Source organism: Polynucleobacter necessarius, from assembly GCF_900095185.1.
Lineage (GTDB): Bacteria > Pseudomonadota > Gammaproteobacteria > Burkholderiales > Burkholderiaceae > Polynucleobacter.
The window spans coordinates 57,672-113,606 of the sequence record NZ_LT606948.1 but is presented as its reverse complement, the minus strand read 5'-3'; the positions used below and the strand labels follow the sequence as shown (position 1 = coordinate 113,606).

The window sequence follows — 55,935 nt, the reverse complement described above, 5'->3', positions numbered from 1 at the left end:
AAGCCTTGATCGAAGCCAATCAGGATGTAAAAGAAAGTGCGCTAAGGAAAATCAAACCAAAACTTACCCTACAAGGACAACGCTTTAATTTCAATGCGCTTATGAAGGGTTTTGGCTTGCTGAAGTTTAAAGCTGCTTTTCCAGCAATGGAGCATTGGCGCTTAGGGGCAGCTGCAACACTGAGTGATAGCTACTCTCCAGTTCTCAATTGTTTAGCGCCAAGGCAGTCAAGCGATGCTATTGAGGCAGGCGATCGGATCTTGATGGGAAAAATTACCTATCGGGCGCTCGATAAGTATCAAAAGATTGCAGAAAATGCCGCGCGGGGAAAATTTCCTTGCAATGATCCAGTAGCAATGGGAGGATAAAGAAATAGAAAAGATGCAATCAAAAAAAAGCAAAGAAAACTAGATAAGCTCTACCGCATTTCTTTTCATATCATCGTTGGCATCGAGATACTTTATGGTGACGGCGATGGAACGATGGCCGGCCAAGCTAGCTAGCTAGCTAGTATTCGCATACCAATATGGCTGCTAGCACCGGAGATACCGGCAGCGCGGTCAACCCAAAAGAACCATTGACACAAGCTATTAGCCGAAAATCCCAGGCGATTGGCGCTATGAAAGAAGGGTAAGCGGGGTAAACGTGCAAAGCGTGTTGTTAGATTGCTTTGCAATTCTGCTTGTAGTTTAGCGGGAATGAATGCTGTTCTGGGGTGTCTACCCTTAGTTTGCGCCCCGCTTAAACGAATTTCATTTTTAATTGACACATCTTCATTTACAACATCGCTCATTTTCAGTGCCGCAATTTCTCCTACCCGCATACCCGACCAAAAGCCAGTAAGAATAAGCGCCCGATCGCGCTGGGCGTATTTTTTGGTGGAGACAGAACGCAGTACTCGATCAAGTTCTGCAGTAGTAAAAGTTTTTGCTTGAGCCATTTTGTTGTTCCTTATTTAAATAAAAAGCATGCTTCAGTGTATTTGCTTTTGCGAAAAAGGTCGACCAAAATTTAGGCAAAAAAGACCTTCCTAAAATCAATGACTTAAAGAAAAGTAAGCTTTTCTTTGGTAGTTTTTCTAACAAGTATTTAGCCTTGAAACCCTTGTCTCCCTTGAAGAATCGTGGGATTTAGACAACAGATTGCAGATCACCCCTTAAATCCAACTTGTATGCGGGGTTTACATGGCACTCAGCAACTTGCTGCTGTAAGGTGCAAAGATCGTTGCGTATAAGCGGTTTTTGATGGGTATTGCTTTATAGGGGCTGCTAATTAGTGCTGCAGGTTTAAGTCCGCATTGGTAGCAACAAATACGGGTTTATGAGCGCCCGTAGCTTTGCAATGATGCACATTTAAAGTCCATTCATCTTGAGTTGAATTAGGTGCGCCATCTATTTTGATGAATAGCTCTCTCGTATTAGGCGAATACACGCTATAGCCGTTAACCCGTTCTTGTGACTTAGTTAATGGATCATAGTGAATGAGCCATGAAAACAGTAAATCCTCCTCTTGAGCAACATTGGTTGATTCAAGCGACTTAACAATAGTCATTTGCTTTTCCGACTTAGCTTGGACTTCCCAATCTAGATACGAAAAGTAATCCACTAAGTATTTTTGCTTGGGCTTATGTAATTCCACTGACCCATTAAAGACAGCACGTCTAAATAAGCCTTTACCAAATCTGGTGTTGAATTTTTCATTAATAAAACCTCTCACTGCTCTTTCTCTCATATCGTTCTCCTTATTCAAGTTGATTGAGTTCTCGCGAAGTTGCTAGTTACCTGTTGTGCTGGTTACTAAGGGGTAGAGATCAAAAGATCGTTGCTAGGAGTTTTGTTGTAGCCCTCAAAAGAGGTGCTGCAACAACGAGTTGCACGTCAGAGTTACTCATTTGCCACTTCAGTAACTCCTTAACCCCTTAGCAAATAACTCACCTACGCAACTACTGTTTATTTCTAGCAACCACACTTTGTAACCAAGCAACTCGTACAAGCATTTAGTCCAAGACAAAAAACCCCTATATCTCGTGGTCAAAATGAGGGGATTTGTGGGGGAAATCAAAAAGAGGTCGACCTAATTAGCGGATCGAAAACAAACTTAATAAGTCCATTAACAAACAAGGAGAATCAAATGAGCCAATTAAGTCACCTCAAGTTAGTCGCTTATGGGAGCAGATCCAGTTAGCGAAAAGTTAGTTAGATGGCAAACCCTTTGTAGTCATGAAATACAAAACTGTGAAAGATCGCGAAACTGGCTTGCGTAAGCAAGTGGAAGCGCTTAAACGCATTAAGCCCTGGTGGTTTCCAAGTGATGAGGGTAGAGTTTGCGTATCTGTGAAGTACGGCAGATGGACACTAGAGCTATCTAAAGGCAAACTCAGTGTAGAAGTAACTAGCTGGGAAGATCTGATTAAAGCTCTTGAGTCAATTAAAGCTGCAGTAGAGGCAGGAGAGCTCGATCAACAAATTGCATCAGCTAGCGCGGGATTGAGGAGTGGATTTGGCCGGTAATTTTGTGATCGGCATCCTAAATCTGCATTTCTGTAGCCGGAAATTTAGGAAATATTTGGGTGTTTGACAGCGCATCTAAATATCTACATGAAACCATATCAATTAACCATCAAAATCCATAACATACAAGTGACAACTGTCATTTATGCTGCCAACGCAGAGTAAGCTAAGGTTATAGCTCGTAGTTGGGGAGCGCAAATTCTGCGTATTGAAGAGCTTAAAACTTAGTCACCCACTGTGAAATAGGGGCTTAGGCGCAGATCGCTCTTGATGGTCTGATCTGGCCCGGGTTTACAAGCGTCCTTTAAAAGGACGCTTGCCGGGCGTGCTAAATGTTGCATGAAACAATTTCGTGCAACATTTAGATCTAGTGGCATGATTGTAGCGACAGTCGTCTTTGCTCAATCTACCTTAGAGGGCCAAAAGACCCTGGTGGCTCCATTTGGCTCTAATAAAGTTATTGGTATTCCCAAGCAAATGGGGCGCTAGCGATGAAAATCAAGGAAGAGTCGCTATCAATAAACCACCAACTCTCGAGCAACAACTAAGGCTATGCAGGCACAAGTCAAGCATGCTCAAGAAGCTGTTAAGGCTGAGCGGGCTAGGCAAAAGATGAAGTTTGGACAGCAGCAATTAGCTCAAGCCTCACTTCCCAATATATGAAGTGCCTCCTGGATCAAGATTGATATATATGGAATCTTGAAATTCTGATGGTTCGTGATTTTCAAGCGGGTTTTCCGAGGGGTAAAGAACCCGAAGATTTACATTTTTAGAGTCCAGTGGAATCAAAAGACAAATATTTTCGAAGATATGCTTTGTAAGATTTAGTTCATATTGAACCAATCTGATCACAAGTGCATTTGGCAACAAACTCCAATGTGTTATGTGTATAAAAGAAGATGAATCGGGTTGGTATTAAGCGGTGGATATTTTGAAGACTTCTTAACTATTAGATCAATATAATGATAGGAAGACTTCTCTTCGAGAAGTTTTATAGGGCCAATTTGAACTATTGGTTTTCTAGGGGGGCATGTGTTGATGCTAGCCTAATTCTTTATGCAAGCGTCCGAAAACATGATGCTTGCACGTCAAATAACCCCCAAATGCAGTCTAGACAGTTAAGGGTTCCATAACTAAACTTGCTCTACATATAGAGGTTATCCATGAAACAGTTTTTAGCGATTTTTCTAGTAATTCCAGCACTAAGCTTTGCTCAAGCCTTTTATGGCTCTCAAGGTCAGTACCAGGGCTATGCCCAAACATCCCCAAGTGGTGTGACTAATGTGTATAACCCCCAAGGGCAGAATGTGAAGTCATTTCAAACGGACAATGGGCAAACTAGCTTTTCTTCACCGCAAGGCCAATCTCAAGGTACATCAACTGCACCTGTCACCATGCAGCCAAATACAACTATCAATACACTAAGAAAAGTGCCGTAGGCTCCGGTGGTTAAGGGTTGGTGAGAATTAAATCAAGTTAGCTTGCGTGTCATCAGCTTTCTTAGCGCGCTTTTTCTTAATAGCTTTAGCTGGCAATAAGCTTGTAAGTTCTTCGTATTTTTTAAACAAAAACGCCACTCTACTTGCATCATCTGTCTCTGTGTCTGTATAACCATAAGCTTTATCTACAGCCTTATTATTCGCTTCGTGTGCTTTCATAAGTTCAATAGGCATTGTTACTGGATCATACAAATTGGCTAGGGTGGACTCTGGGTATAAAGCACGTGGGTCTAATATTGCCTTGGCTGTCTTTTCAACAGTAGACAATAAGCCAGGGTCTTTTACTTCCGCCCAAATAAAATTGTTATAAACGATACCTGCGCTATATTGATGGCGGCTTTTCAGTCTGCCACAAACAGTTCTTGTAAGCCATATGCAACTTACTTGCTAAAACTTCAAAATCATACATAGTTGCATTTGCTAATGTATAAATTTTATTGCTTGCAATTACATCTGCGCTAATAAATGCAATTGGTAGATACTCTCTTCGCTCGCTTGAAACTTCTGGAATTGCTAAATAATCAGAATTTGGCTGTCTAATTTCGCCAAACAGGGCAGGCGTAGCTGAAAGTGCCTGCGTAGTTGGTCTTGTGCTGTTACTTTTAACTTTTCTTACATCTAATACTCGTTGATAAATTTCAGGGACTGCTTTAATGCTATCAGACGTAACATTTAATAGCTATAAACACCACCTGTCCAAATTATTAATCAATTCCTCTCCACCAATAAATCGCCTAATAAGATGATTTGCTTGCGGCTATTGCTCTAGTAATTTATTTTTTTCATGATCATCAAGCAGTAAATAACCGCCGTCGTTTGGCATGCTACCAAAAGCAATGCTTTTAACATTGCGTAAGGGCTGTCTTCTTCTTTCTATAACAACATACGGCGCATCTACCAGGTATGGATTAATTTCACTAACAATATTAGCTTGTCTTGCCTCATCTTCAACATCGTCATAACTATAGATTTTTGATTTTTTTAAGTTAAATAGTGAAAAATCAATAATTACGCAATGCACACCGGCAACGCCTTTACCCTTGTTATTCCATTGAAATGTCCTATGTGCAAAGTTAATCTTAATTCCTCTATGCAGCATCCAGCTCCATCAAGCAGCAACTTGTTCGCCCTGTGTAATACTGTTTGTAGAAACAAATGCAACTTCAATACTTGTTTTGAGAAGATTTCCTTTAGGGAACAATGTGCGGTATTTATTGGGTGATAGTGGGTCAGGGGATTGTCCGTAAATAAATCCGTTTTTAAATGGTTCTATGTCGATCTTACGCTTGGTGCCATCCACTATCCAAATGAGCTTTTCGTAAAAACGCTCTCGCGATAGGCGTTCATCAAAATCTATGACGGAGTGTTGAAATTCAATTACCCAGCCATCCTTTATTTTGATGTCGGCAATATGCTTTTCGCCAGTATCACCACGTTGTATAAATTCTTGCTATTCGGAGGGAAATTGATTTTTCTAGCTTCGATGCCATTCTGGTTCTGTTGCTCACCATGGGTCGCAACGACCTTGATTCTTATGGACCCAATGATGAACGCGAACTCTTCCACATCTTGCGGTCATCAATGTCCCACAAGCAGGGCATAATCCTGTTAGCTTTGGCTGGGCTTCTTAACGCTGTCTGTTAACTATGGAGAATTTCATGGATTATGCTACATCTAGATTCTGTTCTGTCGGCTTAACCGACATTCTGTGTACTCAAGTGTCACGTAACGCGACGCTTATTTGCGTGTGTATGTGAATGGCTGCTTACTGCGGGATTAATGACCAATACGGCTCTATATTTTCTACACCAGAATGACCCTTAGTTTAAGAAAAATACTTATAAATTTTTGTCAGAAATACCTGAAAAAGTCCATGCAAAACACTAAAATCGGGGGTAACGAGTTTGAATTTCACTAGATATAGTGTTTTTCGGCTTGGAGGAGCAAGAAAAAAGCGGCATTAGCTCGAACTCACACCACTTCCCGTAATTAAGCGTACCTAACAAGGTATGCGTAGTCTATATCAAAATGATTTGGCGAAAAAGGTCCTGTAGTTAATAACCCTTTTTTTGGAGTCCATTATGGCTACTAAGAAGACTGTAACTACGGTGAATAAAAGGCGCTGTAGATAGGAGATTCGTAAGCGCTAAAACCGCCAAGAACAATCGATCTACTACTTTTAAGCAAACTGTAGTGAAACAAACTACACCTAAGAAGTAATGGGTTGACAGCAAGAGCAATCTGGCTGTTTTATATCAGTAGGGTTTAGTTGAATCGATTGTCTCTTTATTGCGGTATTAGATTGTTAAATTTGGACCTATATGAAAATAAAAACAGTCAGGTTAAAAAAATTCAAACGATTTGATGATTTGACAATTGAGCTGGGTGAACACCCTAAAAAAATGGTGGCATGAGTTGGCCCAAATGGATGTGGAAAAAGTTGAGTATTCGATGCTTTTGAGCAAAATTTACAAGATCATGTTGGGGTTAATAATGGCGTTGGCTCATGGTTTTTTTCAAAAGAATTGTATGAGTCAAATCCAGTTGATTCCTATCAAAAGCACAATGCGATTCAGATCTTTAACACGGATAACAACGCAAACTTCTCTGCCAAACGCTTTTACGTCAGGACTACTTGTCAGCATACACCTCAATTGCGTATAAATTCAATACAGCAAAGTGTGGATCCAATGAATACTCCTAATAGGCCAGCCAGGGCACAGCGCAAATATCGACCAAAGACTTCAGGATAACTACACCAGACTTCATGGCCTACTTCTTGAAGATTTTGATAAAGGATCAAAAACTGGGGATCAGGTTAGGCAAGAGCTGTTTGGCAATATAAATGCTCGAATAGGGCGGCCTGGAGTAGGTTTTTTGAAACTGCCCTTGAAGATCTAAGTGGATTGGTGGCGCTCAAGATCTTAATTTATTGCGAAGGAAGAGCTAAGCCATCAGAAGGCAATAAAGAGCAGGGATTTGATGCTCTTATCTATAACTCAATTTTTAATGATGAGTTTATGGACGCTTTTTTTGTATCGGGTGGGGGAGGAGAAGTGACGAAAAATTTTGCCCTTGCTTTAAAGGTGCTTGGAAAGACGCTAAGAGAAGTAAATTTTTTGTTCTTAAGGATGGGGATGACTTAACTGAGGAGCAGCGCATCACTCATTTAGGAGCCGTTCCCTTGAATAGAATGTTACAGCGAAGAGAATTAGAGAATTATCTATTTGATATAGAAATTATGAAGCTCTATTTCGATCAAATTGATGGTCAAGCATACGATAGCTTGGTGCAAGATATATCTACACAAGATTTGAAAATAGGTCGGCTGAGGCAAAAACTCATGCATTTGACAAATTTTAGAGGTGGACTAGAGCAGTTTATGCAAGAGCTTGCAGGGCACATCACAAAAGATACTCAGATCTACAGAGAGCTTAAGGCGTGTAATTTTGGGTAGTCACTCACGGTCAACCCAGCGTCCGCAATCCTGAACCATTGCGGTTCCACAAGATCATCCTTTGCGTTACCTACAGTTACCACACATTCCAAGAAACCAAAAGAGAAAGCCCCTAGATTTCTCCAGGGTCTCTTATGGGTCGGACGAGATTCGAACTCGCGACCAACGGATTAAACGTCCACTTAGGGTCGTTAGCTGCCCATCGCTATTCAAGCGATACTGAAAGTAACGCTTAATCCGAAACAAATACTATGGAGCAAACAAGTGCTAAACGGCTATTTCAACATTCCTTTGGTTTTGAAAACCAAAAGTAGTTTAGTTGTTGTTAATGTGTCTTTATAGAGTCTAAAGACTCTACAGATTTCACATCTGGTAACTGCTTTAAAACTCACCCTAATTCATTTACGAGTTGGTAAGCGCTATCAGAAAGGCTTATGAATAAACCTATTACTAGGGTAAAGATCACAAAACTAAAAAGATATATTTTATTATTTCTCATTTTTTATTTGCTTAATGGAATTGATGCAATCCGAAATACTATGTTTTGGAAATTTCCCGATATTCGCTTTTTGCAAAGACTGAATGCAATCTGATAGTGAGTATCTTAATTTAATTGGGGTTATTTGACTCATTTACGTTGCCCTTTTAGATGATTTAGTCAAGCTAAGCAGGTTGGTTGCCCATATTCTGGGCTAACCAACCTTCATTCAGCCGCTTCTTTAACTTTCTCAATGACCGGTTTGGAATTACCGCCAATCAAAATCTTGCGTGGCAACTTTTCTTCTGGGATAACATTCGCTAACTTAATGATGAGTAAGTCATTCTCGATGTCGGCAGAGCGGACAATTACGGTTTCTGCCAAAGTAAAGTCATGACTAAAGTCCCGATTGGCAATTCCTTTATGGAGGTATTCGCCAGTTTGTTCAGCTTTAACCTTGCCTACAACAGTAAGCGTGTTGCCTTCAGCGGTAATTCATCATTTTTAAAGCCAGTAACCGCAATTTCAATGGCGTAGTCGCGTTCATTTTTCTTGATGATGTTGTAAGGAGGATAGCTTTGTGCGTTAGAGAGCGTATCCCCAGCACTCATTTCCTCAATCGCATTAATTAGGCGGTCAAAGCCAACAGAGCTTAGCAAAACATTTCTTCCAAATGGATAAGACATCGTTTTCTCCTGAAATTTAAGCAAGTTCACAATGTCCTAGACCCCTAAGGCATCTAGTTCAAGAATATTTAGGGCTGGTTTTTTGAATTTCAAGGGACTTGAAATTGGATTGTTTAGCCAAGAGAGAAGATATTGGTGGTAAAAATTTCCCCCATTTAGATCGGGGTTATTTTCTTTTTGTCTTCCCTTGGAAATTGAAAAGATAGCTGATTTAATGGAGGAACAGTGCTCGAAACTGACCATGTAGAGCTATAGGAAGATAACCGGGAGCCCATTACTAGACCTAAGTTAAAGTGTTTAATTTTGGAATATTTGCAAAGGCAAAGTCGAAAAGAAATTCTTTTGGAGGAGCCTTGCGATGAGGAGTCTGGTTCGCCAGCGTATGGTCTCAAGTTTTTGGGGTGGGGATATAAATTATCTCTATTGCGGGAGTCGTATAACGGCTATTACCCTAGCTTCCCAAGCTAGGGACAAGGGGTCGACTCCCTTCACCCGCTCCAGCATTGAGCTCAAAAGCTTAGAAAAGAGAGAGCCTCTAGATGTCTCAAGGGGCTTTTGTCCGACTGGTGGGTCGAAGGGTATTGTCTTATAGCAGCAACATGAAAATCCCCCTAGAAGAAACCTGATCGGTACCGGAGCAGCCATATTAGGCTCAACATTAATACCAGATTTGGGTGTGCCGGCTACCCCGCCAATGCCTCAGAAAAAATAGATTCTCCGATACCTCCAGATACTTCTCTCGCTGGATATAATATTCTCTACATCTTGGTTGATCAAGAACTTTGTTTCCCAAAGTGGCCCTTTCCAGTTCCAGGGTGTGACGCCATTAAGAAGAAAGCTATTACATTCTTAAATCATCAGGCGGCATCATGTGTTTGCTCTTCAGCGCTTTATACCGGACAGCATATTCAGCATACGGACATTAGCGGTAATCTAAATTATATCTGACAGCGAGATCTTTCAACCAATATTAAAACGAGAGGCCATAGACTAGCTGAACTGGGTTATCACGCTAGCTATCAAGGTAAATGGCATTTATCTGCCACCATGGATCTCACCTCAAATCCACTAGATGTGTCGCTTAAGCAATATCAACAGACCCTAGAATCTTATGACTTTAAAGACTATTTTGGCTTAGGAGACCTAACTGATACTACTTTGGGTGGATATCACTATGATGATGTCACGGTCTCTTCAGTTAGTACCTGGTTCAGAACAAAGGTTCAAGAGTTGAGAGCTAAGGGTCAGCCTTGGTCTTTGGCGGTGAACTTTGTCAATCCGCATGATGTGATGTATTTCAATTCAGATTTACCAGGGGAAAATATCCAAAGTAAATCTCATGCCATGAGCATTGCTAGAGCGCCAAATGATGATATCTATAACGCTACCTGGAATGATGTGCCATTGCCTCCAATGAGGAGACAATCATTTGATGCGTCTGGAAGATCCAAAGGTCAAAAGCTTGATCAGCAGATTATTGATCTCATGATTGGTCGGTGGCCAAATGAAGATCGACGCTGACGCGATTTACAAAATTATTATTTCAATCCTATTCGGGATTGCGATCGTAAGGTTGAGGTAGTCCTCGAGATGCTCAAAATAAATGGCATGGATAAAAATACTATTGTGATTTTTAACCCCGATCATGGGGAGTTGGGTGGTCATCATCAAATGCGAGGTAAGGGCCCATCGACCTATCGACAGCAAAATCATCTACTTTTAATGATTTTGCATCCGGCGTATCCTGGTGGTCTTGAGTGTGAGGCAATCACCTCACAGTTAGGTCTCGCGCCAACGATTATTGGGTTAACAGGAAAGGATCCCGCGGTCCGTCAAAAAGCAAGTCAATAATTAGAGGGTAGGGATTTTTCGGGCTTACTCAAGATTGACCAAAGTGAATGCTATTCGCCCGGCCTCCTTGTTTAATTTTGATATGTTGTCTTATCAAGATACCAAGTGGGCATCCATGACGATTCATACTCAAAACTTTAGATCATCTGATCCAAAAGTTCAGGCAAAAATGTTAGAAAAGTATCTGCCAAACTTTTCGAATCGTACTTCTAGTCGTAGTATTTTGGATGGGCAATATCGGTTTTCAAGGTACTTTGCCCCCAATAACTTTAATACCCCAAAGACTATCGAGTCCTTGCTAGCTAATCATGATCTCAAAAATGATCCTGAGGAGATTAATAATCTTGCCTTAGACATCAAAAAAATGGCGATTTAATTTTAGCTTTAAATCAAGTTACTAATGAGCGCATGGCACAAGAGGTTGGTGTTAATAATGGCATATTTATGCCGATTCCAAATGGGCAGTGGTATTTTCCGCCCCCAGGTGATCGATAGAGTCGCACATTCTTGAGGGGTATATTTCATTTGGATATAGTCCAATAGTTTCGTTGATCCTCAAGCGCCATTCATGCCCACTCAAGACGTTCCATAAATTCCGAATTGTCGCTAACGGTCGCCACATTTAACTAATGTCATATGAAAGAGCCCCTAGATTTCTCTGGAGGCTTTATATACTGATGGGTCGGGTGAGCTTCGAACTCGCGACTAGCGAATTAAAAATGCCCTTAAGACCTTTACACCTCAATTAAATTGCTGAGCAATCCAAATATATGCGGGAATTCCAAGCATGATGTTGAGTGGAAAGGTTAGCCCAATCGAAAGCCCAAAGTAAATTGACGGATTCGCTTCCGGAATGGCGTAACGCAAAACCGCTGGTACAGCAATATACGATGTGCTAGCCGATAAAACCATCAGCAAGATAGTATCAGACAGAGGTAGTAACTCCAAATAGAATACACAATCCTAAAGTGATTGACGCATGTACTAACGGACTAATCGTTGCATAAGCTATTAAAGCGACCGAGTTCTTAGAAGCATCCTTCAAATTTTTAGCAACCATTAAGCCCATATCTAGCAGGAAAAAAGCCAGCATTCCTTTAAACAAATCGCCAGAAAAAGGTTGCATCATGGTTTTGCCGGCTTCACCACTAAGGTCACTCACCACTACCATTGCGCCTAGAAGTAATAAGTGCGCGCCATCGGTAAATGACTCATGCAATATTGCTTTTAATAATGGCCTTTTTGATCCGGAGATCTCTGAGTTGTGTCTGAGCATATTCGCCAGGAGAACAGCCATAATGATTGCCGGTGACTCCATTAAAACCAATGCGATTGCCATGTATCCATTTGGGTTTAATTGACTTTGCTCCATGTATTGAATGGCAGCAACAAATGCCACTGCGCTAACAGATCCATAAGAGGCTGCAACTGCTGCCGCATCAAACTGATCAATTTTATTTTTTTTAGGAATAGATATCCTAAGGGTTGGCACAAGATGCTGTTGATAGCTTCCAAGGAGCATTTGCTTGCCAAGAAAAAGATAGTTGACCTTTCTTCACTAAAAAATGAAAAATTTATTTTTAGAGAAAAGGGTTCTGGTACTAGAATGGCAACAGATGCTCACTTCAAAAGATTGAAACTCAAACCAGAGATCAGATTAGAGCTTGGAAGATCAGATCAAGAAGAAGTTGCTATTTTGAAATGCAAAGAATTTCCCATTGAGTCAAGTTGGCACATTGTGAGTCCTAAAGGTAAACAATTATCTCCAATCGCCACAATCTTGAAGGAACGTCTATGTCAACAGGCTAAAAGCTGGAAGTAGAGTCTGGCATCCTAGGTCCCAGTTCGACCCCCCGGAGGCCAGCAAGTAATACCAAAACCACCAGATGGTGGCTTTATTTTGTCGGCTTACCCGACAACCACCATTAAGTGTCCGGAAACACGACATTAGCATCTTCCTTGAGATGTTTATAGTCAAATCAGCCACCCAGCGTAGATCATTCCCACCCAATCAACGGACATCAAGACTCCCGATTGAATTCCAACAGTCACCAATACATCCCAAGAAACCAAAAGAAAAAGGACCACATTGCTGTGATCCCTTTGTATAGCTGGTGGGTCGGGCGAGATTCGAACTCGCGACCAACGGATTAAAAGTCCGCAAAACAGAATATTTATTGATGTTGATTAATGTGAATAAGTCCTTGTAATATCTATAAAAATCAACAAATATATGGCTTTCATGGCTATATTTTATATTCCTCTATATTCCGCTAAATAGATATAAAATCAATACATGACCAATACATGGATAAATTGAGTTTATATGGCATCCAGCCAAATAGGCTTTACAGTACCCAAAATCAGCGCTTTGAAGTGCGAAAAGGGCAGGTCGCAGTCTATCTACTGGGATAGCAAAACACCCAGCCTAGGGGTTCGTGTGACACCTTCAGGCAAAAAAGCCTTTATTTTCCAAACATGGTTTAACAATACAAACCTTCGCATGACTATTGGCGATGTGAACTCTTGGTCAATTGATAAAGCCCAATCCGAAGCAAGGCGTATGAAGGTGCTTACAGACCAAGGAATTGACCCAAGGGAAGAAAAGGATGAATTAAAACAATCCATAGCGCGAAAGTTGAAGGGTATCCAAGGTTTGGAGGTGTGGAAGGATTACATTGCAGACCGAAAAGACTAATGGGGTGAACGACACTTGTTTGACCATAACGATATGGTGAAGGCTGGTGGTGGTAGTTTTTCTAGAGGGTTACGCCCCCTGGGCAGCCAAAAACTAGGCAACCAGGCTCCTTGTTAGTCTGTTATCGCTACCCATCAATGAAATCACTAGGGATAAGGTTGCAACATGGCTAAAAAAAGAGGTGCAAAAGCGCCCAACAAGAACACGACTTGCTTTGTCTTTGCTTAAAGCATTTATTGCTTGGGCTGGTAACCAGCCAAAATACAAAGGCTTAATTGATATAAATGCTTGTGACAGGCTAGCAAGGGAATTGCCTAGCAAAAAAGCCAAAGACGATTGTTTGCAGAAAGAACAGTTGAGCCTATGGTTTGAAGGTGTTAAGCAAACCAATAATCCAGTTATCAGCTACTATCTTCAGATTCTTTTGCTTACCGGCGCTAGGCGCAATGAGTTAGCTACGCTTAAATGGGCTGATGTTGATACGCAATGGCATACCGCTTTAATTAGGGATAAGGTGGAAGGTAATCGCAAAATACCGCTTACACCTTATGTAGAGTTGTTGCTAAACAATCTGAAAAGGGTGAATAAGTATGTATTTGCCAGCCATACGGCTAAAAGCAAATATATAACCGAGCCACGAATTGCTCATTTACAGGCTATGGAAGAAGTTGGATTACCGCCGCTAACTTTGCAAGGTTTGAGAAGGTCGTTCGGAACATTGGCAGAGTGGACAGAATGTCCAGCTGGTATCAGCGCTCAAATCATGGGGCATAAGCCATCTGCTTTGGTTGAAAAACATTATCGCAAGCGACCAATTGATTTATTGCGCCAATGGCATATAAAGATTGAGACATTTATTCTTGATGAGACTGGGATTTTGCAGACAGAAGAGGATACAGAACGCTTAAAAAATTATTGAAAATAATTAATATTATTTTTTATTTTTGCCTTACAAAAGTGTTTTGATGTTGATAAAATTCCACTATCAATGTTTTTTATTGATTGACACAAGGGAAAGACCAGTAGCAAAAAAAAGCCCAATTTCGTAGGGCGCTTGGACTACTTCAAGCATGCGCAAAAAACATAAATCCAAATTGGGTTTTCGCATGCATGGAGATTCCAAATGGATAACCAGTCTCATAATTACCGCCAGGGCTATCGGCCGTAGCGGGGCGTAGAGATTTAATAACCACCCCTGAATTCGCACAGGTATTTAATGTGAAGCCGCAGACGGTTCATAAGAATTACTGCTTAACAGGTGAAGTCTATGGAATTCGACCAATCAAGATTGACAATCGTTTACTTTGGTCAGTGGTCAAAATATCCGCAATACTGCAGGGCGTTTTATGAGTCTAAATGCCCAAAGAGGCCGTCCAGCACCAGCGTTCCAAGAGTATGCATCTGATATGTTGGCAAATTCTCGCTACAAAACCATGTTACTTGCTGAACGAGGTCTTATGGATACCATGCGAAGAGAGTGCTGGGTTAATGGCTCTATTCCAAAAGAGCCAAGGGAATTGGCGGCATATCTTGGGAAGCTTTTTGAAGAAATTAACAGCAACTTATCAGTCAAAGTATTAAATTTTTTTTAGAGAGCGTAATGACCAATTAGTTTGCCCTGAGCTTGATGCGTACAGGGCTGGACTGGAAGCAAAAAGCAAAAGAATGTCTGAGGGTGGCAAAAGAGGTGGAAAATCCACGCACAATAAGGCCAAGGTAGTTAAAGCCACCCTTGAAGCCATGCTTAAGCCCCTGAGTGGAGAGGGGTTGAGTAGAGGGGAGCTGAGTGGAGATAAAAAGAAGTCTTTAGAGAAAAATATTACTACGGAAGAAATGGCTGGATGGGTTGCAGATTATGACAACTCGCCTGATTCATCTAACGCATATCTTATTGCCTCTAAAGGAGGTCATTAATGACAACCTCTTGCATAGAGTATTCACCTCTAAATCAAGCCAGCACTGAAGTCCTTGATAACCCTACTCCACGCATCAACCTAGCAACATCAGAAGATATTCGCAGAGAAATGGCCAAGGTCTATCGAGAAACTAGGTGCAACAAAATATTGCCCAGTAATGGCACCAAACTCGTTTACATGTTGATGAACATACTCAAAGCGTACACACGGAGGTTGCGGAGATAGAAAGAAGGCTCACAGACCTGGAATTAGCACATTTAGTGGGCAATAGATAATGGTTAAAAGTCGTTTACAAAAGCTAATCAAAAAGATAAAGCCTGCAATTTCACAAATCTATTGCATAGGCTGGAAGGATTGCACTTGGAGTAAATCTGAAGACCTCGTTAGGAGTGATAGTGAATCTAAGGAGGATTTCTGTAGCAGAGTCTACCAAGCCACGAAGAAGCAGTACATATGGTTTGATTAATAAATTTTTGTGAGAAGCAAGTGAAGAGTGGGCATTGCTATGTTAATTGCTACTAATTACTATTTGTGCAAGAGTATTATCCCTCCCAATTGCATATTTAATGACTGGCACAAGTTAAGATTACGATTCTATTGAAACCCTAATTAAAAATTAACGGAATGACAACAAAGCCCTCACATTTATCCCACCCAAAGTACCGTCCTGATATTGACGGCTTGAGGGCGGTTGCCGTTTTGGCTGTAGTGGCTTTTCATGCGTTTCCAAATTGGGTTAAGGGTGGCTTTATAGGGGTTGATGTATTTTTTGTAATTTCCGGTTATTTGATATCTACGATTATTTTTGAAAACCTAGATAAAGGCACTTTCAGATTTTCTGAATTCTATGCTCGCCGCATTAAACGTATATTTCCTGCTCTTATTTTGGTTCTGGGGGCTTGTTTAGTTTTTGGCTGGTTTATTTTACTTGCTGATGAGTACAAACAGTTGGCTAAACATGTTGTTGCTGGCTCTAGTTTTTTATCTAATCTTGTACTATGGAAAGAAGCTGGATATTTTGATAACTTATCGGATACCAAGCCATTATTGCACTTATGGAGTTTGGGAATTGAAGAGCAATTTTATATAGTCTGGCCACTGCTCGTATGGTTTTCTTGGAAACGAAAATTCAATCTATTATTTATTGCAATTTTTTTTGCCACTCTCTCATTCATCCTTAATGTTAAAAATATTAGACAAGATGCAATTGCTACATTTTATTCTCCGCAAACCCGTTTTTGGGAGTTGTTGAGCGGAAGTGTCCTGTCGTGGGTAACGCTATATAAAAATGATGCTTTCTTAAACCCTGCAAATAAGATTAATAGATATTTTGCTTCTGTTTTCCGTTCCGATAGGACGGAGGTCAATGGCAACTTGCTATTTAGCCTTTTATCACTTTTTGGTTTGATATTAATTGTCTTTGGATTATGGCACATTAACAAAGAATTAAATTTTCCAGGGAAGTGGGCATTGATTCCGGTGTTGGGCGCCACAATGATTCTTATAGCTGGACCCAATGAAACTTGCTATTTGGTTCGGTTTGATTAGCTTTCCACTTTATTTATGGCATTGGCCATTACTTTCATTTGCTAGAATTTTTGAGGGTGAAGTGCCCAGCACGACTATTCGTGCAACAGCCGTAGCGTTGGCGATTATCCTCGCATGGGCAACGTATAAATTTATTGAAAGCCCATTTAGAAAGGGTTATAAATTCAGTAGGCCAACTAGGCTACTAATTTTTTGTATGGCTTGCATAGCCCTAGCTGCGATTGTTATTTATATTAAAAATGGCGCCCCATCTCGCCCATTTCAGTCTAAATATGTAAAGTACGCTGGCTCTATCCGCACCCCAGAAAAGCAACAAGAGTGTTCAGACATAAATCATGCATACGAAATACAGGGAAAATGGTTTTGTCACTTAGGTCGTACGGATAAACCAATTCAATATTTTGTCTACGGTGACTCGCATGCGGCCATGTTGATTCCAGCTTTTGAAAATTTTGCAGAAGAAAATAATGTAGGCATGCTACTCACTAGCACCTCTGGATGTCCGCCATTATTGGGAATTCAATCTATGCGAGGCAGACCTTCTATAGATAGATATAACTGTAAAAAACTGAATGAACGTGTCTTTAGTTATGTAAAGAGCAATAAGATTCCCAATGTAATTTTGGCGGCTCGTTGGACTTATTATTTAGGAGGTATATCAAGACCAAACGAGTTTAATTTCATAGCCCTTGATGAATCAAAGGAGCCAAGCAAGGGTTATTCTAGGCATTCATTCAAGGTTGCACTTGAAAAAACAATTAGCGAGTATCAAAAAATTGGTGTTAATTTAATTTTTTTTTGAGGATTCGCCACAGCAAAAATGGGAGCCAAAAGACATCCTGAGACGCTCTGAACTTTCTGATATCTCTATTAATAAATACTCAGTTACTACTGATGAGCACAAACAAAACCAATTTATTGCAAATCAGATTTTAGAATCTTACAAAGTAAATGTTATTAATTTTGACGATGTGATATGCAATAAAGATATATGTCCGCTTGTGCTGAACGGTAAATTTTTGTATTCAGATGATGACCACTTAAGCGTGGAAGGTTCTTATTTGGCTTATCCAAAAATGGCTACACAACTCAAGAAATTATCTACCCCATTTAATTTGCCAAAATAAAGTCTTCGATTTAAATTTCAGACTATCAGTTTTTACGGTGTTATGTTTATGTGTGCTAAAGATTCTGTAGTTCTCTGTATTCGTATCAATCCTCGAAATTGACACTTCGTAAAATTAACTGTAGTTAGAACCCATTTCTACTTCAGTAAAAATATCCTAGCTGCTATGGTTATTCACCATCATTCAATCGATAATTATTTGCCTATAAGGCGCCTAAGCAATACATAGCCAATACATGGTGCTATAAATGAAAAAAGGCTTCAAAAGCAATTCGCCTTTAAAGCCTTGTGCATCTTGGTGGGTCGGGCGAGATTCGAACTCGCGACCAACGGATTAAAAGTCCGCTGCTCTACCGACTGAGCTACCGACCCAGTTTAGTCATAAATTATAGCAAGCAATTTGTTGGGCTTGCCCCGGTCTGCAGGGGCTGTCCGTTAGCCCGTGTACTTACAAGTTCCTAGGAGTGCACCCGTCTGGCGACTGGAGGATTTTTGGAAAAATAGTCCTTAATTCCTCTCAAAATAGCCTCAGCAATACGATCTTGATATCCATCATCATTTAAGCGAGCTTCTTCTTGAGGATTGCTAATAAAAGCAGTCTCAACCAAGATCGAGGGAATGTCGGGAGCTTTCAAGACCGCAAAGCTAGCTTGTTCAACCTTAGGCTTGTGAAGAGTTGCAAACCCTCCAATTTGTTTGAGAATGGAATTGCCTACCTGAAGTGAGTCTTTAATTTGCGCAGTAGTGGACATATCCAAGAGCAGGTTGGCTACTTGCCTATCTTGCGTTTTAATATTGACACCACCAATAAGGTCGGATGCATTTTCTTTATTAGCCATCCAACGTGCTGTCGTGCTGCTAGCTCCCATTTGAGAAAGTGCGAATATCGATGCGCCTCTAGCTTTAGGTTCTATAAACGCATCAGCATGTATTGACACAAATAAATCAGCCTCTACCCTTCTCGCTTTTTGGACTCGGACATGCAATGGCACAAAGTAATCACCATCTCTAGTCAAGAAAGGGCGTATGTACGCTTCCCCTTCGATCTTGTTCTTGAGGCGTCTAGCAATAGCAAGAACGACATTTTTTTCTCTTGAGCCTGCAGCGCCAATTGCCCCTGGATCCTCGCCACCATGACCGGGATCTATTGCAATCGTAATTAATCTTTTGTATTTGGCGGTTACAGGAGGCTCTTTTGGTTCGGGAATCGCTTGTGCTACTGGTCCTGCTGGAGCCTTCGCTCGCTCTTTTTCTTTTTTGGTGGCGAACTGTGCGATCAAATCAACTTCTTCGTTTGATTTTTCAAGTGCACTCTCTTTTTTAGAGCTACTTCTCACCAATGCCATTAATGGATCTAGTGGAGTAGTGGAGTAGAGATCAAACACCATCCGGTAGTTGTACTCACCAATTGGGTCAAGCGTAAAGAGTTGAGGTTTGATAGGCTCTTTTAGGGTAAATACTAAGCGCACAATGCCTGGTTGAAATTGTCCTACCCGCACCTGTGAAATATATGGATCGTTAGGTTTGATTTTGGCCACTAAATCTTTGAGTGTCGGATTCAGTTCCAGGCCCTGCACATCAACCACTAAACGCTCTGGGTTATTCAAAATTTGTTGCGTCATTGGGAGCGGGGTATCAGACTCCAACGTAACGCGGGTATAGTCCTCAGAGGGCCAGACGCGTACACTCAAAATTTTGGCGCCCCATGCAATATCTACTTCCGTCAATAGTAATACAAAGCCTAAGAGCTTGGCTGAAGATTTCAGGTGCTGCCTACGAGAGAGATTGACTTTTTTCTTATCCATTGCGCATTACTTGTTATTCATGACGGATTCGCTTGAATATCATCGATCACTATTTTGCCTGCCTCTGAGATGGCATTGATAGTAATAGGGCGCTCATCTTCGTGAGTTCCTGTCACAAGTTGTATCTGAATATCAAATTGGGGTAATGTGCCTTCAGCTTTTTCTGGCCACTCAATTAAGCACAAGCCAGGCACATCAAAATGTTCCGCAAATCCAACCTCCTGCCACTCCAAAGGATCGCGCATACGGTAAAGATCAAAGTGATGCACTGTGAAGGGATGGGTGGTTGCATTCTGCTGAGGCTGAAGAATGGGGTAGGGCTCGTATAAGGTGTAGGTGGGACTTTTGACTCGACCCTCATGACCCAAGCCTTGGATAAGATGGCGCGCAAAAGTCGTTTTGCCAGTCCCCAGGTCACCTTCGAGAGAAACATTAAGGTGGGCATTTGGGTTGTGATGGAGTATGCGCTGTAATGCGGTGGCAAATTCTTGGGCAAGCTTTGCGGTTTCCGCTTCCTGCCTACAATGTTGCGTAAAAGATGCTTTAGGAGATGCCTGAGGCGTCTGATTTTTAGTCATTGCCTTAGTGTATTCAATTATTGCGCTACATTCTGTATTCCGTATGTCGTTATCTGCTAACCCTCCATCTTTAGATCGGTCCAATTTACGTGAGTGGCTGGAGGTGCAGGCTGCTGCCTTGGGGTTTGATGACCTGCGCATTACTGATACTCATTTAGGTCCTGCTAGCGATCGCCTTAACCAATGGCTTGCACAGGGGCGTCACGGTCATATGGAATACATGCAGCGACATGCTGATTTACGTTCTAATCCTGAGCTCTTGGTGCCCGGTACAGTAAGAGTCATTTGCGTGTCACTCAACTACTTGCCATGCGATACCAATTTTGATATCGAATGGCAGCGACTTGAGGACCCCACTCAAGCAATTGTCTCAATGTATGCTCGTGGGCGCGATTATCACAAGGTGCTGCGAAACCGTATGCAAGAATTTGCCAAACTGGTTGAAGAAAAGATCGGCGTATTTGGTTATCGGGTATTTACCGACTCGGCACCTCTAATGGAGGTTGAATTAGCGCGCAAAGCGGGCTTAGGTTGGCGTGGCAAACACACGCTTCTACTTAATCGAGAATCTGGCTCTACCTTTTTCTTGGGCGAGATCTTGATTGATGTGCCGCTGCCGATCGATTCAGAGATAGAAGAACATTGTGGTGTCTGTACATCCTGTATTGATGTTTGTCCTACACAAGCCATTACTGCACCTTATCAATTAGACGCAAGACGTTGTATCTCTTATCTCACGATTGAGAATCCTGAGGCTATTCCAGTGGAGTTCAGAAAGGCGATGGGTAACCGAGTGTATGGTTGCGATGATTGTCAATTGATTTGCCCGTGGAATAAATTTGCCAAACGAACTGAGTTTCCAGACTTCGCGCGTCGTCATGACTTAGGGCAAGCAACGCTATTACAGCTTTGGTCTTGGACTGAGGCTGAATTTGAACACCGACACGAGGGTAGTGCGATTCGTCGCATTGGTTACCAATGTTGGCGCCGAAATCTTGCCGTAGCAATGGGTAATGCGTTAACTAGTTTAGAAGTGAATGATATAGATCAGCAAGCCATTCGCTCAGTACTTGGCGATGCACTTCCACAGGCACACACATTAGTCGCCGAGCATATAGAGTGGGCCCTCAGGGCCTAGAGGGCTTACAATTAATCCATGTCATCCTCTCCCACTAGCCTGACATTGATCCCAGTGAAATCGCGCTAGATGAGGGCGCAGTACAACGCTTTCAAAGTTCTAGTGATGCATTTTGGTCTGGTATTCGAGATGCGGCAGGAGCTCCTGCGATGGAGCTCTTTGCAGGCATGGTTGGCTTTGGTGCGATGGGTAAAATTCATGGCTTTGATGTTTGGTTTACCACCTTCACTTCATTTTTATGTTCGCTTTGCCGGACCAGGTGGTCTTGCTAGAGATGGCAATTACAGGCCCATCTGTTTGTGCAATCGCTCTCGCAGTAACACTTACCTCCACCCGTTTTATTACGATGATGATGACGCTCTTTCCGCAGTTTCATCAAAAGGATCGCAATCGTAGTCTCTATGCTTCAGTGCATTTACTCGTTATGACTGCTTGGGCAATTTCGATACCAGAGGTCTCTTGCTAGGGCGGCTTGATCCACCATGACCTCTTTGAGGTCTAAGGGTTTGTTCATGATTGTGCCGTCTCGGATGACGCAAGCGTTTTCTAAGTATTTGCGCAACCACATCGCGTTTATTTTTAACGTGTTGCATCATGATTTTGCGCATGCGGCCACTATCATGTGCTTTGAGGGCATCAAGCATCTCTTGGTGCTCTTCGACAGCTTTTTCCCATTTGACGCCATCTTGGTTGGAGCGAAAGCGCAACGCTTCAATGCGGGCATTCACCTGGGTAAAGAGTTTAGATAAAACAGGATTATTAGCGGCTTGATTAATCAGTTGGTGAATGCGTAAGTTGAGTTTGTAATAACTTGATAAATCACGACGCGCATACGAGGCCATCATTTCATATTGAAGCGCTTCTAATTCGGAGAGAGTCACATCACCTATATTTTGAGCCGCCAATTCCCCAGAAAATCCTTCGAGATTGGCGATAACGTCAAAAGTATGCATGACATCTGCAAGACTCAATTGCAGGGCAATCGCTCCACGATTAGCAAGCAGCTCAACCAAACCCTCTGCAGCTAGACGACGAATTGCCTCCCGAATCGGAGTGCGTGACACATTCAGGCTTTCAGCTAGCTCCCGCTCATTCAGTTTGCTGCCAGGAGCAATCTTGCCCTCTACTAAAAGGGATCTGAGCTTTTCGAAAGTCGCTTCATGTAAATTCTGCGAATTGGAGTGTTCTAGGTATGACATGCGCTGGTCCCCATTTGAGTCATAGACTTCTAAGTTTGTATACAAAAATAATAATAAACGATCTTTTAGTAGAAATATAGGCTTTTAAACCCTCTATTTGGGAATATATTCAGTTTGTTTGTAGATAAATTGTATACAAAATGGAAATTTTCTGAAAATTGTCATACATTAGCACCAGAAATAACCACCTATAAACACACCTTAAGCGAGACAAAGCATGTTGAAACTTGATAACCACGCGTCAGGACGCCACTTTTTACATATTCCTGGCCCTAGTCCCGTTCCTCCGCGAGTATTGCGCGCCATTAGCTATCAAACCATTGACCATCGTGGCCCTGAGTTCGGCGCATTTGGTTGTCAGGTATTGGATAACATTAAAAAGATTTTTAAAACCGAGCAACCGGTCATTGTTTATTCGGCATCCGGAACAGGTCAGTTTGCTAATTTGTGGCGCGCACTTACTAAGCGTCTTGGTTTGGAAGTGGAGGTAGTAGGTAAGCCTGGCCAAGATACTTGGCGTTGGGGTGTCGATGCCTCGATGATTGAAGAGCGTTTACGTAAAGATACACAGCACGAAATCAAGGCTGTGTGCGTAGTTCATAACGAAACTTCCACAGGTGTGACATCGAATATTGAGGCCGTGCGCAAAGCGATTGACTCACTGCAAGTAAGCAAAGCAAAATATCCAAAGCCTATATTGGGCTTGGGATGAAATGTTAGAATCTAATAAGACTGGTTATTGGCCTACAACGCCAAGTACAAACCTAAGGTATGGTTTGCATGAAGCGATGGATATGATGTTGGCCGAAGGTTTGGATACGATCTTTGCGTGTCACCAGCGTTTAGCTCGTGCTTCTCCTGAAGTCGTAAAAGCATGGGGACTAGAAATTCAGTGTCAAGACCAAGATTGTTATTCACCAGTGCTTACCTGTATTGCAACTCCTGAAGGTATGGATGCTGACGTATTACGTAAACATGCTTGAGAGAAATTTAACCTTTCCTTAGGAACTGGTTTAGGCAAGATTAAAGGCAAGGCATTCCGCATCGGCCAATTTGGGTGACTGTAATGATCTGAGCTTGATGGCGGCATTATAAGCGGGGTGGCAAGGAGTCTGGGCTCTATGGGCTACAAGCCCAAGGCCAGTGGGGTTGTTGCCGCTCAAGAATTCCTCAAATAATCAACTAGTTGGGTGGAGACAGGGCGTAGTTAGGCTTGTAGGTCTGAGTCTGGCGACACCCCTTATACTTCAAGTATTCACATTGATAGTGCTTTGCTCAAATAAAACAAATTCGAGACAGAAAGATTAAATATGACTGCAACTAAACCTTACTTAACTCAAGCTGATGTTCAAAAGATTTTGGAAGCAGCGAACAAACATGCTGCGGCCAATAATTGGGCGGTGACGATTGCTGTTTGTGATGACGGTGGTCATATGTTGGGTTTAATTCGTCGCGATGGTTGTGCTCCTGTTTCTACCTACATTGCACAAGAGAAAGCGCATACTGCTGCAATGGGTAAACGCGAAAGTCGCGTTTACGAAGAGATCATTAATAATGGCCGCACTTCATTCTTATCTGCGCCCCATATCTCGGGTATGTTGGAAGGTGGCGTCAATATCGAGGTAAATGGGTTTACCATCGGCGCAGTCGGCGTTTCCGGCGTTAAATCGACCGAGGATGCTGAAACTGCTAAGGCCGGCATTGCGGCAATCCTGTAAGTTACCTTGACAAATCCTAATATCGAAATCAACTCTCTTTTAGGGGTTAGCGAAGCTGCCCCTAGTGCTACCAGCACTAACACTCCGGTAAGAATCACTTTTGCTGACTTTGGTTTAGATCCGGAAATTCAAAAAGCGGTTCTGGCGCAGGGTTACACGACTCTCACATCAATTCAAGCGCAATCGATCCCGCATGTATTAGCGGGGCGGCCCAGATAGGTGCAAGTAAGACCGCTGCCTTAGTGTGCTGCCCATTATTCAGAAGATTTTGCGTCACGCGAGCAATAGTGCATCTCCAGCACGTCACCCAATTCATGCTTTAGTGCTTACACCAACACGTGAATGAGTCGTGCAGGTTGCTGAGAATGCAGCTAGTTATTCGAAATACACTGATCTACGAGCTGCCGTCGTCTATGGCGGTGTGGATATGCAAGAGCGGGTAGCTTGCGCAATGGCGTAGAGATCCTGATTGCAACCCCAGGGTGATTGCTCGATCATATCGGTTCTAAAGTTGCAAATTTAGCGCAAGTCGAGATTTTGGTTTTAGACGAAGCCGATCGCATGTTGGATATGGGTGTTTTGCCAAATTTACAACGCATTACTAATTTGATTCCTGTGCAAAGACAAACCCTCTTGTTCTCGGCAACATTCTCGCCAGAAATTAAAAAGTTAGCCCAAAGTTATTTGCGTACCCCAGTAACGGTTGAAGTGGCACGTCAAAATGCCGCCGCCGATACTGTGAAGCAAGTGGTGCATATGGTCTCTGCCGCCGATAAACAGCGAGCCATTGTGAATGTTTTGGAGGCACGCACACGTCAGGGTTTATCGCGTTAGTGCATTATCTTTACTAATAGCCGTTTAGGTTGTGCAAAACTTTCACGCGCACTTGAGCGAGATGGTATTAAAGCGGGTGCGATTCATGGAGATAAGAGTCAAGGTGAGCGTACTTTAACCTTGGATGCCTTTAAGTCTGGTGCAATCGAAGCTCTAGTTGCCACAGATGTCGCTGCGCGGGGTTTGGAGATTCCGGATATGCCTCGTGTGATTAATCACGAGTTGCCATACAACGCAGAAGACTTTATTCATCGCATTGGACGAACCTGGCGCGCTGGTAGTAAGGGTGATGCTATTTGCTTTAGTTGATCCTAGTGAAAAGCGTTTGCTTGACGATATTGAAAAGCTCATGAAGTGTAAGTTGGATATAAAGCCTTTACCTGAGGGGGGAGCGGCACCAAGCCGTGCATCATCGAGCGGACCTAACGAGGCCCCAGCAAAAATGTCTGACCCTTTCTTTTATATGCTTTATGAACCTGGAGCATCGACTGTATCCACGACTGATGCAGCAATTCCAGAAAAGAAAAAAGTGGGCATTACCCCAGCTAAGCCAGCAGCTGGGGTTTTGCTGGGTGGAGTTAAAAAGAAGTAGCTCACTCACTCATGAGTTTGAGAAGTAACTAATTTCTCCATGCGCAGGTGGCTGCTAATAGCCACTCTACAATAGTAATATTTTCACTATCAGGCAAATTGTTTAATCCCAAATGTTTTGCTGCCTTGCGTAACTCAAGAAGCACATGCTTTTTATCCTGAGTATGAATTTGAGTTGCTAGAGTTTGCTTGCTAAGTTTTTCGCCATGCTCATCTAGGACTAGGGGGAGATGCATATATTTTGGGCGTCCATAGTCAAGTAGTTGTTGAAGATAAATTTGTCTTGCAGTGTTGCTCAATAGGTCTTGTCCACGAATGATATGAGTAATATCTTGCTCCGCATCGTCAACAACAACAGCCAGTTGATACGTAAATAGATCGTCACTGCGTCGCAAAACAAAATCACCCACTTCAGTATTGAGGTTTTGACTTTGTTGGCTGAGTGCTAAATCCTCAAATGCAATTAGACACTCTTGGGGGAGTGCGAGACGCCAAGCCTTTCGTATATCCCTGAATATCTCGGGGGAATTGCTCAATAAATTAGCAGGCCGGCACGTGCTGGGGTAGATCATTTCTTGATTACGAGGCGTCTTGACACCTCGTTGCGCCAAAGCATTGCTAATCGTTTGCCTAGAGCAGGTACAGGGGTATAGGCATCCAAGCTGGTTTAAGGACTCAAGAGCCCGCTGATAATGAACTTGGCGTTTGGATTGGTGGATGATTTCCTCGTCCCATGAGAGTCCGCAAGCAAGTAATTGCGCTTGAATTTGTTGGTCTGCTTCCGGAACGCAGCGCGGGGTGTCTAAATCCTCGATTCTGAGAAGCCATTTACCCCCATTTTTACGGGCATCGAGCCAGTTTCCAAGGGCGGCCACTAAAGATCCGGCATGAAGTGGACCAGTGGGCGAAGGGGCGAATCGCCCGCAATAGCCGTTAGTTGTGGAGGAGGGGTGTTTGAGATTGGACACAGCTAAAATCATCTCATGGCTTCACCCAGTTTTGTACATCTTCGCATTCATTCTGAGTTTTCAATAACGGATGGAGTCGTGCGCATTGATGATGCAGTGGCAGCTGCAGTCAAAGACGAGATGGGCGCATTTGCCATTACGGATCTCAGTAATTTATTTGGCTTGGTACGGTTTTATACCGCTGCACGGTCTAGTGGTATCAAGCCCATTGCAGGAGCAGATGTTTGGATTAGTAATCCTCAGGACCCAGACCAGCCCCATCGTTTATTACTCTTAGTACAAAACCATTCTGGTTATCTCAATTTATGTGAAGTGCTAAGTAGAGCATCCTTAGAGAATCAAGCGCGTGGTCGGGCCGAAATAGCTGCGGCATGGTTTAGTGAGCCAGCAACTAAAGCTGAGGATAAAGCTGCTAAGCGGACTTTATCTCATGGATTAATTGCTCTGTCTGGAGCACATATGGGTGAAATTGGCTCAGCGCTATTGGCTGGTCAGGACGATCAAGCCAAGATGATTGCAAGACGTTACGAAAAACTGTTCCCAAACTCTTTTTATATTGAGGTTCAGCGCGGTGGTAATCCCCAAGACGAGAAGCAATTGCAGTTAGCGTGCCATCTTGCCAGTGAACTCGATTTACCGGTTGTAGCAACACACCCTGTGCAGTTTATGCAGAGAAGTGACTTCACAGCGCATGAGGTCCGCGTTTGTATCGCTGAAGGTGAATTGCTCGGTAATCCACGTCGCAGCAAAAAATTTAATGAAGAGCAGTATTTCTTGACACAAGAAGAGATGGAAAAGCGTTTTGCAGATTTGCCGACTGCCCTGGCAAACTCTGTAGAAATTGCGAAACGTTGCAATCTTTCATTAGTTCTAGGCCAACCGCGTCTGCCAGATTTTCCAACGCCACCAGGCATGATTCTGGATGAGTATCTGTTAGCACAATCTGCAGTAGGTTTAGAGCGACATATGGAGCGTAACTTCCCAGATCCCGAGGAACGTTCGAAAGAAATGGCGCGCTATCACGAGCGTCTTGTGTTTGAGGTCAAGACAATTTCACAAATGGGCTTTCCTGGCTATTTCTTGATCGTGGCAGATTTTATTAACTGGGCAAAAAATAATGGCGTACCAGTTGGTCCTGGCCGCGGATCTGGTGCAGGTTCTCTAGTGGCCTATTCGCTGGGCATTACGGATCTTGACCCATTGCGTTACAACTTACTCTTTGAGCGTTTTCTTAATCCTGAGCGGGTATCGATGCCAGACTTTGATATCGACTTCTGTCAACATGGTCGCGACCGTGTCATACAGTACGTTAAAGATAAGTACGGCAAAGATGCGGTAAGTCAAATTGCTACCTTTGGAACTATGGCTGCTAGAGCGGCGATACGAGACGTAGGACGCGTATTGGAGCAGGGGTATAACTTCGTTGATGGGATTGCCAAGCTAGTGCCGAATAAGCCAGGCCAATACATGACGATTGAAATGGCTAAGAAAGAAGAAAAGCAATTAGCGGAACGTGAAAAAAATGAAGATGAAGTGCGTCAATTGCTTTCCTTGGCACAGCAATTGGAGGGCATTACTCGTAACGTCGGTATGCATGCCGGTGGCGTATTGATTGCTCCAGGGCGACTAACCGATTTTTGTCCTCTCTACACGCAAGAAACCAAAGATCAAGATAACAGTTCTGTCATGAGTCAATTTGATAAAGATGACGTTGAGGCGATTGGCTTGGTGAAGTTCGACTTCTTGGGCTTGACTACTTTGACCATTTTGGCCGCAGCTGAGCGTTGGATTAAAGCGCTTCATGCTGATCGTAAAGATTGGAATATCGGTGATATCCCGCTTGATGATGATAAAGCCTTTGATGTTCTCAAACGCGCCAATACCGTCGCTGTGTTTCAGTTGGAAAGCCGCGGCATGCAAGGCATGCTTCGTGAAGCCAAACCAGATCGCTTTGAAGATATCATTGCTTTAGTAGCCCTGTATCGTCCAGGTCCGATGGATCTGATCCCTGACTTTATTGAGCGCAAGCATGGTCGTCAAAAAGTTGAGTACCCAGATCCTCGCATCGAGCCTGTTCTGCGAGAGACCTACGGCATCATGGTCTATCAAGAGCAGGTGATGCAGATGGCGCAGTTGATTGGCGGCTACTCGCTAGGTGGTGCCGATATGTTACGACGCGCGATGGGTAAGAAAAAGCCAGAGGAGATGGCGCAACATCGCAAAATTTTTAGTGATGGTGCAAAAGCAGGCGGCATGTCTGAAAGTAAGACTAATGAGATCTATGACTTGATGGAGCGCTTTGCAGGCTATGGGTTTAATAAGTCTCATGCTACTGCATATGCACTCCTCGCCTATCAAACTGCTTGGCTCAAAGCGTATTACCCCGCTGAATTTATGGCGGCCAACTTATCACTCGCCATGGATGACACCGATAAGGTGAAGATTTTGTATGACGATTGTTTGGCGAATCATATTCGCGTGTTCTCACCCGATATTAATACGGGAGTTTACGAGTTCACTCCGTTGCGCGCTTCGGATGCTGCGCCGGATTCACCTATTAGGCATATTCGTTATGGTTTGGGTGCTGTGCGGGGTACTGGTGAGACGGCAATTGAGTCGATTGTTAAAGCTCGTGAGGCTGGTGGACCCTTTAAAGATTTATTCGATTTCTGCGCTCGCGTAGATCGTCGTCAAGTCAATCGTCGTGCAATTGAGGCTTTGATGCGCGCCGGTGCTTTTGATAGCTTGTATCGCGACTCTATTCCTGCAGGTGGTAGTTTGTATGACATTCGCTCAACCTTACTTGCATTCCTCGCGCGGGCAATTGAAGCAGCAGAGCAAGCGGAAGCATCAATACACCAGGTGAGTTTGTTTGATGTGACTGACGAAGAGACTTATCATCTTCCAGAGTTGATGCGCGAGCCAGTCTGGTCGGAGAAAAAGCGCCTGCAAGAAGAAAAGACTGCCCTAGGTCTGTGCTTAACTGGTCATCTATTTGATGCATATCGTGAAGAGACTTCTCACTTCATTCGTCAGTCGTTAGCAAAAATTACCGAAGGTAAAGATCAACTGATTGCCGGCATTATCACTTCGGCACGAATGCTCACTGGCCAACGTGGCCGTATGATGATTGCTACGATAGATGATGGCACTGCGGCACTTGAAATTACGCTTTATAGCGAAGTTTACGAACCCAATCGTTCATGGTTAAAAGAAGACGAACTCTTAGTAGCCAAGGTAAACGTTACTCCAGATAAATTCTCTGGAGGTATGCGTATCGTTTCTGGCGCAGTGATGGATATAACAGGCGCTCGTATGCGTTTTGCGCGTAACGTGCATGTCTGTATTGATAATGCGATTGATATCAAGCTCCTTCGTAATCAAATTAATCCCTATTTGATGATTAACCGCGTAAGGGATCCAAAGTTGGGCGGTCATACTTTAGCAGCGCCCGGATCAAACGATGGCATGAAAGGCTTAATGTTGACCGCTGCCGTAACAACCAGTGGTGGGGCATGCTTAATGCAATTCCCAGAAGAATTGCGTATTTACCCAGACGATGCTTGTTTGCACAGTCTGACTCAAATCTTAGCTTCCAAGCAAACAGATCCCGTACAGGTTCAATACCACTAAGTATTGCATACTGTATGGAAGATAGTGCTATTGTTGTAAAACTTTCTCAATAGCTTCAATCACTTGTTTGGGTTCGAGCAAATCCAAACATTCACTATAACTATCGGCCTTATCTAGACAGCCTGCCTTACGACAGGGCACGCATTGACCAGGACCTTGCAAAATGGTGACATTGCCAACAGTTTGGCTGCGGGCCCTAATTTGATATGGTTGTTCACCTATAAAACCATTTGGCCAAGGGCCAAAGTTGGTCGGTGGGGTTGCACCAAACAGAGTGATCGTGGGGATATTACAGGCAGCTGCTAAGTGGGTGATGGAGGTATCCACTCCAATATATAAAATTGCAGTGCGAATCAAAGTACCTGCCTGCGGAATAGATAACTTTCCTGCAGTATTAATGACGTGTTTTTGGGTTTGCTTATCTAGCAAAGAGATGATGTCGTGATTGAGTTGAACATCTTGTTTAGCAGGGGATGCACTTAATATCACCTGAAAGCTTTGTTGCACTAGCCATGTAATAAGTTCTTGCCAATATGCTAGGGGCCAACGCTTGTAAGCCGTTAGTGGCCCTGGATGGATGACGACATAGGGTTGTCTGAGTTCACCAGCAATTACTGGAGTAAGGGGTTCACCTTCAGGGGCTATTACCGAGATTGGTTGAGTAAATAGATCTGCAGGTTTTCTGAAGAAGGCTTCAAGGAGGCGCAGCTTCTCGGTAATGACATGCTGCTTGAAATAATCTACATCTACCGTATGCATGCAAACAAATTTCTTCCAAGCGTTTTGTTTCTCACTCTTGCTGCGCTTGGTTTGATCTTGTACATCTTTTCCTTGTGGATGGCCACCCAGTACACCAATACGTCTGAAGGCGGCTACAAGACCATATAGATATGCCCTGTCACTGGGCTGTGTGACTATGGCTAAGTCATAATGCTGAAATAAACGATTAAACAATGCACCAAAACTAGGGCGATCGGAGGTTTCAATGATCTCTGCAATATTGGAGTTTCCATGTAGCATTTCGAGTTTGCCGCGGTAACCCAGAAAATGAAACTCCGCCTCAGGCCAGAGTTCTCTAGCTTTGCTAATGAGGGGGGTGGTTACTAAGACGTCCCCAATTTGCCGAGTGGCGATGAATAATACTTTTTTAGGTTTAAGCTTGAAGTACACAGTCATAGCTACTCAAAGACTCAAAGATTCAAAGTGCCTTTGCCATAATTTTTTCACGTACTCGACGGGCATTCTCAGTCGCATTACTTTGATCATGGATTTGATGAAAGAGATGTAGCACCTCGGTAGCCCATGATCCTGACTTGCGATGAATGCCATGGTGTTGTAGGCGGAAAATAAAATCGGCATCCTCATGACCCCACCCCGTCATCGTTTCGTCAAAGCCGTTTATTGCCTCAGCATCCGCTTTCCAGCAAGCCATATTGCAGCCCTTAATTCTGCGCCAAACAAATTTTTTGTAGTCTCGCCATGAGCCATTTCCAAGTTTGAACTTGAGGGGCCAGTATTTATTGATGCTGCCACTTAGTCTTTTGCCAAGCAGATTTTCTGAGAAGCGTGCGAAGTTCCAGTTTGGCCACAAAAGTAATTCTTGAGTCAAGCTTTCATTTAACAGGATCCTGCTACCAGTAACTAAGTATGCTTTCTGCGCCAGAGAGCGATGCTGCGCTACAAAGTTGGGTTGGACAATGCAATCGCCATCCAGAAATACAAGGTAATCTCCGTGGGCTGCTTGAATAGCTTGATTGAAGATCTGGGTTTTCCGAAAGCCATGATCCTCTTGCCACAAGTGGGTAAATGCGATTGGGTGCGAGGCTTTGCATTTTTCTATCACTTGTTTGGTGCTCTCAGTAGAGCCATCATCAGCAATAATGATTTCAAAGCGTTGATCGGTTTGGGTAGCCAAGGATTCAAGACAAAGCTTGAGGGCTTGTGGCCAGTTGTAGGTGGCCAGCAAAATCGAAATCATTTACTCGCTTCCTGATGCAGGTGCCATACCTTGATATACCGATAGTAAGTTCCTTGGCCGTTGGAGATTGCTAAGGCAAATCCCTGAGGGCCATCCAGGAAGCCGGAACGCAAAATATAGGTGCGGAAAAATGCCCAAGCGCCATGAAGGACCGCTTTAAGGGGGCTGCTGGTTTTACCTTTAGCAAAAGCTTGTTCGGCTGATGCTGTGGAATAGCGATCCAATTTTTGTAACACTTGAGAATAGTTCATGAAGCTGTAATGCAGCATGGGATTTTCCAGCTTAGCAACTTGGCCAGCTGGAATGAGGCGTTCATGCACCAGATCATCCGAGAAGCGGGCGGTACCGCGCTTAAATAGACGGTCTACGTAGTCTGGGCTCCATCCAGAGTGACGGATAAATCTACCGCAATACCAAGATAGACGGGGGATGGCAAAGCAGTTGATATTTGCGCTATGGTGAATGGCCGTCAAAATCTCGGATTTGAGGGCCGGGGTAAGCCGTTCGTCAGCGTCCAAGGAGAGCACCCATTCCCCAGTAGCTAAATCTAGGGCACGGTTCTTTTGTGGGCCAAAACCAGACCAATCTGAGGGTTGGGATACTAGCGCACCATGTTTTTGAGCGATTTCTAGAGTGCGGTCAGAGCTGTTGGTATCAACCACGACGATTTGCTGGGCAATACCCTCTAGCGAGGCCAGACAATCGTCTAAATTGACCTCTTCATTGCGGGTAATGAGTATGACTGATAAGGTGGGCATAATTCATTATATGAATGCTCAAGACCGTGCCGCCCTAAATCGCTTAATTACCTACCTAAAGCCCCATATTGGCCTGATTATTGGGTCCCTAGTGGCAATGGCTTTTGTGGCTGCAGCAGAGACCTCCATTCCGGCGTTGATGAAGCCTTTATTGGACAAAGGCTTTACTGGTCAACTCAATAGTAAGTTATGGCAAGTACCAGTTTTCTTGGTTGGCTTGGCTATGGTCCGTAGTCTGGCTCAGTTTTCATCAAACTACCTGCTTTCCAAAGTGATTAATTCAGTGCTCTTAAAATTGCGTGAGCAAATGTTTCAAACTTTGTTAAATGCAAGCACTGCTTTTTTTCAGAAAAATTCTGCATCCAATTTAATTAATGCTGTGGTGTTTGAAGTGAACAATGTGCTGAACATCATGGGTGGCATGCTTATTAGTTTGGTCAGGGATTCACTTACGGTTATAGGTTTGATGGGTTATTTGATTTATCTCAACTGGAAACTAACTCTTGTAGTACTCATTATTTTTCCGGTTATCGCTTTTATTATGAGCAAGATTAACCGTCGTCTACGTTCTCTCAATCGAGAGCAGCAGACGCTGACTAGTGAACTTGCCTATATAGTTGAAGAGGCCGCAGCAGGTTATAGGATTGTGAAGGTGCATGGTGCGGAACAGTATGAGATGTCACGTTTTCTAAATAAGGCAGATCGACTGCGTCAGTTTGCCTTGAAATCAACGGTAGCGGGCGGTCTGAATCAGCCTATTACACAGTTGATTGCGACTATGGCCTTATCGCTGGTGCTCGTCATCGCTTTGATGCAATCGGCGACAGAGGGCACCACTGTTGGTGGTTTTGCTGCCTTCATTACTGCAATGATGTTGGTCATTTCCCCTTTGAAGCATTTGGCAGACATTAATCAACCTTTGCAACGCGGCCTTACTGCAGCAGAAATGATTTTTGGATTAATGGATCAACCTTTCGAAGAAGATGAGGATCGCAAGAAAAATATGAGACCGCTTGATAAAACAAAAGGCGGAATACGTTTTGAGAATGTTAGTTTTTCATACCAACAGGAAAATGGACGTCAGGATGCTTTGAGTAATATTAATCTCACCATTAAGCCTGGTGAAGTAATTGCTTTTGTTGGACCATCTGGCGGTGGTAAGTCTACCTTGGTGAATTTATTGCCAAGATTTTTTAAGCCTACCAGTGGGCACATATATTTGGATGACATTCCACTTGAAGAAATTGTGCTTGCTGATGTGCGTCGACAGATCGCTTTTGTAAGTCAGGATATCATTCTTTTCAACGATACGATTGCAGCCAATGTGGCTTATGGAGCCACTGATGCAGGCGATATTCATCGCGGTCGCGTCATAGAGGCTTTGGAAGCGGCTAATTTAAGTTCCATAATTCAAGAATTGCCAGATGGTATTGACTCGATAGTGGGGGATAACGGTAATCGCCTATCTGGTGGTCAGCGCCAGCGTTTAGCAATTGCACGCGCAATTTATAAAGATGCTCCAATACTGATATTGGATGAAGCAACTTCTGCATTGGATTCTAATTCTGAGCGTCAAGTGCAAGAGGCGCTAGAGACTTTGATGGCCAACCGGACTACTTGGGTAATCGCTCATCGCTTATCTACGATTGAGCATGCCAATCGTATCGTAGTGTTAGAGCACGGCAAGATTGTGGAAAATGGTTCGCATGAAGAGTTGATTAAGAATGATGGCTTGTATGCGAACTTACATCGCATTCAATTTTCAAACGCTTAAATTGAATAAAATTTAACCAAGAACAATATCGTATTGTTCTTGGCGGAAGCTACCTTCTGCTTGAAGAGTAATTGGTTTAGCAATGAAGTCGCCAAGCTGAGCTAAAAATTGATTTTCTTCTTCCAGAAATAAGTCAATTACATCTGGTGCAGCAACAATCCGAAACTCTTTTGGATTAAATTGACGGTGTTCACGCACAATCTCACGCAGAATTTCATAACAAATAGTTTGAGCGGTTTTGACCTCCCCTTTACCGAGGCAGGTAGAACATGGCTCACAGGTAATATGAGCCAGAGACTCCCTGGTTCGTTTGCGGGTCATTTCGACTAAACCTAAGGCAGAAAAATCACTTACCGAAGTGTGTGCATGGTCGCGCTCAAGGTTGCGCTTAAGCTCATGTAGTACAGATTCCTGATGATTTTTGCCAACCATGTCAATAAAGTCGATGATAATGATGCCGCCAAGATTGCGTAAGCGTAATTGACGGGCAATCGCTTGCGCGGCTTCAAGATTTGTCTTAAACACGGTGTCGTCGAGATTGCGTGCACCGACATAGCTTCCGGTATTGACGTCAATCGTTGTCATGGATTCAGTTTGATCAATCATAAGATAGCCGCCAGACTTAAGATCTACTCGACAACCAAGTGCTTTATTAATTTCAGCATCAACGTCAAATACGTCAAATAGCGCATGTTCTCCACGATGCAGTGTCAGTTTGCCTAACAAGTTCGGCATATAAGCATTGGTAAATGCTTTAAGCTTTTCAAAATTCTCAGCAGAATCCACGCGGATTTGAGTGGATTCTTCTACAGCAACGTCGCGCAATACTCTCTCAGCTAAGCTTAAATCTTGATAAAGCAGGGTAGGAGCAGGATTATGCTTCATTGCGGCCTGGATGTTTTCCCAGGTAGTCCGTAGATACAGCATGTCATGCTGTAGTTCAGTGTCGGAGGCGTCTTGAGCACTGGTGCGAACAATAATCCCGCCCTTCTCATCAGGAGCCATAAGGCCAGCAAGACGAGCTTTGATTGCCTCTCGTTCGTCAGGCTGATCAATACGTTGAGACACGCCAATGTATTGATCAGTGGCAGTATCACTTCCTGCTGGGGGGAGGTAAACTAAATTGCGTCCGGCAATGCTGAGTTGGGTGGTTAAGCGAGCTCCTTTAGTGCCTAAAGGGTCTTTGAGCACCTGAACCAAGAGTGTTTGACCTTCAAACAAAAGTTTTTCAATTTGAGCTTGAGGATTATTTTTAGTGATGTCTGCAACGTGCATAAATGCAGTGCGTTCTAGGCCAATTTCGATAAAAGCCGATTGCATGCCTGGTAATACACGCACTACTTTGGCTAAATAAATATTCCCAACAATTCCACGTTGGCGAGTGCGCTCAATTTGGAGGTCTTGGACGGCCCCTTGCTGAATTAAGGCAACACGTGTTTCTTGTGGGGTGATATTAATCAGTATCACTTCGTTCATAAGCTGTTGACTTGGGCGCGATTCAATAAAAGCATTGTTTCATAAATAGGTAGTCCCATGATACCGCTATAGCTACCTTTGATTGAGGGAATAAAAGCCCCACCCAATCCTTGGATGCCGTAGGCGCCAGCCTTACCAAATGACTCACCACTGGCGATATATGCGGCAATTTGCTCTGAGGATAAATCCGCAAACTGAACTTCAGAAACTTGTATCAGTTGCATTGGTTTTTCCCTAGGGCTTACAAGTACGGCAATTGAACTGAGAACCTCATGTGTTTTACCACTGAGCATTTTCAAGATTCGAGCTGCATCTGCAGCATCAGAAGGCTTACCCAGGATTTCACCATTAGGGTGATTAGGTAGACTTACAGTGGTATCAGCGCACAGAATAGGGGCCCAAGGTAAACCCGTTTTTTGCCATCTCCAGAGCGCTGCGTTACATTTGGCTAAAGTAACGCGTTGTACATAGCCATGAGCTTTTTCTTGGAACAGAGGTGTTTCCATGGATTCGCCGTCTTCATCAGGAGTGGGTAATAGCATTTCAAAGCGAATACCGATTTGCTTTAAAAGTTCTTGGCGACGAGGGCTTTGCGAGGCCAGGTAAATAAATGTATGCACGCTATCACTCACGATGGTAGGGATGACCTTGTAAAATAGTCCAGGCTCGGTACAGCTGTTCGATGAGTAAGACTCGGGCCATCGCATGGGGTAGGGTTAAGCTAGAGAGTCGCCAGATTGCTTGCGCGCCACTTTTCAGGCAGGGATCTAAGCCATCAGCGCCACCAATTAAGAATGTAATATTAAAGCCTTCTTGGCGCCAGCTTGCAAGTTGGATCGCTAAATTTTGCGTGGTTTGGTCTTTACCGCGTTCATCTAGGGCGGTGACACGAGATCCCTTGGGAATAGCTGCCGCAATTTTTACCGCTTCTTTAGCAGGGCTGAGATCGGGTTTGATTTCTTTGATGTCAATGCTACAATCTGAGGGCATTCTTTTGATGTAATCATGGGTTGCGGTTGCAACCCAATCGGGCGTTTTGTGACCAACCGAAACAATTGTGAGACGCATAAATGCAGGCGATCAGAAGGTTATTCGTCGTCTTCAGTTTGGCTGTCTTTCGCAAGACCTTTACTACCAGCCAATTTCACGCGCACTGGTTTGCCCCCAAATTCCCTCAAGCTGGTAATAAGAGTGTAGTATCGGTTGCAAAATATGGACCACGATATCGCCACAATCAACCAAAACCCATTCTCCCGTTTCCAGACCTTCGACAGAAATCACTTCGCCACCCTTAGCATTGACTTCTTCTTTAACCGACACAGCCAAAGAACGTGTTTGGCGATTGCTGGATCCAGTAGCAATGATGACGCGATCAAAAAGCTCGCTTAATTTAGTAGTGTCGTATACGCGAATATCTTGTGCTTGTACATCTTCAAGAGCATCAATGATGACGCGTTGCAATTTTCTTAAGTCCATATTTTCTCGGCAATCATTTTGTATTTAGGTTGATCTTAGCTTTATTGCTGGTACAAGCCCAGATTTGTAATGATTTCTAGGGTGTGGCTTGGAATTTCTTCTGCGGAAATAGAACTCCTAGAGTTTGATTTGAGGCACTCTCGTAACTGGGTAGAGGAAAGATCTACACGAAGACTGTGATCAATGTATATGAGGCCCGCTACGCTCTTTTCAAGGGCATCAACATTCATTGTTTGATGTTTCTTCAAGAATTGACTGAGCTCAGAGCTCACCGTGGGGCTCATTTTTGGCCCGAGGTCATGATTGGGTCTACTGACAACGGCAAAATTCACAAATTGACAGATCCTTGCCCAGGAGTTCCAGCTAGGCACTGCTACCAAGGAGTCCGCTCCCATCAACCAAGTTAAAGACGCCTCCGGTCCAAATCGTTCGCGCAGGGCTTTGACAGTATCAATGGCGTAGCTTGGTCCAGCACGATCGATTTCCATGCGATCAATGCCGACTTAAGTGGGCACATTAAAATATAAAAATGCTCGCGCTAAATCAATGCTGGCAGCCTCGGTTAACTGTAAGCGTGTTTCTGCTGGAGTAATTTCAGTTCCTTTTTGCCAAGGCTTACCACTAGGAATCATTAGTAATGCGTCTAGGCGAAGTAACTTGGCAAAATGAGTAGCAAGACGAAGGTGGCTAATGTGAGGGGGGGGTTAAACGTACCACCCAGAATACCAATTTTTTTAAGAGTGCTCAACAGGATGCTCAGGCCAGCCAGTCATGTGGCTTCAAGTAGTAATCGTATAGCTTAGCCTCAGGAGTTCCAGGCTTGGGTTGCCAGTCATACCACCATTGCACTACCGGTGGCATGGACATCAAAATCGATTCTGTACGACCACCAGAGTGCAGGCCAAAGATAGTGCCTCTATCGAAGATCAGATTGTACTCTACGTAACGACCGCGGCGATATTCTTGGAAGGCCTTTTCTTCCACAGTGAAGCTATCTTGATAGCGACGTTGCACGATAGGAAGGTAAGCGTTTATGAATGCATCACCAACTGCGCGAGTCATTGCAAAACTCTTTTCAAATCCCAATTCATTAAAGTCGTCAAAGAAAACGCCGCCAATACCACGAGGCTCCTCGCGATGTTTTAGATAAAAATATTCATCACACCATTTTTTGAAGCGGGGATAAAGTTCCTCACCACATGGGTCTAACGCATCCTTAGCGGTTTGATGAAAGTGCGTGCAGTCTTCATCTACGCCGTAATAGGGAGTGAGATCAAAGCCGCCACCAAACCACCAAACCGGATCTTTATCAGGCGCCTGAGCAATAAAACAGCGTACATTCATATGAGTGGTTGGAGCCTTAGGATTATAAGGGTGAAAAACCAGTGATACGCCCATCGCCTCAAAGCTGCGTCCCGCCACTTCTGGGTGGTGATGTGATGCTGAGGGTGGCATCTGTTCGCCACGGACATGTGAAAAACCAACCCCACCTTTTTCTAGGATATTACCGCCAGCCAAAATGCAAGTACGACCATATCCTTTGAGTTTGCTATCTTCCGGCTTGTGCCATTCATCAGCAACAAAAGCCTTTCCATCTAGAGCGCCCATCGCGCTTGTGATGCGATCTTGTAGGCCTAAAAAATAATCTTTTAGGGCGGCGATATCAATTTGTGTATGTTGGTCTGACAAGGTATTTATCTTTATCAATTTATTTGATGGCGCGATAGCCAATATCTTTGCGATATTGCATGCCATCAAACTGGATATGCTTAATCGCTTCGTACGCTTTTTGTTGGGCACCACGAACGGTATCGGCAAGACCTACTACGCAGAGTACACGCCCACCTGAAGTAACTACCTCGCCATCTTGCAGTTTAGTGCCTGCATGGAAAGTAATTTGGTCCTCGGTATCCGCCGGAATTCCAGTGATAAGGTCTCCAGTGCGTGGAGTTTCTGGGTAATTGTGGGCTGCAAGCACAACACCTAATGCAGTGCGTCGATCCCATTCCAACTCAACTTCGTTAAGTCGGCCATCTACAGCATGATCTAAAGCATCGACGAGATCGCTACGCAAGCGCGCCATGATCGGCTGAGTCTCTGGATCTCCCATACGGCAATTAAACTCTAAAGTTTTGATCTTGCCATCGGGCGTAATCATTAAACCTGCATATAAGAAGCCGGTATATGGAGTGTCATCTGCTTGCATCCCTTTAACTGTTGGCATGATGACTTCACGTAATGCGCGCGCATGAATTTCAGGGGTGACAACGGGAGCAGGGGAGTAAGCTCCCATGCCGCCAGTGTTGGGACCTTGATCAGCATCGAGTAAGCGCTTGTGATCTTGGCTAGTTGCCAAAGCGAGAACGTTTTTGCCATCTACTAAAACAATAAAACTAGCCTCTTCACCAGTTAGAAATTCTTCAATGACAACCCTTGCACCAGCATTACCCAGCTTATTGTCAGCTAGCATCATGTCAACCGCTGCATGCGCTTCTTCCAAGTTCATGGCGACCACTACACCTTTGCCAGCAGCCAGACCATCGGCTTTGATCACAATCGGCGCGCCTTGTGCGTCAAGATAGGCATGCGCTTCAAGAGCGCTGCTAAAGGTCTGGTAGTCGGCGGTAGGAATGCCATGACGTTTCATAAACGCTTTTGAAAAATTCTTCGAGGATTCTAATTTGGCTGCTAACTGTGATGGTCCAAAAATTCTAAGACCATTATTGCGGAAGACATCGACTATGCCAGCAGCAAGGGGCGCCTCTGGACCTACAACAGCCAGGTGAATTTTTTCGCGTTTTGCAAAATCTGCTAACTCTTGTAATCCTGTAATGGGAAGATTTTCAATACCTGCAGCAGTTTGCTTGGCAGTAGCTGTGCCACCATTACCTGGGGCAACATATATCTTTTGCGCTTGTGGAGATTGAGCTAGCTTCCATGCAAGTGCATGTTCACGTCCACCAAATCCGATCAATAAAATTTTCATAACCAGTTATTTGTTGTAGTTAGCATTAAAGAAAGTGTCATTAAAAGAAATGAATACTCATGATTAAAGTGCGGCGTTAGTAAATACTTCTTGAACATCATCGAGATTCTCTAGGGCATCCAACAACTTCTGCATACTTTCTGCTTGCTCACCCTCTAGGGCGATTTCAGTTTCGGGACGCATTGCGACGGTTGCTAGTGCAGGCTTAAGCCCTGCCTTATTGATCGCATCTTGTACTTTTGAAAAATCAGGAACTGGGGATAACACCTCAAGTGAGCCATCATCGTGAGTGATGATATCTTCGGCACCAGCATCCAATGCTACTTCCATTAGTAGGCCTTCACTTGTGCCTGGTGCAAACAACATTTGACCGCAATGCTTAAACAGAAAAGCAACAGAACCTTCCGTACCCATATTCCCTCCGTTTTTATTGAAGGCATGACGAACTTCAGCAACGGTACGGGTGCGGTTATCGGTTAAGCAATCGACGATCATGGCAGTGCCATTGATTCCATAACCCTCGTAACGTATCTCCTCGTAGTTCTCACTCTCAAGTGAGCCAGTGCCGCGTTGAATCGCTCTTTGCACGTTGTCATTGGGTATATTGGAATCTTTGGCTTTATCAATTGCCAGGCGTAAACGGGGATTGGTAGCAACATCGCCACCGCCCAGTTTGGCAGCCACGGTAATTTCGTTAATGAGCTTGGTCCAAATCTTGCCGCGTTTTTCGTCTTGACGACCTTTACGGTGCTGAATATTTGCCCATTTCGAATGGCCAGCCATACTGGTAAGTCCTTTTAATAATCTTGCTACAGGATCTCATTTTAAAGGGTTCTAGGGCTGCGGTAGGGGGTAAGCAGGCATTTTTTGTTACACTCTCACGTCTTAGCAGCAACAAAGCATCAAAGTCAGCAGAATTTCCACTGCAATCACCTGCCTCGGTGATGGAATTGGTAGACGTGCCGGACTCAAAATCCGGTGCCGCAAGGCGTGGCGGTTCGAGTCCGCCCCGAGGCACCACCCAAGAATATTAGTCTTTAGTAATCCCCAATACACTCTCCAGCAAATGCCCTGTTAGGTTAGATTTCATAAGAATCTGCTTCGTTTGACATAGCTTGTTCAACGATTTTCTTCGTAAGTGTAGGTGAGAAGAGCTCAATGAAGGTATAAACAAAAGAGCGTAAGTAAGCTCCTTGCTTTACGCCAAGATGGGTGACGTTATTGCCGAATAAGTGTCCAGCGGGAAGCGTTTTGAGATTGCGGTCACGATCGGGGTCGTATGCGTGGCCAGCAACAATACCAATGCCCATTCCTGTTTCTACATAGGTTTTGATTACATCGGCATCAATGGCTTCCAAAATAATCTCTGGCGTGATGTTTCGTGGCGCAAAGGCGGCATCTATTTTGCTGCGACCTGCAAATGCTTTGTCATAAGTGATGATGGGATACTTGGCGATCTCCTCCAATGTCAGAGTGGCCTGATTGAGAAGAGGGTGGCTGAGTGGCACCATGAGGACGTGTTGCCATTGATACCCTGGTAAAGCAAGCACTCCAGGAGTGTTGGCAATCCCTTCAGTAGCAATTGCAATATCTGCACGATCGTGTATGAGTAGTTCGGCAATTTGGCCAGGGCTACCTTGCTGAATACTTACCTTGACCTTTGGAAAACGCTTCGTAAACTCGGTGAGTACTTGAGGAAGCGCATAGCGCGCTTGTGTATGAGTAGTAGCGATCGCAAAACTACCCTGATCTTGGCTTGCAAAATCTTTACCAACCCTTTTTAAGGTTTCTACTTCATCGAGAATGCGCTCAATTGAGCTGAAGATGCGTTTGCCGGGCTCAGTTAAGCAGCGGATTCGCTTGCCGTGGCGACGGAAAATCTCGACGCCTAATTCGTCTTCGAGTTCGATAATCGCCTTCGATACACCTGGCTGAGAGGTAAAGAGCGCCTTTGCAGCGGTGGTGAGGTTGAAGTTTTGCCTAACGGCTTCCCGAACAAAGCGAAATTGATGAAGATTCATAAGGATTCCTGTATATATATACTATGTTATAGGAATCAAATTCTAAATGATTTTTAGATATTAGGCCTTAGAGACCCAGCGCAAACCAATCAATGCCAAAAGGAAATACAGTAAGGGTGACGCTAAGGCAGTGATCAACGCTGGCCAAGAGCCCAAAAGTCCCACATTTGAGAACAGCGAATTAAACAGCTGAAAGCTCATGCCAAGCATAATGCCGCCAAACACCTTAATTCCAACGCTTCTGGCGCGCACCTTCAAATAGGCGAATGGCAGTGCAAGTATCAGCATTACAAATATTGTGAACGGGTAAATAATTTTTTTCCAAAATGCGATCGAATGTCGCTGAACGTCTTGCTTGTTATCACGAAGGTGAGAGATGAAGCGACCCAAACTGACAATAGACATTTTTTCAGGACTTATCAATAACACGCTCAAAATTTGGGGCGTGACTTCTGATTCCAGAGTCAGCATAGGATGCTTGAGAGTTTGTGTGGAAAATACTGGGTTCAGAGGATCCGACTGTTTTGTTGCTTTAAAGCGAGTTTCGACCACATCGTTTAAGACCCAAACGCCACTCTCGTCAAAATACCCTGAAGATGCATTGCGAATCGAGAGCAGGTGGTAAGAGTCATTAAATTCATACATCCGAATATTGTGAATTGCATTATCTTTGTCAATTTTTCCAACGTTGACATAGCGCACACCAGGACGAACAGGCCCACTGCCATCTTCATCGCGTAAACGATCTTTTACCCATACTCCCGTTCTAAACTGGGAAGAATAGGCTGAGCCCAGCGCCTTCATCCGAATTTGATCTGACTTTGCTTCGGTATAAGGACCAATCCACTCGCTTACGATGAGTGTGAGCACAATCAGAGGCAGTGAGATTTTGGTAAGAGTGATTAGATCTCGCTTAACATCCAGACCTGCGATGCGCAAGATGGTGAATTCTGATTGACTGGCGAGCATGGCAAAAACATAAATACTGCCGATTAAGCCTGCAATGGGAATGATTTCAGAGATACGGCTAGGAGCTTTAAGGACAACATGGAGTAGTGCTAAGGGAAGTGTATATGCACCTTGCACTGCGCCAAGCTCAGTCAATATGTCAAAGAATAAAAATAAAGCTACTAAGGCAAATAAGATGAAGCTAAAAGCTACATAAATTTGCTTAGCTAAATAGCGCTCGTAGATAAAGGGGAAAAGGAGCTTCATTTACGGGTCATTGCGGCAGGCAGTTGACGGCGCCACCACTTCAAGGAAGAATTAATACGGTTGCGAATCAAGATGGTTGCAATCAAGAGCGCAAGTAAATGAATTGGCCAGATCGCCACAAACACACTAATCTTGCCTTGAGAGACAAAATTCTGGGTGAGATTCAGAAGGTTGCTGTAGATGAGATAAATCAGTACCGCATAAAACATGGCGGTGTAATTACCAAGGCGAGGATTGACATATGCTAGCGGGATGGCAATGAGCACTAAGCCCAAGGCCATCAATGGCAATCCAATTCGCCAGAGTAGTTCGGCACGGTTGGGATTAATGGCCGCAGGATTAGGGTCATCCAATAATTCATTGACTGTTTTTTCGCGGTCACGTGGCGCCGGCGCTAAAGCATCTTTACTGCGAATCTTGGTGCTGTACTCGTTAAATTCGAGAATCCTAAAATCAGGCTCTGTAGGATATCCCTCGTAGCGTCTACCGTTATGGAGCACAATCGATTTCTCGCCGCCTGCTGCGTTTTCGATGTAGCCGGTGGATGAAACGGCAATGCTCAGACGACCATTTTTAGAGTCGGCCACGAAGATATTTTTTACTTCGCTTTTATCAACGTCAAGTTCTTCAATAAAAAAGACCCGCTCGGCTTTTGCAGACTCTTGAAATTGTCCAGCACTCACCATGGAAAGGTCATCCCTTTGCTGAAAGCGCTGACTAATAAGTGTGGATTCTCGATTTGCCCAAGGCCACACAAATAGTGCGAGCAAAGCAATGATGAGGATGAGGGGTGTGGCAAATTGTAGAATTGGGCGAATGAGATTGGTAACACTCAAGCCACTCGCAAACCACACAATCATTTCTGAATCTTTATACCAGCGTACTAAAACAATGAGGGTTGCGACAAACAAAGATACTGTTAAAAGTACTGCGAGATAACCTAGAGTGGCTAGAGCAATTAAAACGAGCGCATCTTCTGGGTTGACTGAGCCATTAGCGGCATAGCCCAAAATACGGATCACTAAAGTGGTCACCATGATGGTGACTAAGACCAAAAAGACCCCGCCAGTTGTAAAGCTGAGTTCACGGCGAAGGGCCTGTTTAAAAATCATGAGAGATAAGGTTCTGGATGGGTTAGGTTATTGAGGTTGATAATTGGCTTATATTGGAACCGATAAGGGAAGTTATTCTCATGTCGGAGGATAATGGATAAATGACCTTAATTCGTGTCTACCCCTCTTTGAATCGACCAAAACACTGTAATAGATTATGACAATTCAATTTAATACTAAGATTTTCCCTCAAGCCGACCTGCAAAGTGCAAAACTCCAGAAATCTAGCCTTAAATTATTACTGAGTCATAGCACCAATTGTTTAGTTCTTGGCTATTCTCAAGCGGATTTTGATGGTTTCTCTGGCGCTAAGGGCGCCAAAACTAAGGTGGGATTTTTGTCAGAGTTAGACCAATTTCTCGATGGCTCAGTTAATCATGCCAATGTCGTTGGTGATTTGGATTCCAAGCAGGCTTCGATATGTATGTTGCGAGCAGAAAAAGCTTGGGCCGTAAACGGGGTTAAAGCTAAACGCGTCTTGTTAGTTTGTTTGGGTGATATACATCTTGCGAGTGAGCGGACTTTGACTATTTTTTCAAAAGTAGCTCGCGCTGCGTTAAAAGCGCTTAGTGGCGGATCGATTGAAAATGCACTTTGGTTTACCCCCAGTTTTGCGCTATCCCACAATGCGGACTTCATTGCTGAAGAGGTGCGTTTAATAGTTCAATATGCAGGCGATCAAGCTTATTGTTTTGGCGTACGTCAGCCAACAATGAAATTTAAAGCCAAAGACAAAGCGGATAAATTTAAAAATTTAGTGTTTGCTGGTAACAACGCCTGTGCCAAAGAGCTGAAAGCTGCTGTGGAGCAGGGTGTGGCGATGGTTGAGGGGATGCACCTGGCAAAAGATTTGGGTAATTTGCCACCGAATATTTGCACGCCAACTTATTTGGGTAAGATTGCACAGGGTCTCAGTAAAAAAACTGGCCTTCAGGTTGAAGTTCTTGGGCTCAAGCAGATTGAGGCCTTGGGTATGGGTGCTTTCTTATCGGTTGCTAAGGGTTCAGAAACTCCGCCGCAATTTATTGTCATGCGCCATCAAGGCGGTAAAACGGGTGAGGCGCCAATTGTTTTGGTTGGCAAAGGGATTACTTTTGATGCAGGTGGCATCTCTCTAAAGCCTGGAGAAGCCATGGACGAAATGAAGTACGACATGTGTGGTGCCGCTTCTGTGATTGGCACAATGTATTCCGTTTCTCTCATGAAACTTAAAAAGAATGTCATTGGTGTCGTGCCTACTTGTGAAAACATGCCATCTGGCCGTGCAAGTCGTCCTGGCGATATCGTCAAGAGCATGTCTGGGCAAACCATTGAGATTTTGAATACGGATGCAGAAGGCCGCTTAATTTTGTGTGATGCACTGACTTATGTTGAACGCTTTAAGCCTGCTGCTGTGATTGACGTCGCCACTTTAACAGGTGCTTGCATCATTGCTCTAGGCCATGTTCACAGCGGATTGTTTTCTGATGATGAGGGTTTAGTTAATGAGCTCACGAAGGCGGGTCATGCCTCTTTGGATACGGTATGGCGTCTACCTTTAGATGCCGCCTATCACGAGCAACTGAAATCGAATTTTGCTGATGTGGCTAATATCGGTGGACGCCCAGCAGGTAGTGTCACTGCAGCGTGTTTCTTGTCGCGCTTTACAGAGCAATATAAATGGGCTCACTTAGATATCGCGGGAACTGCTTGGAAGAATGGTGCTGCTAAAGGCTCAACTGGCAGACCCGTACCCTTGCTGGTGAACTTCTTGCTTGAACGCAAGTAAATACAGATAACGATTTAGGCAACTGTTAGATGGCTCGCATTGATTTTCATAGCAATGTCAGCGACAAGCTGGAGTATGTGTGCCGTCTCACTCGCAAGATATGGAGTACTTCGCCTGAAGGTGAACCAGTGCGTAACATTGTGATGGTGGGCGAGAAGGCTGATCTACAAAAGTTAAACGAGTTACTTTGGTCATTTAGTGCTACGGACTTCTTCCCACATTGTTTTATAGAAGATGAGGCTGCTGCAGAGACGCCAATTATTTTGACTGATGACTTTGCTTCATCAGCCTTCGATCATATCCCGCACGCAGATATCTTGATCCATATAGGAATGCGTATGCCAGCAGATGTCTCTGCACTATTGGCACGCTTTCCCAGAATTGTTGAGGTAGTTACTATCAATGAGGCTGAGCGTCTAGCCGGGCGAGATCGCTATAAAGCCTATCGTGAACTGGGTCATGAGTTGCATAATTTTGACCAATCAAAACGTTAGTATTTATGTTGATTCATCCCCAGTTTGACCCTGCCGCGAGTCGCATTGGATCCTTTGCAATTCATTGGTATGGATTGATGTATCTCATGGCCTTCGTGCAATTTTTGCTTTTGGGTCGACTGCGTATTCGGACTCCGCGTTATCAAGCATTAGGCTGGACATACAAAGATCTTGAAGACCTGCTCTTTGCCGGCGTATTAGGGGTGGTGATTGGTGGTCGTTTAGGCTACACCTTGTTTTATATGCCCGACTTTTACTTATCTCATCCCCTCAGTATTTTTAAAATTTGGGAAGGTGGCATGTCTTTTCATGGCGGCTTGCTAGGGGTTCTGGTAGCGCTTTATTGGTTTGCCAAAAAATGCAAAACAACATTTTTTGTCGTGAGTGATTTAGTTGCACCACTGGTTCCCTTTGGTTTGGCGTTTGGCCGACTAGGGAATTTTATTAGTGGCGAGTTGTGGGGTAGGCCTACCGATCTTCCTTGGGCAATGGTATTTCCGCTCGTAGATTCAGTACCACGTCATCCCTCACAGATTTACCAATTGCTAGGTGAGGGTGTATTGCTCGGGATTGCTATCTGGATTTATGCTGGTAAGCCAAGACGAGTGGGTCAAGTATCCGGATTCTTCTTGCTGGGCTACGGTATTTGCCGCTTCCTTGCTGAGTATGCGCGTGAACCAGATGCTTTTTTGGGTCTTCTCGGCCTCGGTCTCTCGATGGGGCAATGGTTATGTGTACCCATGATTGTGTTTGGTATCTACCTGATGACGTCTTATCAATCGAAGCGCCAATAATTTGCCCATGCTTAATGACGAAGTTACGCTGCGAAAGTTAGCAATTCGCTGCTCTAGTGTGGATGCAGTAGTCATCGCGGTGCCATCGCAGGATCTTCCCGATGGGGTGCAAGTAGTGTCGCTTTTTGAGGATCAATTATTTTTGGCTTCATCAAAGAGTGCTAAGCGCTCTTTAAGCGGAGATTGATTTATCTGACTATAAGGGAGAGAAATTCTTAACTCTTCAAGATGGATTTGCGACTACCTCGGGTTTTTATGAGGCCTTTCAGTTGGCTGGCTTCAAACCAAATGTGGTGATGAAAGTTGGAGATATCTTTTCTTTGATGAAAATGGTGTCTGGCGAACTGGGGCGCTCATTGTTGCCTGGCAGAGTCAAGGCATTGATGGGGAATGTTATTGAATTTACCCCCTTATTACCTAAGTATCAGGTGATCCAGCGCATCGGGCTCTTGCACCTTAAAGCTAACGAATTTACTCCCAATATTTTGGCCTTAGCGGCTGAAGCCCGTATGTTGCGTCGCAATAACCTCTGATAAAACCTAAGCTTTAAAGGTAATAGTTAACCTTTGGTTAACGTTTATTCGTTTAGCTTAATTGATTTTGGCTGTTTCGAGTAATACATTTAAAGCGTCAGTATTTGTCGCTCTTCATTTTTGAAAAGATTGCATGCTCGAAAAGCTAGCAAAAGATCAACACATCTTCCAAGTGAGCCATTAATCTTCGTTGAGGTGGTTTTGCTGCCTGAGATCCCAACGGTCATTACGCCCCTAGTCGACAAAAAAGCGGAGACGGTTGATCGGCCATCACAATATAAAGTTGCCGTGTTCTGCTCAATTAGCAACTGCAAATCCGGTCTTCGTGGTGTCTCGATGGGTAATTTTCTTATCAAGCGAGAGTCGCTGAGCAGTTGCATGCAGAATTCCCTAATTTCAAGACCTTCGTGACTCTGTCTCCAATTCCTGGATTGATGGATTGGGTATCTGCAGGCGCCAACAACATGGGTGATAATATTCCTGCTACGCTCAATTCTTTCTTTGTAGCCTGTCATGGTGGGCAAATTGAAGTTCTCAAGGCTAAAGGCACTGCGGGTAAAGTGCCTGGTGCCGAATTAGCGAAAGAGTTGAACTTAGCGGTAGGGCAATTCTTCACCCTCTAAGGGTGGGGCTAGAGATCAACTCTCTCGATTATCAATCAAGCGTGTTTTACCGAGCTTTTGGCTGCTGTCAGAATGACCAGCCAGGGGGGCTCGCCAGCATGTAATCGCTCATTTGACGCAGGCGCTCTAGGTCGCTTTGTTGGCGAATAGCGATGTAATCAGGCTGCCAATCGCGACTAGCTAGAGATGCAACGGCAGCTTTTTCAATTTCTGAAATAGATTGGCTATTGCGATCCTTAAGCTGCAGCACACGCTCACGAACTTCTTTTAGTGCTTTTTGTAATTCTGGTGCTTCAGCACGCGGTCCTCGGCTGAGAGAGGAAGCCATTGCGAGAAGAGAGAGTAAGACCGTCTTTAGCGCGGATCGTTTCACCGGGGACAATGTCAACTGGAAGCGCAACCTGTTTGGCCATCTGGCGAATAATCATCAACTGTTGATAATTTTTCTTGCCAAACACGGCAACCTTAGGTTGTATGCAAGAAAACAGTTTTAAGACAACAGTGCAGACCCTTTTAAAGAAACTAGGGCGGAACTCACCTTCAAGAATATCGCCAAACTGCTGTGGCGGATCCACTCGATCCTCTTGTGGTTGAGGATAAAGATCTCGTTCGGTAGGTGCAAACAAGATATACACACCTTCTTTTTCAAGCTTATCAATATTGTTTTGCAAGCCGCATGAATGAGAGATAACCTTCGTGAAGGTTACCCATCGTTGGCACAAAGGAGGCGCGGTTTTGACCGCGCAAGTGATCGCGTAGCTCTTGTATATCGCTAATAATTTTCATGCAATAGGCGTGTAGGCGAGGCGAACGTAAATAGGTGCATAAGGTTCTGCTTGTGTGATCTCAATCAAAGCTTCACGTGAGAGTTCAAGCATGGCGATAAAGTTCACAATCACTACCGGAATTCCTTTGCCAGACTTAATAGCATCTTCAAATAACTCGCCGAATTCAACAAACTTAGTGCTTTGCAAGCGACGCAAGATGCGCGTCATAAACTCTCGCACTGATAATTCTTCGCGGGTGATAGTGTGATGCTGAGTCAGTTTAGCGCGGTGGAGAACATCGCGCCATGCTGGCTGCAGGTCCTCGACACTGACATCTGGCCAAGAAATGGCGATGGTAGTGTCTACGTAACCATGTGCCACCTGGAAATCGCGTCCTTGTTGTGGAATTTGATCGAGTTCTTGGGCAGCGAGCTTCATACGCTCATATTCCCGAAGACGACGTACCAACTCCGCACGAGGATCTTCTACTTCCTCTTCGCTATCTGCCTTCTTCATTGGCAGGAGCATGCGCGATTTAATTTTAATCAACATGGCTGCCATCAGCAAATACTCTGCAGCAAGCTCAAGATTGTGATGACGAATTTGATCGATATAGCTCAAGTATTGTTGAGTCACTTGTGCCATCGGAATGTCTAAAACATTGAAGTTTTGTTTGCGGATCAAATATAACAACAGGTCTAGAGGACCTTCAAATGCCTCTAGAAATACCTCTAGTGCATCTGGTGGAATATATAAATCGGTAGGGAGCTTAAAAAGCGGTTCGCCATAGAGCTTAGCGAATGCAGCTGACATGCCATCGGTAACCGATGGAGTGCTATCTAGCAAATCCGAGAGCGGCTGGCCGCTCGGCTCAGCTCCCAAGATATTGCCTGGATTAGTCATTCGAATAGACGTAGGCGCGTTGCTTGAGTTTTGCGGCTTTTGCCCGGCATTGATCTTCAACGCTCAATGGTTCCTTATCCCAAAGGAGGGCTCGACCGGCTTGCTGTTCAGCCTCCAGATGGGGTTTCTCATTTTTGAGTTCAGTTAAGAACTGAGTGAATTCAGATTGATATCTTGCCATAGTTTTTCCTAAAATACTCAATAAATTATGAAAATAATACGGAAAAGTTATCTAGGGACTACAACCCTCATTATAGGTGCTTTTTGAGCTACTTTTTACAAGTTTGCTGCCAGCAAAGCCTCAATTTGCGGGGCTTCTACTCGAGTCATGAGATGTTTATAGGGTTTAATTGGGGTCTTACTGGAAAGCGGTGAAGTGACATCGGCCCAGCTCAAAGGAGGTAGCGATAGGAATTCTTCTACGCCATTAGCGACCTGAGGAATGACCGGTTTCAGATAAAGACTCAGCATCCTAAAAGCTTCCAGGGTAATACTGCACACCCATTGTAAGTCTGCTTCACGTTCTGAATCCTTGGCAATTTCCCAGGGTTTATTTTCATCAACAAAGCCATTGACCTTATCCGCTAGCTCCATCACTGTGCGCAATGCTTTAGCAAATTCGCGAGCCTCATATAGTGAAGTGATTTTTTCGCTTGAAGCAGCAATTTCTTTAAGGAGTGGGTCACGCATTGCATCGTCCGAAACAATGCCACCAAATCGCTTAACCAAAAAGCCTGCACTGCGACTGGCGATGTTGATGTACTTGCCCAATAAGTCGCTATTGACGCGCGCTACAAAATCTTGAAGATTTAAATCTAAATCCTCCATGCTGTTATTGAGTTTGGTTGCAAAGTAATAGCGGAACCATTCTGGATTAAAGCCGCAATCAATCACGCTGTTAGCTGAGATCAGAGTGCCGCGCGATTTGCTCATCTTCTCATCATCAACAGTTAAGAAGCCATGCGCAAAGACATTGGTTGGAGTGCGATATCCGGAGAATTGAAGTGTTGCAGGCCAGAATAAAGTATGAAAATACAGAATATCTTTGCCGATAAAATGGTATTGCTCAGTAGTGGTGTCAGGCTTGACCCACTCATCGAAATTGAGGCCTTTGGCTTGACAGTAATGAAGGAAGCTAGCGTAGTAGCCAATTGGGGCATCGAGCCAGACATAGAAGTACTTCCCAGGCGCATCAGGTATCTCAAAGCCGAAATACGGGGCATCACGGGAAATATCCCAGTCACCCAGCTTGCTTTCTCCGGGTTGCCCAACCCACTCTTTCATCTTATTGCGAGCTTCAGGTTGTAGTGGGGTTTTCACTTGAGTCCACTCGCGTAAGAATTCTTCGCACCGGGGATCAGAGAGCTTGAAGAAATAATGATCTGAAACTTTTTTGATCGGAGTGGCCCCACTCACTACTGAAAAAGGATTTTTAAGATCGGTTGGAGAATAAGTTGCGCCACATTTTTCGCAGTTGTCACCATATTGATCTTTGGTGCCACACTTAGGACACTCTCCTTTAATGAGGCGATCCGGTAGAAACATTTCTTTTACAGGATCGTAGGCTTGTTCGATCGCACGCTTTTCAATTAAGCCTGCATCGCGTAGTTTGAGATAGATATCCTGAGAAAGTTTTTTATTCTCGGGACTATCAGTGGTGTAGTAATTATCAAAAGAAATTAAAAAATTATCGAAGTCACGTTTATGTTCTTTCCAAACATTTGCAATGAGCTCTTTTGGAGTAAGTCCTTCATTTTCAGCCCGCAACATGATCGGGGTGCCATGCGTGTCATCTGCGCCGACGTAGTGCACTTCATGACCGCGCATTCTTTGATACCGGACCCAAATATCAGTCTGGATGTATTCCACCAAATGACCAATATGGATCTGGCCATTGGCATAAGGTAAGGCCGAAGTAACTAGAAGGCGGCGTTGGGAACTACTCATGTAATGCGGACTTAAATAAGAAGGTTAAATTGCGTTTAGCCCTCAATGATGCGGGCTCATGCAGTGATTTTAGTCTGCGGTTAAAGTAATGCACCGCGAAGTCCTTATAAATACCGATAAACTTCAATACATTCCGTCCTTAGAGAGTATGTATGGCAGTAAATCCGACCATACAGATGTCTTGTGCCTTAGCGCCTTTGTTGGTGCACGAGGTCGAGGTCATGGATGAGTTGGGGCGCCTTAAAACTACCAATATCCCTGGGGAACGCCCATTAACGATCTACTTGGACAAGCGCGAAGTGGTTACGCTGATGACCTTGGGAAGTGCGCCTAAGGCTTTAGTTCTCGGTTATCTCAGAAATCAGCGTCTAGTTGAGCCCTCTGATGATATTTTTGAGAGCATTCAAGTCGACTGGGAAACAGACTCTGCTGCCGTGAAAACGCGCAAGAGTACGGTCGATATTGCTGTCTGGACGAGTAAACGGGTGGTCACTACGGGTTGTGTGGCCAAGGAACAATGTTTGGTGGCTTGATCGAGGAAATGGTGGAGATTCAGCTGCCTGAGGGCCGAGGGCCCGACACTATCCCAAGAGGCAATCGTCACTCTAATAGACTCCATGCGAACTCAAGACACGATTTGAGCGTGATCGAGAGGCTGGAGCTCGGCTTCTCCACTTCATTGAGGAGTAGGTCGTCATAATGCTGTGGACTCTATCTCGGGTTTGATGTGGCTGGGCAATACGCCAGGTAAAGATTTGATTTTCTTTACGACCGGGCGCCTGACCTCGGAGATGGTGATTAAGGGGATTCAAATGGGAATCCATTTCCTTCTGACACACTCGGGAGTGACCTTGATGGGGCTGGAGTTGGCATTCAAGACCAATCTCACCATCCTTTCCCGTTGCCCTGGAAAACACTTCGAAATCTACAACGCCCCGGAGAGGATCGTTTTTAGCCAAAACCCCTAATAATTGCATGGGCAGGTACAGGCGATGGTTTTACAATTCGCCCATGACTATTAAATCTGACCACTGGATCTGCCGTATGGGCGAGCAAGGCATGATCAGCCCATTTGAACCTGGGCAAATTCGCCAAGACGCTGCCGGTAACAAAATCGTAAGTTATGGCACTTCAAGCTATGGCTATGACATACGTTGCGCAGACGAATTCAAAATTTTTACCAATATCAATAGCACCATCGTTGACCCGAAAAATTTCGATGAGCAATCATTCGTCGATTTCAAAGGTGATGTTTGTATCATTCCACCGAACTCGTTCGCACTAGCAAGAACAGTGGAGTATTTCAAGATCCCGCGCAGTGTATTAACAGTTTGCGTTGGTAAGAGTACTTATGCGCGTTGCGGCATCATCGTGAACGTTACGCCATTTGAGCCAGAGTGGGAAGGTTATGTCACTCTAGAGTTCTCAAACACTACGCCATTGCCTGCCAAGATTTATGCAGGCGAAGGGTGTGCGCAAGTGCTATTTTTTGAGAGCGATGAAGTGTGTGGTACGTCGTATAAAGATCGCGGTGGTAAGTATCAAGGTCAGCGGGGTGTTACCCTGCCGAAGACCTAAGCCATTGCGGCAGTGTGTAAAGTACCGGTTAATCGCCGTCGTGCATGGATTAATTTAGATGAATACCGCGCCCAGAAAATAATTTCTACTAGCGTGCAAACATTCACATTTTGAGTAGCCAACGATCACAGCTCACATATTGTCGAGGCGCAACTGCGTTTATGGTTGATTGCTGAGAGTGAATGTGATCGTCGTTCAGTTGAGCTGCCTTTGCATCGCTCAGAGAGTCCTGTGTTTTCCTTGACTTGGACGGGCCCATGCACAGCATCGATGATTCAAGCCCACTACAAGAGTATTTAGGTAAATCAGCGATTGAACGGCAATGGCATTTACTCATTACCTTTACTGGGTATCATGAAAGTTTGGCAAATCAGGTCTATGCTCGTCATGTTTACCTGCCTAAAGATGTGCGGTAAAATGCGACATTTGTCGATATAGTCACGGCATTACCAGGCGGCGATCGAGTCATCGATCTAACCAATTTTGATAAGTGGGCTCCGAACTCATCGGATAAGTTAGCAGGGGAGTATTTATGAAATTTCGATTTCCAATCATCATTATTGATGAAGACTTTCGCTCTGAAAATATTTCAGGGTCCGGAATTCGTGATCTAGCTGAGGCTATTGAAAACGAAGGCATGGAAGTCATTGGCTTAACTAGCTATGGCGATCTCACATCCTTTGCTCAGCAAGCATCCCGCGCATCTACTTTTATCGTTTCAATTGATGATGAAGAGTTTGATGCTGATGCTGAAGATCATGATCTGCCTGCGTTAAATAATTTACGCGCCTTCATTACCGAAGTACGTAAGCGCAATGAGGATATTCCTATTTTCTTGTATGGCGAGACTCGAACATCTCGACATATGCCAAACGATATTCTGCGTGAATTACACGGCTTCATTCACATGAATGAAGATACTCCTGAGTTTGTAGCGCGCCACATTATTCGCGAAGCCAAGGTGTATTTAGCTTCTTTAGCGCCACCATTTTTCCGTGCACTCACTAATTACGCTTCTGAAGGTTCTTACTCTTGGCATTGTCCTGGTCACTCTGGTGGCGTGGCTTTCTTAAAGAGTCCTGTTGGACGTATGTTTCACCAGTTCTTTGGTGAAAATATGCTTCGCGCAGACGTTTGTAATGCTGTGGAAGAGTTGGGTCAACTCTTGGACCATACTGGTCCAGTACTGCAGAGTGAGCGCAATGCTGCACGAATTTTTAATGCCGATCATTTGTTCTTTGTCACAAACGGTACTTCCACTTCAAACAAAATTGTTTGGCACTCGACGGTTGCGCCAGGTGATGTAGTGCTTGTGGATCGCAATTGCCATAAATCGATTATTCATTCCATCACCATGATGGGCGCGATTCCCATTTTCTTGATGCCGACCCGTAATCACTTGGGAATTATTGGCCCCATTCCGAAAGAAGAGTTTGAGTGGAAAAATATTCAGAAAAAGATTGATGCCAATCCATTCATAAAAGATAAAAACGTTGTAC

58 protein-coding genes, 3 tRNA genes and 8 pseudogenes (2 of these 69 running past the window's edge) are annotated in these 55,935 nt (G+C 44.0%); 38 read left to right on the top strand and 31 right to left on the bottom strand.

Translation table 11 applies throughout. The annotated features are described in order from the left end of the window. Positions 1-368, top strand: the 3' portion of a protein-coding gene (locus DXE31_RS00635) for a hypothetical protein (protein ID WP_162785490.1). Its footprint begins 145 nt before the window's first position; only the last 368 of its 513 coding nucleotides appear in the window; its start codon lies beyond the left edge, outside the window; its stop codon occupies positions 366-368. A 131-nt stretch (positions 369-499) separates the two neighbouring features. On the opposite strand, the gene DXE31_RS00630 is transcribed toward DXE31_RS00635, so the two are convergent. Further along, positions 500-940, bottom strand: a complete 441-nt coding sequence (locus DXE31_RS00630; RefSeq protein WP_331851969.1) for a site-specific integrase — start codon at positions 938-940, stop codon at positions 500-502. A 332-nt stretch (positions 941-1,272) separates the two neighbouring features. Beyond that, positions 1,273-1,731, bottom strand: a complete 459-nt coding sequence (locus DXE31_RS00625; protein WP_114697443.1) for a hypothetical protein — start codon at positions 1,729-1,731, stop codon at positions 1,273-1,275. 488 nt (positions 1,732-2,219) lie between these two features. Between DXE31_RS00625 and DXE31_RS00620 the strand changes: the two genes are divergently transcribed. Continuing rightward, positions 2,220-2,510, top strand: a complete 291-nt coding sequence (locus DXE31_RS00620; protein ID WP_197712072.1) for a DUF6641 family protein — start codon at positions 2,220-2,222, stop codon at positions 2,508-2,510. A 1,163-nt stretch (positions 2,511-3,673) separates the two neighbouring features. Then, on the top strand, positions 3,674-3,949 hold the full coding sequence (locus tag DXE31_RS00615; protein ID WP_114697442.1) for a hypothetical protein: 276 nt from the start codon (positions 3,674-3,676) through the stop codon (positions 3,947-3,949). Between the two features lie 27 nt (positions 3,950-3,976). On the opposite strand, the gene DXE31_RS00610 is transcribed toward DXE31_RS00615, so the two are convergent. Together DXE31_RS00610 and DXE31_RS12265 are read right to left on the bottom strand one after the other, a co-directional pair. Continuing rightward, a complete protein-coding gene (locus tag DXE31_RS00610) occupies positions 3,977-4,276 on the bottom strand; it encodes a type IIL restriction-modification enzyme MmeI (RefSeq protein WP_114697441.1) in 300 nt (99 codons plus the stop codon). A gap of 78 nt (positions 4,277-4,354) precedes the next feature. Continuing rightward, positions 4,355-5,108 (bottom strand): annotated as a pseudogene (locus DXE31_RS12265) (type IIL restriction-modification enzyme MmeI); the annotation flags it as partial. Positions 5,109-6,915: 1,807 nt separating this feature from the next. On the opposite strand from DXE31_RS12265, the gene DXE31_RS00590 reads away from it, so the two are divergent. Both DXE31_RS00590 and DXE31_RS00585 read left to right on the top strand, forming a co-directional pair. Further along, the gene (locus DXE31_RS00590; RefSeq protein ID WP_231969230.1) at positions 6,916-7,155 is read left to right on the top strand and encodes a hypothetical protein; all 240 of its coding nucleotides are present in this window, start codon (positions 6,916-6,918) and stop codon (positions 7,153-7,155) included. Between the two features lie 38 nt (positions 7,156-7,193). Further along, a complete protein-coding gene (locus DXE31_RS00585) occupies positions 7,194-7,466 on the top strand; it encodes a hypothetical protein (protein WP_162785489.1) in 273 nt (90 codons plus the stop codon). Between the two features lie 703 nt (positions 7,467-8,169). Here DXE31_RS00585 and DXE31_RS09935 read toward each other — a convergent pair. After that, complete coding sequence (locus DXE31_RS09935; RefSeq protein ID WP_197712232.1) at positions 8,170-8,439, bottom strand: Hsp20 family protein; 270 nt, start codon at positions 8,437-8,439, stop codon at positions 8,170-8,172. Continuing rightward, positions 8,406-8,630: an alpha-crystallin domain-containing protein gene (locus DXE31_RS09930; RefSeq protein ID WP_197712071.1), complete on the bottom strand. Its 225-nt coding sequence runs from the start codon at positions 8,628-8,630 to the stop codon at positions 8,406-8,408. Before DXE31_RS09930 ends, DXE31_RS09935 begins: the two co-directional genes overlap by 34 nt. 425 nt (positions 8,631-9,055) lie before the next feature. Here DXE31_RS09930 and DXE31_RS00575 point away from each other — a divergent pair. From DXE31_RS00575 to DXE31_RS09915, 4 genes and pseudogenes are all read left to right on the top strand, one after another. Then, positions 9,056-9,130: transfer RNA gene (locus tag DXE31_RS00575), tRNA-Gly, on the top strand. A 547-nt stretch (positions 9,131-9,677) separates the two neighbouring features. Continuing rightward, the gene (locus tag DXE31_RS09925) at positions 9,678-10,151 is read left to right on the top strand and encodes a hypothetical protein (protein WP_197712070.1); all 474 of its coding nucleotides are present in this window, start codon (positions 9,678-9,680) and stop codon (positions 10,149-10,151) included. A 24-nt stretch (positions 10,152-10,175) separates the two neighbouring features. Next, positions 10,176-10,481 (top strand): annotated as a pseudogene (locus DXE31_RS09920) (sulfatase-like hydrolase/transferase); the annotation flags it as partial. Between the two features lie 43 nt (positions 10,482-10,524). After that, a complete protein-coding gene (locus DXE31_RS09915; RefSeq protein WP_197712069.1) occupies positions 10,525-10,857 on the top strand; it encodes a hypothetical protein in 333 nt (110 codons plus the stop codon). 365 nt (positions 10,858-11,222) lie between these two features. Here DXE31_RS09915 and DXE31_RS11820 read toward each other — a convergent pair whose 3' ends face one another. After that, complete coding sequence (locus tag DXE31_RS11820) at positions 11,223-11,393, bottom strand: sodium-dependent bicarbonate transport family permease (protein WP_269460612.1); 171 nt, start codon at positions 11,391-11,393, stop codon at positions 11,223-11,225. Positions 11,394-11,406: 13 nt separating this feature from the next. Beyond that, the gene (locus DXE31_RS00565) at positions 11,407-12,003 is read right to left on the bottom strand and encodes a sodium-dependent bicarbonate transport family permease (RefSeq protein WP_269460555.1); all 597 of its coding nucleotides are present in this window, start codon (positions 12,001-12,003) and stop codon (positions 11,407-11,409) included. Between DXE31_RS00565 and DXE31_RS00560 the strand changes: the two genes are divergently transcribed. From DXE31_RS00560 to DXE31_RS12580, 9 genes and pseudogenes are all read left to right on the top strand, one after another. Further along, positions 11,977-12,303, top strand: coding sequence for a LysR substrate-binding domain-containing protein (locus DXE31_RS00560; RefSeq protein ID WP_114697435.1), 327 nt, complete (start codon positions 11,977-11,979; stop codon positions 12,301-12,303). The two genes, DXE31_RS00565 and DXE31_RS00560, sit on opposite strands and share 27 nt — an antisense overlap. A 504-nt stretch (positions 12,304-12,807) precedes the next feature. Continuing rightward, a complete protein-coding gene (locus DXE31_RS10740) occupies positions 12,808-13,179 on the top strand; it encodes an Arm DNA-binding domain-containing protein (protein ID WP_231969224.1) in 372 nt (123 codons plus the stop codon). A gap of 181 nt (positions 13,180-13,360) precedes the next feature. Next, positions 13,361-14,098 (top strand): tyrosine-type recombinase/integrase, encoded by a 738-nt coding sequence (locus DXE31_RS10735; RefSeq protein WP_231969220.1) that lies wholly within the window; start codon positions 13,361-13,363, stop codon positions 14,096-14,098. Positions 14,099-14,483: 385 nt separating this feature from the next. Beyond that, positions 14,484-14,771, top strand: a complete 288-nt coding sequence (locus tag DXE31_RS00550; protein WP_231969218.1) for a hypothetical protein — start codon at positions 14,484-14,486, stop codon at positions 14,769-14,771. Between the two features lie 73 nt (positions 14,772-14,844). Further along, on the top strand, positions 14,845-15,093 hold the full coding sequence (locus DXE31_RS00545) for a hypothetical protein (RefSeq protein WP_114697433.1): 249 nt from the start codon (positions 14,845-14,847) through the stop codon (positions 15,091-15,093). Further along, positions 15,093-15,320, top strand: a complete 228-nt coding sequence (locus DXE31_RS09635) for a hypothetical protein (protein ID WP_162785488.1) — start codon at positions 15,093-15,095, stop codon at positions 15,318-15,320. The genes DXE31_RS00545 and DXE31_RS09635 overlap by 1 nt, the downstream gene beginning before the upstream one ends. A 399-nt stretch (positions 15,321-15,719) precedes the next feature. Further along, entirely contained in the window at positions 15,720-16,643 is a 924-nt protein-coding gene (locus DXE31_RS09910) for an acyltransferase family protein (protein ID WP_197712068.1), read from the top strand. Beyond that, a complete protein-coding gene (locus DXE31_RS09905) occupies positions 16,612-17,445 on the top strand; it encodes an acyltransferase family protein (RefSeq protein ID WP_197712067.1) in 834 nt (277 codons plus the stop codon). Before DXE31_RS09910 ends, DXE31_RS09905 begins: the two co-directional genes overlap by 32 nt. Positions 17,446-17,464: 19 nt before the next feature. Further along, positions 17,465-17,770: pseudogene (locus DXE31_RS12580) on the top strand (SGNH hydrolase domain-containing protein); the annotation flags it as partial. Between the two features lie 295 nt (positions 17,771-18,065). Here the strand turns inward: DXE31_RS12580 and DXE31_RS00530 are convergent. From DXE31_RS00530 to tsaE, 3 genes are all read right to left on the bottom strand, one after another. Next, a tRNA-Lys gene (locus DXE31_RS00530) sits at positions 18,066-18,141 on the bottom strand. An 86-nt stretch (positions 18,142-18,227) separates the two neighbouring features. Then, positions 18,228-19,574 carry an N-acetylmuramoyl-L-alanine amidase gene (locus tag DXE31_RS00525; protein ID WP_114697431.1) on the bottom strand — a complete coding sequence of 449 codons (1,347 nt, stop codon included), beginning with the start codon at positions 19,572-19,574 and terminating at the stop codon, positions 18,228-18,230. A gap of 17 nt (positions 19,575-19,591) precedes the next feature. Next, complete coding sequence (gene tsaE / locus DXE31_RS00520; protein ID WP_114697430.1) at positions 19,592-20,152, bottom strand: tRNA (adenosine(37)-N6)-threonylcarbamoyltransferase complex ATPase subunit type 1 TsaE; 561 nt, start codon at positions 20,150-20,152, stop codon at positions 19,592-19,594. Positions 20,153-20,195: 43 nt separating this feature from the next. Here tsaE and queG point away from each other — a divergent pair, with 43 nt between their 5' ends. Beyond that, positions 20,196-21,290 (top strand): tRNA epoxyqueuosine(34) reductase QueG, encoded by a 1,095-nt coding sequence (queG, locus tag DXE31_RS00515; RefSeq protein WP_114697429.1) that lies wholly within the window; start codon positions 20,196-20,198, stop codon positions 21,288-21,290. 238 nt (positions 21,291-21,528) lie between these two features. Continuing rightward, positions 21,529-21,756, top strand: coding sequence for an AzlC family ABC transporter permease (locus tag DXE31_RS12260; protein WP_331852021.1), 228 nt, complete (start codon positions 21,529-21,531; stop codon positions 21,754-21,756). Here DXE31_RS12260 and DXE31_RS00505 read toward each other — a convergent pair. Next, entirely contained in the window at positions 21,713-22,489 is a 777-nt protein-coding gene (locus DXE31_RS00505) for a GntR family transcriptional regulator (RefSeq protein WP_114698609.1), read from the bottom strand. The genes DXE31_RS12260 and DXE31_RS00505 overlap by 44 nt on opposite strands. A 217-nt stretch (positions 22,490-22,706) precedes the next feature. Here DXE31_RS00505 and DXE31_RS00500 point away from each other — a divergent pair. From DXE31_RS00500 to DXE31_RS00490, 3 genes and pseudogenes are all read left to right on the top strand, one after another. Further along, positions 22,707-23,667, top strand: a pseudogene (locus tag DXE31_RS00500) (pyridoxal-phosphate-dependent aminotransferase family protein). 132 nt (positions 23,668-23,799) lie between these two features. Beyond that, positions 23,800-24,207: a GlcG/HbpS family heme-binding protein gene (locus DXE31_RS00495; RefSeq protein WP_114697428.1), complete on the top strand. Its 408-nt coding sequence runs from the start codon at positions 23,800-23,802 to the stop codon at positions 24,205-24,207. Positions 24,208-24,234: 27 nt separating this feature from the next. Further along, a pseudogene (locus tag DXE31_RS00490) lies at positions 24,235-25,633 on the top strand (DEAD/DEAH box helicase). A gap of 28 nt (positions 25,634-25,661) precedes the next feature. Here DXE31_RS00490 and gluQRS read toward each other — a convergent pair. Further along, complete coding sequence (gluQRS, locus tag DXE31_RS00485) at positions 25,662-26,612, bottom strand: tRNA glutamyl-Q(34) synthetase GluQRS (protein ID WP_114697427.1); 951 nt, start codon at positions 26,610-26,612, stop codon at positions 25,662-25,664. Between the two features lie 3 nt (positions 26,613-26,615). Between gluQRS and dnaE the strand changes: the two genes are divergently transcribed. Then, a complete protein-coding gene (gene dnaE / locus DXE31_RS00480) occupies positions 26,616-30,233 on the top strand; it encodes a DNA polymerase III subunit alpha (RefSeq protein WP_114697426.1) in 3,618 nt (1,205 codons plus the stop codon). Between the two features lie 27 nt (positions 30,234-30,260). Here dnaE and DXE31_RS00475 read toward each other — a convergent pair whose 3' ends face one another. The 3 genes from DXE31_RS00475 to DXE31_RS00465 are packed head-to-tail and all read right to left on the bottom strand — an operon-like array spanning position 30,261 to position 32,969. Then, positions 30,261-31,409: a glycosyltransferase family 9 protein gene (locus DXE31_RS00475; protein WP_114697425.1), complete on the bottom strand. Its 1,149-nt coding sequence runs from the start codon at positions 31,407-31,409 to the stop codon at positions 30,261-30,263. A gap of 22 nt (positions 31,410-31,431) precedes the next feature. After that, positions 31,432-32,211 (bottom strand): glycosyltransferase family 2 protein, encoded by a 780-nt coding sequence (locus tag DXE31_RS00470; RefSeq protein ID WP_114697424.1) that lies wholly within the window; start codon positions 32,209-32,211, stop codon positions 31,432-31,434. Next, a complete protein-coding gene (locus DXE31_RS00465; protein ID WP_114697423.1) occupies positions 32,208-32,969 on the bottom strand; it encodes a glycosyltransferase family 2 protein in 762 nt (253 codons plus the stop codon). Before DXE31_RS00465 ends, DXE31_RS00470 begins: the two co-directional genes overlap by 4 nt. A gap of 10 nt (positions 32,970-32,979) precedes the next feature. Here DXE31_RS00465 and msbA point away from each other — a divergent pair, with 10 nt between their 5' ends. After that, positions 32,980-34,743, top strand: a complete 1,764-nt coding sequence (msbA, locus tag DXE31_RS00460; RefSeq protein ID WP_114697422.1) for a lipid A export permease/ATP-binding protein MsbA — start codon at positions 32,980-32,982, stop codon at positions 34,741-34,743. A 12-nt stretch (positions 34,744-34,755) separates the two neighbouring features. Here the strand turns inward: msbA and rng are convergent, their stop codons facing one another. The 8 genes and pseudogenes from rng to DXE31_RS00420 all read right to left on the bottom strand — a co-directional run bounded on the left by rng (position 34,756) and on the right by DXE31_RS00420 (position 41,464). Next, positions 34,756-36,219, bottom strand: a complete 1,464-nt coding sequence (rng, locus tag DXE31_RS00455) for a ribonuclease G (RefSeq protein ID WP_114697421.1) — start codon at positions 36,217-36,219, stop codon at positions 34,756-34,758. Next, entirely contained in the window at positions 36,216-36,851 is a 636-nt protein-coding gene (locus tag DXE31_RS00450; RefSeq protein WP_231969216.1) for a Maf family protein, read from the bottom strand. The genes rng and DXE31_RS00450 overlap by 4 nt, the downstream gene beginning before the upstream one ends. Next, on the bottom strand, positions 36,844-37,287 hold the full coding sequence (gene rlmH / locus DXE31_RS00445; protein ID WP_114697419.1) for a 23S rRNA (pseudouridine(1915)-N(3))-methyltransferase RlmH: 444 nt from the start codon (positions 37,285-37,287) through the stop codon (positions 36,844-36,846). Before rlmH ends, DXE31_RS00450 begins: the two co-directional genes overlap by 8 nt. A gap of 63 nt (positions 37,288-37,350) precedes the next feature. Then, positions 37,351-37,695, bottom strand: a complete 345-nt coding sequence (gene rsfS / locus DXE31_RS00440) for a ribosome silencing factor (protein WP_331851968.1) — start codon at positions 37,693-37,695, stop codon at positions 37,351-37,353. Between the two features lie 41 nt (positions 37,696-37,736). Continuing rightward, positions 37,737-38,387 (bottom strand): annotated as a pseudogene (locus tag DXE31_RS00435) (nucleotidyl transferase family protein). 64 nt (positions 38,388-38,451) lie between these two features. Next, on the bottom strand, positions 38,452-39,363 hold the full coding sequence (gene hemF, locus DXE31_RS00430; RefSeq protein ID WP_114698608.1) for an oxygen-dependent coproporphyrinogen oxidase: 912 nt from the start codon (positions 39,361-39,363) through the stop codon (positions 38,452-38,454). A 40-nt stretch (positions 39,364-39,403) separates the two neighbouring features. Continuing rightward, positions 39,404-40,681 carry a phosphoribosylamine--glycine ligase gene (gene purD, locus DXE31_RS00425; RefSeq protein WP_114697418.1) on the bottom strand — a complete coding sequence of 426 codons (1,278 nt, stop codon included), beginning with the start codon at positions 40,679-40,681 and terminating at the stop codon, positions 39,404-39,406. Positions 40,682-40,744: 63 nt separating this feature from the next. After that, positions 40,745-41,464: a YebC/PmpR family DNA-binding transcriptional regulator gene (locus DXE31_RS00420; protein WP_114697417.1), complete on the bottom strand. Its 720-nt coding sequence runs from the start codon at positions 41,462-41,464 to the stop codon at positions 40,745-40,747. A 152-nt stretch (positions 41,465-41,616) separates the two neighbouring features. Between DXE31_RS00420 and DXE31_RS00415 the strand changes: the two genes are divergently transcribed. After that, positions 41,617-41,701, top strand: a tRNA-Leu gene (locus DXE31_RS00415). 59 nt (positions 41,702-41,760) lie between these two features. Here the strand turns inward: DXE31_RS00415 and DXE31_RS00410 are convergent. Genes DXE31_RS00410 through lptF form a run of 3 tightly spaced genes read right to left on the bottom strand, consistent with a single transcriptional unit; the run spans position 41,761 to position 45,029 of the window. Further along, the gene (locus DXE31_RS00410) at positions 41,761-42,702 is read right to left on the bottom strand and encodes a CysB family HTH-type transcriptional regulator (RefSeq protein WP_114697416.1); all 942 of its coding nucleotides are present in this window, start codon (positions 42,700-42,702) and stop codon (positions 41,761-41,763) included. A 60-nt stretch (positions 42,703-42,762) separates the two neighbouring features. After that, positions 42,763-43,917: an LPS export ABC transporter permease LptG gene (lptG, locus tag DXE31_RS00405; RefSeq protein ID WP_114697415.1), complete on the bottom strand. Its 1,155-nt coding sequence runs from the start codon at positions 43,915-43,917 to the stop codon at positions 42,763-42,765. Beyond that, entirely contained in the window at positions 43,914-45,029 is a 1,116-nt protein-coding gene (lptF, locus tag DXE31_RS00400; protein WP_114697414.1) for an LPS export ABC transporter permease LptF, read from the bottom strand. The genes lptG and lptF overlap by 4 nt, the downstream gene beginning before the upstream one ends. A gap of 163 nt (positions 45,030-45,192) precedes the next feature. Here lptF and DXE31_RS00395 point away from each other — a divergent pair, with 163 nt between their 5' ends. The 7 genes from DXE31_RS00395 (at position 45,193) to DXE31_RS10730 (ending at position 49,241) form a co-directional block, all read left to right on the top strand. After that, complete coding sequence (locus DXE31_RS00395; protein WP_415078037.1) at positions 45,193-46,797, top strand: leucyl aminopeptidase; 1,605 nt, start codon at positions 45,193-45,195, stop codon at positions 46,795-46,797. A 29-nt stretch (positions 46,798-46,826) separates the two neighbouring features. Continuing rightward, a complete protein-coding gene (locus DXE31_RS00390) occupies positions 46,827-47,291 on the top strand; it encodes a DNA polymerase III subunit chi (RefSeq protein WP_114697412.1) in 465 nt (154 codons plus the stop codon). A 5-nt stretch (positions 47,292-47,296) separates the two neighbouring features. Continuing rightward, positions 47,297-48,085 carry a prolipoprotein diacylglyceryl transferase gene (gene lgt, locus DXE31_RS00385; protein WP_114697411.1) on the top strand — a complete coding sequence of 263 codons (789 nt, stop codon included), beginning with the start codon at positions 47,297-47,299 and terminating at the stop codon, positions 48,083-48,085. Between the two features lie 7 nt (positions 48,086-48,092). Further along, positions 48,093-48,272 (top strand): hypothetical protein, encoded by a 180-nt coding sequence (locus tag DXE31_RS00380; RefSeq protein ID WP_114697410.1) that lies wholly within the window; start codon positions 48,093-48,095, stop codon positions 48,270-48,272. Next, positions 48,268-48,618 carry a LysR substrate-binding domain-containing protein gene (locus DXE31_RS00375; protein WP_114697409.1) on the top strand — a complete coding sequence of 117 codons (351 nt, stop codon included), beginning with the start codon at positions 48,268-48,270 and terminating at the stop codon, positions 48,616-48,618. The genes DXE31_RS00380 and DXE31_RS00375 overlap by 5 nt, the downstream gene beginning before the upstream one ends. 195 nt (positions 48,619-48,813) lie before the next feature. Beyond that, positions 48,814-49,029 carry a malonyl-CoA decarboxylase domain-containing protein gene (locus DXE31_RS00370; protein ID WP_231969518.1) on the top strand — a complete coding sequence of 72 codons (216 nt, stop codon included), beginning with the start codon at positions 48,814-48,816 and terminating at the stop codon, positions 49,027-49,029. After that, positions 49,026-49,241 carry a hypothetical protein gene (locus DXE31_RS10730; protein ID WP_231969214.1) on the top strand — a complete coding sequence of 72 codons (216 nt, stop codon included), beginning with the start codon at positions 49,026-49,028 and terminating at the stop codon, positions 49,239-49,241. Before DXE31_RS00370 ends, DXE31_RS10730 begins: the two co-directional genes overlap by 4 nt. Before the next feature lie 15 nt (positions 49,242-49,256). Here the strand turns inward: DXE31_RS10730 and DXE31_RS00360 are convergent. The 4 genes and pseudogenes from DXE31_RS00360 to metG all read right to left on the bottom strand — a co-directional run bounded on the left by DXE31_RS00360 (position 49,257) and on the right by metG (position 52,858). Continuing rightward, positions 49,257-50,027: pseudogene (locus DXE31_RS00360) on the bottom strand (4-phosphopantoate--beta-alanine ligase). Continuing rightward, the gene (locus DXE31_RS00355) at positions 50,024-50,911 is read right to left on the bottom strand and encodes a segregation and condensation protein A (protein ID WP_114697408.1); all 888 of its coding nucleotides are present in this window, start codon (positions 50,909-50,911) and stop codon (positions 50,024-50,026) included. The pseudogene DXE31_RS00360 and the gene DXE31_RS00355 overlap by 4 nt, the downstream one beginning before the upstream one ends. Then, entirely contained in the window at positions 50,904-51,092 is a 189-nt protein-coding gene (locus tag DXE31_RS00350; RefSeq protein WP_114697407.1) for a DUF3460 family protein, read from the bottom strand. The genes DXE31_RS00355 and DXE31_RS00350 overlap by 8 nt, the downstream gene beginning before the upstream one ends. 95 nt (positions 51,093-51,187) lie before the next feature. After that, entirely contained in the window at positions 51,188-52,858 is a 1,671-nt protein-coding gene (gene metG / locus DXE31_RS00345; protein WP_114697406.1) for a methionine--tRNA ligase, read from the bottom strand. 152 nt (positions 52,859-53,010) lie between these two features. Here metG and DXE31_RS12255 point away from each other — a divergent pair, with 152 nt between their 5' ends. The 5 genes and pseudogenes from DXE31_RS12255 to DXE31_RS00325 form a co-directional block, all read left to right on the top strand. Further along, on the top strand, positions 53,011-53,391 hold the full coding sequence (locus DXE31_RS12255; protein ID WP_331851966.1) for a formate dehydrogenase accessory sulfurtransferase FdhD: 381 nt from the start codon (positions 53,011-53,013) through the stop codon (positions 53,389-53,391). A gap of 165 nt (positions 53,392-53,556) precedes the next feature. Then, positions 53,557-53,826, top strand: a pseudogene (locus tag DXE31_RS12250) (formate dehydrogenase accessory sulfurtransferase FdhD); the annotation flags it as partial. A gap of 43 nt (positions 53,827-53,869) precedes the next feature. Continuing rightward, complete coding sequence (gene dcd / locus DXE31_RS00335) at positions 53,870-54,436, top strand: dCTP deaminase (RefSeq protein WP_114697405.1); 567 nt, start codon at positions 53,870-53,872, stop codon at positions 54,434-54,436. Positions 54,437-54,693: 257 nt separating this feature from the next. After that, entirely contained in the window at positions 54,694-54,852 is a 159-nt protein-coding gene (locus DXE31_RS00330; RefSeq protein WP_114697404.1) for a hypothetical protein, read from the top strand. A gap of 116 nt (positions 54,853-54,968) precedes the next feature. Further along, positions 54,969-55,935, top strand: the 5' end (the start) of a protein-coding gene (locus DXE31_RS00325; protein ID WP_114697403.1) for an arginine/lysine/ornithine decarboxylase. Its footprint extends 1,301 nt past the window's final position; only the first 967 of its 2,268 coding nucleotides appear in the window; it begins with the start codon at positions 54,969-54,971; its stop codon lies beyond the right edge, outside the window.

Excerpts from the sequence above, each read along its gene's own strand:
- DXE31_RS00630 (WP_331851969.1), bottom strand. The coding sequence starts at position 940 with ATGGCTCAAGCAAAAACTTTTACTACTGCAGAACTTGATCGAGTACTG.
- DXE31_RS00625 (WP_114697443.1), bottom strand. The coding sequence starts at position 1,731 with ATGAGAGAAAGAGCAGTGAGAGGTTTTATTAATGAAAAATTCAACACC.
- DXE31_RS00620 (WP_197712072.1), top strand. The coding sequence starts at position 2,220 with ATGAAATACAAAACTGTGAAAGATCGCGAAACTGGCTTGCGTAAGCAA.
- DXE31_RS00615 (WP_114697442.1), top strand. The coding sequence starts at position 3,674 with ATGAAACAGTTTTTAGCGATTTTTCTAGTAATTCCAGCACTAAGCTTT.
- DXE31_RS09930 (WP_197712071.1), bottom strand. The coding sequence starts at position 8,630 with ATGTCTTATCCATTTGGAAGAAATGTTTTGCTAAGCTCTGTTGGCTTT.
- DXE31_RS09925 (WP_197712070.1), top strand. The coding sequence starts at position 9,678 with ATGGATCTCACCTCAAATCCACTAGATGTGTCGCTTAAGCAATATCAA.
- DXE31_RS11820 (WP_269460612.1), bottom strand. The coding sequence starts at position 11,393 with ATGGTTTTATCGGCTAGCACATCGTATATTGCTGTACCAGCGGTTTTG.
- DXE31_RS00560 (WP_114697435.1), top strand. The coding sequence starts at position 11,977 with ATGCTGTTGATAGCTTCCAAGGAGCATTTGCTTGCCAAGAAAAAGATA.
- DXE31_RS00565 (WP_269460555.1), bottom strand. The coding sequence starts at position 12,003 with ATGCTCCTTGGAAGCTATCAACAGCATCTTGTGCCAACCCTTAGGATA.
- DXE31_RS10740 (WP_231969224.1), top strand. The coding sequence starts at position 12,808 with ATGGCATCCAGCCAAATAGGCTTTACAGTACCCAAAATCAGCGCTTTG.
- DXE31_RS00545 (WP_114697433.1), top strand. The coding sequence starts at position 14,845 with ATGTCTGAGGGTGGCAAAAGAGGTGGAAAATCCACGCACAATAAGGCC.
- DXE31_RS09635 (WP_162785488.1), top strand. The coding sequence starts at position 15,093 with ATGACAACCTCTTGCATAGAGTATTCACCTCTAAATCAAGCCAGCACT.
- DXE31_RS09910 (WP_197712068.1), top strand. The coding sequence starts at position 15,720 with ATGACAACAAAGCCCTCACATTTATCCCACCCAAAGTACCGTCCTGAT.
- DXE31_RS09905 (WP_197712067.1), top strand. The coding sequence starts at position 16,612 with ATGAAACTTGCTATTTGGTTCGGTTTGATTAGCTTTCCACTTTATTTA.
- DXE31_RS00525 (WP_114697431.1), bottom strand. The coding sequence starts at position 19,574 with ATGGATAAGAAAAAAGTCAATCTCTCTCGTAGGCAGCACCTGAAATCT.
- tsaE (WP_114697430.1), bottom strand. The coding sequence starts at position 20,152 with ATGACTAAAAATCAGACGCCTCAGGCATCTCCTAAAGCATCTTTTACG.
- queG (WP_114697429.1), top strand. The coding sequence starts at position 20,196 with ATGTCGTTATCTGCTAACCCTCCATCTTTAGATCGGTCCAATTTACGT.
- DXE31_RS12260 (WP_331852021.1), top strand. The coding sequence starts at position 21,529 with ATGTTCGCTTTGCCGGACCAGGTGGTCTTGCTAGAGATGGCAATTACA.
- DXE31_RS00505 (WP_114698609.1), bottom strand. The coding sequence starts at position 22,489 with ATGTCATACCTAGAACACTCCAATTCGCAGAATTTACATGAAGCGACT.
- DXE31_RS00495 (WP_114697428.1), top strand. The coding sequence starts at position 23,800 with ATGACTGCAACTAAACCTTACTTAACTCAAGCTGATGTTCAAAAGATT.
- gluQRS (WP_114697427.1), bottom strand. The coding sequence starts at position 26,612 with ATGATTTTAGCTGTGTCCAATCTCAAACACCCCTCCTCCACAACTAAC.
- dnaE (WP_114697426.1), top strand. The coding sequence starts at position 26,616 with ATGGCTTCACCCAGTTTTGTACATCTTCGCATTCATTCTGAGTTTTCA.
- DXE31_RS00475 (WP_114697425.1), bottom strand. The coding sequence starts at position 31,409 with ATGACTGTGTACTTCAAGCTTAAACCTAAAAAAGTATTATTCATCGCC.
- DXE31_RS00470 (WP_114697424.1), bottom strand. The coding sequence starts at position 32,211 with ATGATTTCGATTTTGCTGGCCACCTACAACTGGCCACAAGCCCTCAAG.
- DXE31_RS00465 (WP_114697423.1), bottom strand. The coding sequence starts at position 32,969 with ATGCCCACCTTATCAGTCATACTCATTACCCGCAATGAAGAGGTCAAT.
- msbA (WP_114697422.1), top strand. The coding sequence starts at position 32,980 with ATGAATGCTCAAGACCGTGCCGCCCTAAATCGCTTAATTACCTACCTA.
- rng (WP_114697421.1), bottom strand. The coding sequence starts at position 36,219 with ATGAACGAAGTGATACTGATTAATATCACCCCACAAGAAACACGTGTT.
- rlmH (WP_114697419.1), bottom strand. The coding sequence starts at position 37,287 with ATGCGTCTCACAATTGTTTCGGTTGGTCACAAAACGCCCGATTGGGTT.
- rsfS (WP_331851968.1), bottom strand. The coding sequence starts at position 37,695 with ATGGACTTAAGAAAATTGCAACGCGTCATCATTGATGCTCTTGAAGAT.
- purD (WP_114697418.1), bottom strand. The coding sequence starts at position 40,681 with ATGAAAATTTTATTGATCGGATTTGGTGGACGTGAACATGCACTTGCA.
- DXE31_RS00420 (WP_114697417.1), bottom strand. The coding sequence starts at position 41,464 with ATGGCTGGCCATTCGAAATGGGCAAATATTCAGCACCGTAAAGGTCGT.
- DXE31_RS00410 (WP_114697416.1), bottom strand. The coding sequence starts at position 42,702 with ATGAATCTTCATCAATTTCGCTTTGTTCGGGAAGCCGTTAGGCAAAAC.
- lptG (WP_114697415.1), bottom strand. The coding sequence starts at position 43,917 with ATGAAGCTCCTTTTCCCCTTTATCTACGAGCGCTATTTAGCTAAGCAA.
- lptF (WP_114697414.1), bottom strand. The coding sequence starts at position 45,029 with ATGATTTTTAAACAGGCCCTTCGCCGTGAACTCAGCTTTACAACTGGC.
- DXE31_RS00390 (WP_114697412.1), top strand. The coding sequence starts at position 46,827 with ATGGCTCGCATTGATTTTCATAGCAATGTCAGCGACAAGCTGGAGTAT.
- lgt (WP_114697411.1), top strand. The coding sequence starts at position 47,297 with ATGTTGATTCATCCCCAGTTTGACCCTGCCGCGAGTCGCATTGGATCC.
- DXE31_RS00380 (WP_114697410.1), top strand. The coding sequence starts at position 48,093 with ATGCTTAATGACGAAGTTACGCTGCGAAAGTTAGCAATTCGCTGCTCT.
- DXE31_RS00355 (WP_114697408.1), bottom strand. The coding sequence starts at position 50,911 with ATGACTAATCCAGGCAATATCTTGGGAGCTGAGCCGAGCGGCCAGCCG.
- DXE31_RS00350 (WP_114697407.1), bottom strand. The coding sequence starts at position 51,092 with ATGGCAAGATATCAATCTGAATTCACTCAGTTCTTAACTGAACTCAAA.
- metG (WP_114697406.1), bottom strand. The coding sequence starts at position 52,858 with ATGAGTAGTTCCCAACGCCGCCTTCTAGTTACTTCGGCCTTACCTTAT.
- DXE31_RS12255 (WP_331851966.1), top strand. The coding sequence starts at position 53,011 with ATGGCAGTAAATCCGACCATACAGATGTCTTGTGCCTTAGCGCCTTTG.
- dcd (WP_114697405.1), top strand. The coding sequence starts at position 53,870 with ATGACTATTAAATCTGACCACTGGATCTGCCGTATGGGCGAGCAAGGC.
- DXE31_RS00330 (WP_114697404.1), top strand. The coding sequence starts at position 54,694 with ATGCACAGCATCGATGATTCAAGCCCACTACAAGAGTATTTAGGTAAA.